This window comes from Inquilinus limosus, from assembly GCF_002195995.1.
GTDB lineage: Bacteria > Pseudomonadota > Alphaproteobacteria > DSM-16000 > Inquilinaceae > Inquilinus > Inquilinus limosus_C.
Genome location: NZ_NHON01000012.1, coordinates 54,043 through 102,516 on the forward strand (window position 1 = coordinate 54,043; position 48,474 = coordinate 102,516).

Annotated in this window: 49 protein-coding genes and 1 riboswitch (1 of these 50 only partly in view); of the genes, 14 read left to right on the top strand and 35 right to left on the bottom strand. The window is 70.6% G+C overall.

What is annotated here, in order from left to right; genetic code table 11:
- Positions 1-461, top strand: the 3' portion of a protein-coding gene (gene mmsB / locus BWR60_RS09020) for a multiple monosaccharide ABC transporter permease (protein WP_088150674.1). The gene continues 763 nt to the left of window position 1, outside the view; 461 of the gene's 1,224 nt are visible here — the last part of the coding sequence; its start codon lies beyond the left edge, outside the window; it ends in the stop codon at positions 459-461.
- 135 nt (positions 462-596) lie between these two features.
- Positions 597-1,415 (top strand): hypothetical protein, encoded by an 819-nt coding sequence (locus BWR60_RS09025; RefSeq protein WP_088150675.1) that lies wholly within the window; start codon positions 597-599, stop codon positions 1,413-1,415.
- 45 nt (positions 1,416-1,460) lie between these two features.
- On the opposite strand, the gene thiD is transcribed toward BWR60_RS09025, so the two are convergent.
- From thiD to BWR60_RS36925, 12 genes are all read right to left on the bottom strand, one after another.
- Positions 1,461-2,276 (bottom strand): bifunctional hydroxymethylpyrimidine kinase/phosphomethylpyrimidine kinase, encoded by an 816-nt coding sequence (thiD, locus tag BWR60_RS09030; protein WP_088150676.1) that lies wholly within the window; start codon positions 2,274-2,276, stop codon positions 1,461-1,463.
- On the bottom strand, positions 2,273-2,941 hold the full coding sequence (gene thiE, locus BWR60_RS09035) for a thiamine phosphate synthase (RefSeq protein WP_088150677.1): 669 nt from the start codon (positions 2,939-2,941) through the stop codon (positions 2,273-2,275). Before thiE ends, thiD begins: the two co-directional genes overlap by 4 nt.
- Positions 2,942-3,004: 63 nt before the next feature.
- Positions 3,005-3,099, bottom strand: a riboswitch (TPP riboswitch).
- A gap of 238 nt (positions 3,100-3,337) precedes the next feature.
- Positions 3,338-4,777: an aldehyde dehydrogenase family protein gene (locus BWR60_RS09040; protein WP_088150678.1), complete on the bottom strand. Its 1,440-nt coding sequence runs from the start codon at positions 4,775-4,777 to the stop codon at positions 3,338-3,340.
- Positions 4,778-4,851: 74 nt separating this feature from the next.
- On the bottom strand, positions 4,852-6,213 hold the full coding sequence (gene rmuC / locus BWR60_RS09045) for a DNA recombination protein RmuC (RefSeq protein WP_088150679.1): 1,362 nt from the start codon (positions 6,211-6,213) through the stop codon (positions 4,852-4,854).
- Positions 6,214-6,255: 42 nt separating this feature from the next.
- A complete protein-coding gene (gene eno, locus BWR60_RS09050) occupies positions 6,256-7,530 on the bottom strand; it encodes a phosphopyruvate hydratase (protein WP_088150680.1) in 1,275 nt (424 codons plus the stop codon).
- Entirely contained in the window at positions 7,527-8,525 is a 999-nt protein-coding gene (locus tag BWR60_RS09055) for a phosphotransferase family protein (RefSeq protein ID WP_088150681.1), read from the bottom strand. Before BWR60_RS09055 ends, eno begins: the two co-directional genes overlap by 4 nt.
- 171 nt (positions 8,526-8,696) lie before the next feature.
- The gene (locus tag BWR60_RS09060) at positions 8,697-9,425 is read right to left on the bottom strand and encodes an SDR family NAD(P)-dependent oxidoreductase (RefSeq protein ID WP_088150682.1); all 729 of its coding nucleotides are present in this window, start codon (positions 9,423-9,425) and stop codon (positions 8,697-8,699) included.
- A 319-nt stretch (positions 9,426-9,744) separates the two neighbouring features.
- Positions 9,745-10,746 (bottom strand): AraD1 family protein, encoded by a 1,002-nt coding sequence (gene araD1, locus BWR60_RS09065; protein WP_088150683.1) that lies wholly within the window; start codon positions 10,744-10,746, stop codon positions 9,745-9,747.
- Positions 10,747-10,753: 7 nt separating this feature from the next.
- Positions 10,754-11,530 (bottom strand): SDR family NAD(P)-dependent oxidoreductase, encoded by a 777-nt coding sequence (locus BWR60_RS09070; RefSeq protein ID WP_088150721.1) that lies wholly within the window; start codon positions 11,528-11,530, stop codon positions 10,754-10,756.
- Between the two features lie 55 nt (positions 11,531-11,585).
- Complete coding sequence (locus BWR60_RS09075) at positions 11,586-13,337, bottom strand: IlvD/Edd family dehydratase (protein ID WP_088150684.1); 1,752 nt, start codon at positions 13,335-13,337, stop codon at positions 11,586-11,588.
- Positions 13,338-13,367: 30 nt separating this feature from the next.
- Positions 13,368-14,180, bottom strand: coding sequence for a FadR/GntR family transcriptional regulator (locus tag BWR60_RS09080; protein ID WP_088150685.1), 813 nt, complete (start codon positions 14,178-14,180; stop codon positions 13,368-13,370).
- 62 nt (positions 14,181-14,242) lie between these two features.
- Complete coding sequence (locus tag BWR60_RS36925; protein WP_179221692.1) at positions 14,243-14,410, bottom strand: hypothetical protein; 168 nt, start codon at positions 14,408-14,410, stop codon at positions 14,243-14,245.
- 139 nt (positions 14,411-14,549) lie between these two features.
- Here BWR60_RS36925 and BWR60_RS09085 point away from each other — a divergent pair, with 139 nt between their 5' ends.
- Positions 14,550-15,446: an aldose 1-epimerase gene (locus BWR60_RS09085; protein ID WP_088150686.1), complete on the top strand. Its 897-nt coding sequence runs from the start codon at positions 14,550-14,552 to the stop codon at positions 15,444-15,446.
- Between the two features lie 368 nt (positions 15,447-15,814).
- Positions 15,815-16,882, top strand: coding sequence for a saccharopine dehydrogenase family protein (locus BWR60_RS09090; RefSeq protein ID WP_088150687.1), 1,068 nt, complete (start codon positions 15,815-15,817; stop codon positions 16,880-16,882).
- Between the two features lie 65 nt (positions 16,883-16,947).
- On the opposite strand, the gene BWR60_RS09095 is transcribed toward BWR60_RS09090, so the two are convergent.
- The 8 genes from BWR60_RS09095 to BWR60_RS09130 form a co-directional block, all read right to left on the bottom strand.
- Positions 16,948-17,277 carry a type II toxin-antitoxin system RelE/ParE family toxin gene (locus tag BWR60_RS09095; RefSeq protein ID WP_088150688.1) on the bottom strand — a complete coding sequence of 110 codons (330 nt, stop codon included), beginning with the start codon at positions 17,275-17,277 and terminating at the stop codon, positions 16,948-16,950.
- Between the two features lie 5 nt (positions 17,278-17,282).
- On the bottom strand, positions 17,283-17,567 hold the full coding sequence (locus BWR60_RS09100; RefSeq protein WP_088150689.1) for a type II toxin-antitoxin system Phd/YefM family antitoxin: 285 nt from the start codon (positions 17,565-17,567) through the stop codon (positions 17,283-17,285).
- Positions 17,568-17,627: 60 nt separating this feature from the next.
- The gene (locus tag BWR60_RS09105; protein ID WP_179221693.1) at positions 17,628-18,299 is read right to left on the bottom strand and encodes a fused DSP-PTPase phosphatase/NAD kinase-like protein; all 672 of its coding nucleotides are present in this window, start codon (positions 18,297-18,299) and stop codon (positions 17,628-17,630) included.
- Between the two features lie 80 nt (positions 18,300-18,379).
- A complete protein-coding gene (locus tag BWR60_RS09110; protein ID WP_088150691.1) occupies positions 18,380-19,132 on the bottom strand; it encodes a Bax inhibitor-1/YccA family protein in 753 nt (250 codons plus the stop codon).
- A 131-nt stretch (positions 19,133-19,263) separates the two neighbouring features.
- On the bottom strand, positions 19,264-19,773 hold the full coding sequence (locus tag BWR60_RS09115; RefSeq protein WP_088150692.1) for a GNAT family N-acetyltransferase: 510 nt from the start codon (positions 19,771-19,773) through the stop codon (positions 19,264-19,266).
- A 3-nt stretch (positions 19,774-19,776) separates the two neighbouring features.
- The gene (locus tag BWR60_RS09120) at positions 19,777-20,079 is read right to left on the bottom strand and encodes a DUF1778 domain-containing protein (protein ID WP_088150693.1); all 303 of its coding nucleotides are present in this window, start codon (positions 20,077-20,079) and stop codon (positions 19,777-19,779) included.
- Positions 20,080-20,140: 61 nt separating this feature from the next.
- A complete protein-coding gene (locus BWR60_RS09125) occupies positions 20,141-22,660 on the bottom strand; it encodes an ABC transporter permease (RefSeq protein ID WP_088150694.1) in 2,520 nt (839 codons plus the stop codon).
- Positions 22,657-23,415, bottom strand: coding sequence for an ABC transporter ATP-binding protein (locus BWR60_RS09130; protein WP_088150695.1), 759 nt, complete (start codon positions 23,413-23,415; stop codon positions 22,657-22,659). The genes BWR60_RS09125 and BWR60_RS09130 overlap by 4 nt, the downstream gene beginning before the upstream one ends.
- Here BWR60_RS09130 and BWR60_RS09135 point away from each other — a divergent pair.
- The 5 genes from BWR60_RS09135 (at position 23,414) to BWR60_RS09155 (ending at position 28,250) form a co-directional block, all read left to right on the top strand.
- Positions 23,414-24,103 (top strand): arylesterase, encoded by a 690-nt coding sequence (locus BWR60_RS09135; RefSeq protein ID WP_088150696.1) that lies wholly within the window; start codon positions 23,414-23,416, stop codon positions 24,101-24,103. The genes BWR60_RS09130 and BWR60_RS09135 overlap by 2 nt on opposite strands.
- 77 nt (positions 24,104-24,180) lie before the next feature.
- A complete protein-coding gene (locus BWR60_RS09140; protein WP_088150697.1) occupies positions 24,181-25,221 on the top strand; it encodes an aldo/keto reductase in 1,041 nt (346 codons plus the stop codon).
- 236 nt (positions 25,222-25,457) lie between these two features.
- Complete coding sequence (locus BWR60_RS09145) at positions 25,458-26,348, top strand: LysR family transcriptional regulator (RefSeq protein WP_088150698.1); 891 nt, start codon at positions 25,458-25,460, stop codon at positions 26,346-26,348.
- Between the two features lie 124 nt (positions 26,349-26,472).
- Positions 26,473-27,057: an NADPH-dependent FMN reductase gene (locus BWR60_RS09150; RefSeq protein WP_088150699.1), complete on the top strand. Its 585-nt coding sequence runs from the start codon at positions 26,473-26,475 to the stop codon at positions 27,055-27,057.
- Positions 27,054-28,250 carry an MFS transporter gene (locus BWR60_RS09155; RefSeq protein WP_088150700.1) on the top strand — a complete coding sequence of 399 codons (1,197 nt, stop codon included), beginning with the start codon at positions 27,054-27,056 and terminating at the stop codon, positions 28,248-28,250. Before BWR60_RS09150 ends, BWR60_RS09155 begins: the two co-directional genes overlap by 4 nt.
- On the opposite strand, the gene BWR60_RS09160 is transcribed toward BWR60_RS09155, so the two are convergent.
- Positions 28,247-29,149 carry a LysR family transcriptional regulator gene (locus tag BWR60_RS09160; protein WP_230983001.1) on the bottom strand — a complete coding sequence of 301 codons (903 nt, stop codon included), beginning with the start codon at positions 29,147-29,149 and terminating at the stop codon, positions 28,247-28,249. The genes BWR60_RS09155 and BWR60_RS09160 overlap by 4 nt on opposite strands.
- 52 nt (positions 29,150-29,201) lie before the next feature.
- Between BWR60_RS09160 and BWR60_RS09165 the strand changes: the two genes are divergently transcribed.
- Positions 29,202-30,176, top strand: a complete 975-nt coding sequence (locus BWR60_RS09165) for a nitrilase family protein (RefSeq protein ID WP_179221694.1) — start codon at positions 29,202-29,204, stop codon at positions 30,174-30,176.
- Between the two features lie 12 nt (positions 30,177-30,188).
- Here the strand turns inward: BWR60_RS09165 and BWR60_RS09170 are convergent, their stop codons facing one another.
- Positions 30,189-30,431 (bottom strand): hypothetical protein, encoded by a 243-nt coding sequence (locus BWR60_RS09170; protein WP_088150702.1) that lies wholly within the window; start codon positions 30,429-30,431, stop codon positions 30,189-30,191.
- Positions 30,432-30,520: 89 nt separating this feature from the next.
- A complete protein-coding gene (locus BWR60_RS09175) occupies positions 30,521-31,465 on the bottom strand; it encodes a GlxA family transcriptional regulator (protein ID WP_088150703.1) in 945 nt (314 codons plus the stop codon).
- Positions 31,466-31,553: 88 nt separating this feature from the next.
- On the opposite strand from BWR60_RS09175, the gene BWR60_RS09180 reads away from it, so the two are divergent.
- From BWR60_RS09180 to BWR60_RS09190, 3 genes are all read left to right on the top strand, one after another.
- Positions 31,554-32,705: an acyl-CoA dehydrogenase family protein gene (locus tag BWR60_RS09180; RefSeq protein WP_088150704.1), complete on the top strand. Its 1,152-nt coding sequence runs from the start codon at positions 31,554-31,556 to the stop codon at positions 32,703-32,705.
- A 168-nt stretch (positions 32,706-32,873) separates the two neighbouring features.
- Positions 32,874-34,943, top strand: coding sequence for an acetate--CoA ligase family protein (locus BWR60_RS09185; protein WP_088150705.1), 2,070 nt, complete (start codon positions 32,874-32,876; stop codon positions 34,941-34,943).
- Entirely contained in the window at positions 34,933-35,721 is a 789-nt protein-coding gene (locus tag BWR60_RS09190; RefSeq protein ID WP_088150706.1) for a carnitinyl-CoA dehydratase, read from the top strand. The genes BWR60_RS09185 and BWR60_RS09190 overlap by 11 nt, the downstream gene beginning before the upstream one ends.
- A gap of 132 nt (positions 35,722-35,853) precedes the next feature.
- Here BWR60_RS09190 and BWR60_RS09195 read toward each other — a convergent pair whose 3' ends face one another.
- The 7 genes from BWR60_RS09195 to BWR60_RS09225 all read right to left on the bottom strand — a co-directional run bounded on the left by BWR60_RS09195 (position 35,854) and on the right by BWR60_RS09225 (position 43,073).
- On the bottom strand, positions 35,854-36,525 hold the full coding sequence (locus BWR60_RS09195) for a glutathione S-transferase family protein (protein ID WP_218823415.1): 672 nt from the start codon (positions 36,523-36,525) through the stop codon (positions 35,854-35,856).
- A 163-nt stretch (positions 36,526-36,688) separates the two neighbouring features.
- Positions 36,689-36,985, bottom strand: a complete 297-nt coding sequence (gene rpmB / locus BWR60_RS09200) for a 50S ribosomal protein L28 (RefSeq protein WP_088150707.1) — start codon at positions 36,983-36,985, stop codon at positions 36,689-36,691.
- A 267-nt stretch (positions 36,986-37,252) separates the two neighbouring features.
- Positions 37,253-38,773: an alpha-N-arabinofuranosidase gene (locus tag BWR60_RS09205; RefSeq protein ID WP_088150708.1), complete on the bottom strand. Its 1,521-nt coding sequence runs from the start codon at positions 38,771-38,773 to the stop codon at positions 37,253-37,255.
- A gap of 64 nt (positions 38,774-38,837) precedes the next feature.
- Positions 38,838-40,151 carry an extracellular solute-binding protein gene (locus BWR60_RS09210; RefSeq protein WP_088150709.1) on the bottom strand — a complete coding sequence of 438 codons (1,314 nt, stop codon included), beginning with the start codon at positions 40,149-40,151 and terminating at the stop codon, positions 38,838-38,840.
- Between the two features lie 39 nt (positions 40,152-40,190).
- The gene (locus BWR60_RS09215; protein WP_088150710.1) at positions 40,191-41,045 is read right to left on the bottom strand and encodes a carbohydrate ABC transporter permease; all 855 of its coding nucleotides are present in this window, start codon (positions 41,043-41,045) and stop codon (positions 40,191-40,193) included.
- Positions 41,042-41,965, bottom strand: coding sequence for a carbohydrate ABC transporter permease (locus tag BWR60_RS09220; protein ID WP_218823416.1), 924 nt, complete (start codon positions 41,963-41,965; stop codon positions 41,042-41,044). Before BWR60_RS09220 ends, BWR60_RS09215 begins: the two co-directional genes overlap by 4 nt.
- A gap of 10 nt (positions 41,966-41,975) precedes the next feature.
- Positions 41,976-43,073: an ABC transporter ATP-binding protein gene (locus tag BWR60_RS09225; protein WP_088150712.1), complete on the bottom strand. Its 1,098-nt coding sequence runs from the start codon at positions 43,071-43,073 to the stop codon at positions 41,976-41,978.
- Between the two features lie 119 nt (positions 43,074-43,192).
- Between BWR60_RS09225 and BWR60_RS09230 the strand changes: the two genes are divergently transcribed.
- The gene (locus tag BWR60_RS09230; protein WP_179221695.1) at positions 43,193-43,927 is read left to right on the top strand and encodes a FadR/GntR family transcriptional regulator; all 735 of its coding nucleotides are present in this window, start codon (positions 43,193-43,195) and stop codon (positions 43,925-43,927) included.
- Between the two features lie 178 nt (positions 43,928-44,105).
- Here the strand turns inward: BWR60_RS09230 and BWR60_RS09235 are convergent, their stop codons facing one another.
- From BWR60_RS09235 to BWR60_RS09255, 5 genes are all read right to left on the bottom strand, one after another.
- Positions 44,106-44,471, bottom strand: a complete 366-nt coding sequence (locus BWR60_RS09235) for a hypothetical protein (RefSeq protein ID WP_088150713.1) — start codon at positions 44,469-44,471, stop codon at positions 44,106-44,108.
- Positions 44,472-44,493: 22 nt separating this feature from the next.
- The gene (locus BWR60_RS09240; RefSeq protein ID WP_088150714.1) at positions 44,494-45,030 is read right to left on the bottom strand and encodes an SRPBCC family protein; all 537 of its coding nucleotides are present in this window, start codon (positions 45,028-45,030) and stop codon (positions 44,494-44,496) included.
- Positions 45,027-45,371, bottom strand: coding sequence for an ArsR/SmtB family transcription factor (locus BWR60_RS09245; protein WP_088150715.1), 345 nt, complete (start codon positions 45,369-45,371; stop codon positions 45,027-45,029). The genes BWR60_RS09240 and BWR60_RS09245 overlap by 4 nt, the downstream gene beginning before the upstream one ends.
- Before the next feature lie 182 nt (positions 45,372-45,553).
- On the bottom strand, positions 45,554-47,302 hold the full coding sequence (locus BWR60_RS09250) for an ABC transporter ATP-binding protein/permease (protein ID WP_088150716.1): 1,749 nt from the start codon (positions 47,300-47,302) through the stop codon (positions 45,554-45,556).
- Positions 47,303-47,413: 111 nt separating this feature from the next.
- Positions 47,414-48,474, bottom strand: a 1,061-nt coding sequence (locus BWR60_RS09255) for a pseudouridine synthase (RefSeq protein WP_230983002.1), incomplete at its 5' end; no start/stop codon positions are given.

A 48,474-nucleotide genomic window follows, 5' to 3' on the forward strand; every position in this document is an offset into this window, starting at 1 on the left:
CGAACATCCTGATCCTGATGGGCGTGCTGGTCGTGCTCTACGCTTTCGTCACCACCCGCACCACGCTGGGCCGCCGCATCTACGCGGTGGGCGGCAACGAGAAGGCGGCCAAGCTGTCCGGCATCAACACCGAGCGGCTGGTGTTCCTGACCTTCATCAACATGGGCGTGCTGGCGGCGCTGGCCGGGCTGATCACCACGGCGCGCCTGACCTCGGCGGTGCCGCAGGCCGGCAACCAGTTCGAGCTCGACGCCATCGCCGCCTGCTTCATCGGCGGCGCCTCGGCCTCGGGCGGCGTCGGCAAGATCACCGGCGTGGTGATCGGCGCCTTCATCATGGGCGTGATGAACAACGGCATGTCGATCCTCGGCCTCGGCATCGACCTGCAGATGGTGATCAAGGGCCTGGTGCTGCTCGCCGCCGTGGCCTTCGACGTCTACAACAAGAACAAGGTCGGCTGAGGCTTCCGGCCATCCGATCCGCAGGCGGGCCCGGTCTCCGGCGCCCGCCTTTTTCTTGACGCGAAGAGAGGCAACAAGGTGGCCGGGCGGCGGGTTGCCGCGGCCCGCCGACACGACCACGACGAGCCTCTCCCCATGCAGACCCTGTCCGCCTTCCCGACCCGGCCGCTGCGGGTCCATGCGCCGCGCCCGAAGACCGTACGCCGCGTCCTGACGATCCTGCTCGCGGAGATCATCCTGATCGCTCTCCTGGTCGGCGCGGTCTGGTGGATGGGCCCCAGCCTGCTGAACGACGCGCGGATCCGCCAGAACCCCGCGGTGGCGGAGGCCGGAACAGTCACCGACGGCGAGTGCAAGACCAAGGTGGCGATCACCTTCTGCGACGCCACCCTGGCCGCGCCCGGCGCCGACGGCGCCACGGTCACCGCCGAGGTCTCCTACCTCTTCGTCGACGTGCATTTCGGCGACTACGACACCGACGTGGTGCAGAGCGCCGCGGATCCGCGGCTGCTGACGACCAGCCTGGGCCTTGACACTTTCTGGAACCGCGTCGCCAGCTTCGCCGTGGCGGTGGTCCTGCTGCTGGTCGGCATCGTCGGGCTGGTCCGCACCGGCTTCCGCCAGCAGCGGACGGAGCGGGAGGCGGTGGCGCTGGACGGCCAGCGCCTGACGCCGATGGTGGTGACCATCCGCGGCGGCCAGAAGGTGAAACGCACGATCACCTGGCGCCTGGCCTACCCGTCGCCGGCCGGCGAGACCAAGGGGACGGTGATGACCGGGTCGGACTTCATGCCCTTCACTCTCGATGCCCAGGGCAAGCGTGCCCTCGCCGTCACCGGCCCGGCGGGCGGGGCGCCGTTCCTGATCGATTCGAACCTGGCCCGGCTCGAGCTGACCGAGGCGGAGCGGGCGGCGCTGCTGCAGGCGCAGCAGCTGGACCAGGCGGCGGGCTGAGTTCGAAGATCGGGCTCGCTCTCGCGAGCCCGGCCTATCCGGCCACTACCCCCACCAGCGGTGGAAATGGTGCAGCGGGCCGTGGCCGCCGCCGACGGACAGGCGGTCGGCCGCTTCCAGCGCCCCGGTCAGGTAGGCCTTCGCCTCCCGCACCGCTGTCTCCAGGTCGGGCCGCTGCGGCAGCAGCGCCGCGATGGCGGCGGACAGGGTGCAGCCGGTGCCATGGGTGTTGCGGGTGGCGATGCGCGGTGCCGCCAGGGTCATGGAGCCAGCGGCCGAGAGCAGCAGGTCCGGGCTCTCCGCCTCCTCCAGATGGCCGCCTTTCAGCAGCACGGCCTGGGAACCGAGCGCCAGCAGCGCCGCGGCGATGTCCGGCATCTCCTCCCGCCGTTCGGCCGGCGCGCGGCCCAGCAGGTCGGCGGCCTCCGGCAGGTTCGGGGTCGCCACCGTCGCCAGCGGCAGCAGCTCCTCGCGCAGCGCGGCGACGGCGTCACGGTCCAGCAGCCGGTCGCCGCTCTTCGCCACCATCACCGGGTCGACCACCACCCGGCTCAGCCCGTGCCGGCGCAGCGCATCGGCCACCGCGCGCACGATCTCGCCGGTCGCCAGCATGCCGATCTTCACCGCATCGATCCGGACATCGGCCAGCAGGCAGTCGATCTGCTTGGCGACGAAGGCTGGAGACACCAGCTCCACCGCCTGCACCCCCCGGGTGTTCTGGGCGACCAGAGCGGTGATCACTGCGCAGCCATAGGCGCCGAGGGCGGAGAAGGCCTTCAGGTCGGCCTGGATGCCGGCGCCGCCCGAGGGGTCGGTGCCTGCGATGGTCAGGACGTTGGGAATATGGGCGGGGGGGATCATCGTGCCCGCCCTTCCGCCACCGCGGCGGCGATGGCCCGGGCGGCCGCCTCGGGATCGGGCGCGGCGCAGATCGCCGAGACCACGGCGACGCCGTCGGCCCCGGCGGCGATCACATCGGCGGTGCGGGCCGCGTCGATGCCGCCGATGCCGACGGCGGGCAGCGGCACCAGCCGGCGCAGCGCCCGGAAGCCGTCGACCCCGATCGCCGGCCGCGCGCCGACCTTGGTGGTGGTGGTGAAGACCGGGCCGATGCCGGCGTAGTCGGCGATGGCGATGTCGACCGCCTGCGCTTCGGCCGCGTCATGCACGGTGACGCCGACGATCCGGCCGGGCCCCAGCAGGTTCCGCGCCGTCGCCGCCGGCATGTCGCGGTCGCCGAGATGGACGCCGTCGGCGCCGACCGCCAGGGCGACGTCGACCCGGTCGTTGATCACCAGCGGCACGCCATGCGGCGCCAGCACCGCTTGCAGCGCCCCGGCCGCCGCGATCAGTTCTCGCGTCGTGGCGTCAGGGTCGCGCAGTTGCACGATGGTGACGCCGCCCCGGGCCGCCGCCGCGGCGACCTCGGCCACGCCGCGCGGCCCGCTCAGCCGCGTGTCGGTGACCAGATAGACCGACAGGTCGAGGCGCCGCCTCGGTTCTGTTGCCTCTGCAGCCGCAGCCATTCCGCTCCTCCGTGGCCGGCGGGGGAATGTCGGCGATCGATCCTGAGGATCCGGGGCCCGGGGCGGGCATCGCGTGACGGCTCCCTTCGCTGGCATGACCCAGATCAGGTTCGACGGGTATGATCTCAGCCCGTTTCCGGGCACCCCGTGTCACTTCCGGGCTCAGGCTCGCAAGCCGGGAAGGCCGGTGTCAAACGGAAAGGGCCCGGCCGTCGCCGGCCGGGCCCTCCTGCATTCCGTTCTTGGATCGGTCAGAGGCCGTTCGAGACTGCGCTGGCGTGAGTCGGCTGGTGGTGGTTTCGAGAACCGGCGCGCAGCGGACGTTAAGTCCGTGAGCACCGGAAGTGGAGAAACCGCCATCAGACGGCCACGCCAGTAGCAGTATCGAACGGTCTCTCAGCCGGGGAAGGTGTAGGCGGTCTTCACCACCGTGTAGAACTCCGCGGCGTAGCGGCCCTGCTCGCGCGGGCCGTAGCTGGAGCCCTTCCGGCCGCCGAACGGCACGTGGTAGTCCACGCCCGCGGTCGGCAGGTTCACCATCACCATGCCGGCCTGGCTGGCCCGCTTGAAGTGGCTGGCATGCTTCAGGCTCGAGGTGGCGATGCCGGCGGACAGGCCGAACTCGGTGTCGTTCGCCGTGGCCAGCGCCTGCTCGTAATCCTTGACCCGGATCACCGAGGCGACCGGCCCGAAGATCTCCTCGCGGCTGATCCGCATGTCGTTGGTGGTCTCGGTGAACAGCGCCGGCGACAGGTAGAAGCCCTCGGTCTCGCGGTTCAGCCGTTCGCCGCCGAAGGCCAGCTTGGCGCCTTCCTTGACGCCGATGTCGATGTAGGACAGGTCCTGGTCGAGCTGGCTCTGGTCCACCACCGGGCCCATCTCGGTGCCCTGCTTCAGCGCGTTGTCGACCTTCAGCGCCTTCAGCTTCTCGGTCATCGCCGCGACGAAACGGTCATGGATGCCCTCGGTCACGATCAGCCGCGAGGACGCCGTGCAGCGCTGGCCGGTGGAGAAGAAGGCGCTGTTGGTGGCGGCGCCGACGGCGGTGTTCAGGTCGGCGTCGTCGAGGATGACCATCGGGTTCTTGCCGCCCATCTCGAGCTGCACCTTCTTGCCGATCTCGGCGCAGCGCACGGCGATACCGCGGCCGGTGCCGACCGAGCCGGTGAAGGTGATGGCGTCGACATCCTTGCTGGCGACGAAGGCCTCGCCGACCACCGAGCCGCGGCCCATCACCAGGTTGAACACGCCGGCCGGCACGCCCGAATCGACGATGATCTGCGACAGGGCCCAGGCGCTGCCCGGCACCAGGTCGGCCGGCTTGAACACGACACAGTTGCCGTAGGCGAGCGCCGGCGCCAGCTTCCAGGCCGGGATCGCGATCGGGAAGTTCCACGGCGTGATCAGGCCGATGACGCCGATCGGCTCACGCGTGATCTCGACATCGATGCCGGGGCGGACCGAGGCCAGCTTCTCGCCCTGGATGCGCAGCACCTCGCCGGCGAAGAACTTGAAGATCTGGCCGGCGCGGGCGGCCTCGCCGATGCCCTCGGGCAGGGTCTTGCCCTCCTCGCGCGACAGGAGCCGGCCCAACTCCTCCTTCTTCGCCAGGATGGTGTTGCCGATCTTGTCCAGCAGGTCGTGCCGCTCCTGCAGCGTGGTCATCGACCATTTCGGGAAGGCGGCGCGGGCCGCGGCGATCGCCTGCTCCGCCTGGGCGCGGTCGGCGCGGGCGTATTCGCCGATCACGTCCGACAGGTCCGACGGGTTCACGTTCTTCGACGCGTCCGGGCCTTCGACCCAGGACCCGGCGATGTAGTTGGCGTGGACGCTCATCTGGTTTCCTCTCTCGACCTATTGTCGGATGAATGATGACTGGATAGGGCCCGCGGCCTTCCGATGCAACAGGGCTATGGCGTGTCTTCTTCCGCCGGACCGCTGGAGGTGGGCATCTCCGCCTCCGGCGCATCCAGCTCCAGCAGCGGCGCGGCGCGGTCCATCGGCAGCTCCTCCACCTCGCGCAGCTTGCGGTGGATGGCGCGGCTGCGGACGCCGATCTGGTGGATCACGTTCTGGCCTTCCTGCAGCTTCTTCTCGACCTTGCCCATCAGCTCGCCATAGGTGCGGAACTCGGTCTTCACCGCGCCCAGCACCTGCCAGATCTCGGCCGATTTCTCCTGGATCGCCAGGGTGCGGAAGCCCATGCGCAGGCTGGACAGGAAGGCGCCCAGCGTGGTGGGGCCGAGGATGGTGACGCGGTGCTGCTCGCGGATCGATTCGCGCAGGCCGGGGCGGCGCAGAACCTCGGCGAACAGCCCCTCGGTCGGCACGAACAGCACGGCGAAGTCGGTGGTGGTCGGCGGGCAGATGTACTTGGTGGCGATGCGCTTGGCCTCTTCGCGCATCCGCCGCTCCAGCGCCGTGCCGGCCTTGGCCGCGGCCTCGGCATCGCCGGCCTCGACCGCCAGGATCAGCCGTTCGTAATCCTCCTGCGGGAACTTGCTGTCGACCGGCAGCAGCACGCCCTCGGGCAGGCGGATGGCGAACTCCACCGTCTCGGTGCTGTCGGCGCGCGGCCGGGCGTTGCGCACCAGCTGGTCCTCGGTCAGCACCTGCTCCAAGAGGGCGTCCAGCTGCTCCTCGCCGAAGGTGCCGCGGGTCTTCACCCCGGACAGCATCTTCTTCAGGTCGCCGACGCCGCCGGCCAGAACCTGCATCTCGCCCAGGCCCTGATGCACCCGCTCCAGCCGTTCGCTGACGGTCTGGAACTGGGTCTGCAGCCGCGCCTCCAAGGTCGCCTGCAGCTTCTCGTCGACCGTGGCGCGCATCTGCTCCAGCTTCGCCTCGTTCTCCTTGCGCAGCGACTGCAGGTTCAAATCCATGGTCTCGCGCAGCCGGTTCTGGCTCTGCGCCATCGACTCGGACAAGGCCTGCAGCCGGGCGGCGACGGTGTCGAGGCGGCTCTGCTGGGTCTCGCCGATCGCCTTCATGGCGCCGACCAGCGTCTCGCCGGTGTTGCGCAGCGACGATGCGATCTCCTGCCGCTGCCGGCTGTCCCGCGCCTCGGCCGAGGCGTCCGCGCGCCGCTCCACCGTCTGCAGCGCCTGCTCCACCCGCGCCAGGTCGCGGCGCAGATCCTCGATCGCGCCGGTCAGCGGGCTGACATCCAGCCGGGTGCGGCGGAACAGGGCGACCAGCAGGGTCAGCACGGCGACGCCGAGGATGGCGAGGCCGAGGATGCGCAGATCGATCGAGGCGAGGTCGAAGGTCATGGACTCATCCGGTTGCGGGACGGCAGAACACCCCGGATGGGGTCACCCGCGCAAGACGCTTCGGCCGGCGAAGACGGCGCGGCCGCCCAGCGCCTCCTCGATCCTGAGGGCCGCATTCCACTTCGCCATCCGCTCCGACCGGGCAAAGGATCCGACCTTGAGCTGGCCGACACCCCAGCCGACCACGAGGTCGACGATGGTGGTGTCCTCGCTCTCGCCCGAGCGGGCGGAGACGATGCCGCCCAGGCCAGCCTCCCGCGCCGCGTCCCACGCCGCCTTGGCCTCGGTCAGCGTGCCGCGCTGGTTCGGCTTGATCAGCACGGTGGTGCAGGCCTGCGCCACCGCGGCGTCGCGCACCCGGGCGGCGTCGGTGACCAGGAAGTCGTCGCCCACCACCTGCACCCGGTCGCCGATCGCGGCGGTGATGGCGCGGAAGCCCGCGGCGTCGTCCTCCGCCACCGGGTCCTCGACCGAGACGATCGGCCAGCGCCGGGTCCAGCCGGCCACCAGCTCGACCATCTGCCCGGTGTCGAGGTCCCGCCCCTCGAAGCGATAGCGGCCGTGGCGGCCGAATTCCGACGCGGCGACGTCCAACGCGATCGCCACCTCCTCGCCCGGCCGGCGGCCGGCGCGCTCGATGGCGCGGACCAGCATGTCCAGCGCTTCCGCCGCGTCGGCGAAGTCGGGCCAGAAGCCGCCCTCATCGGCGACGCCGTACAGCTTGCCGGCATCGGCCATCAGCGACCCGGCGGCGCGGTAGACCTCGGCGGTCCAGTCCAGCGCCTCGGCGAAGCTGCCGGCGCCGGGGCAGACCAGCATGAAATCCTGCAGGTCCAGCCGCCGTCCGGCATGGGCGCCGCCGCCGAAGATCTGGATCTCGGGCAGCGGCAGCAGGGTGGCCGCGTCGCCGCCCAGATGGCGCCACAGCGGCAGGCCGGCAGCGGAAGCGGTGGCATGGGCTGCGGCCATCGACACGGCCAGGGTGGCGTTGCCGCCCAGCCGCGACTTGTCGGGCGTGCCGTCGAGATCGATCAGCATCCGGTCCAGCCCGGCCTGGTCGGCGGCATCGAAGCCGATCAAGGCACGGGCGATGTCGCCGTTCACCGCGGCCACCGCACCCTGCACGTCATGGCCGCCGAAGGCCGCGCCGCCGTCGCGCCGGTCCAGCGCCTCGCCGGAGCCAGTGGAGGCCCCCGCCGGGGCGATGGCGCGGCCGGTGGCGCCACCGTCGAGCCGGATCTCGGCCTCGACCGTCGGCCGCCCCCGGCTGTCCCAGACTCTCCGGCCGCGGATTCCGGCGATGGTGGTGGAGGTCACAGGTTCAGCTCCTCTGCCCAGGCCGTCCGAATGTCCGCCAAGCGAGACGGCGGGTCCAGCAGCAAGGCCCGGGCGACGCGGCGGACGCGGTCCTGCTGCGCCGTGTCGGTCAGGTACTCGGCCGGCGACTTGCCGTCGACCCGGGCCAGGAACAGGCCGGGCAGCAGCCGGGCGGCGCGGGATTCGAAGGCGTCGGCCGGTTCCCAGTCGACCCCGGCGCGATAGGAAGCGGCCAGAGCGTCGAAGCAGGCCAGGAAGTCCGAGGCCGAACCCGGCCGCCACAGCCCCTTCAGCAGCAGGTGGTTCAGGCAGAAGGCCAGGTCGAAGGCCGGATCGCCCCACCAGGCGCATTCGGCGTCCAGGAACACCGGCCCCTGCGGCCCCACAAGAATGTTCTTCGGGCTGACATCGCCATGCACCAGCGCCCGCTTCGTCGTCCGCGTGGTCTCGACCAGCGTGTGCAGCGCCGGGGCGCAGTCAGGGTGGGCGATCGCGGTCGCCACCAGATAGGGCTCGAGGCGGATGTCGTAGAAGATCGCGTCGGTCGGGAAGTGGGCGGCCAAGGCCGGGTCCTTCGCCGTGGCGGCATGGATCGCTGCGAGGCGCCGCCCGACCTCGGCGGCGAAGGCCGGGTCGGCGCGGCCGTCCCGCAGCTCGGCCTTCCACACCGGATGGTCCTCCGGCGCCAGATAGGCCATGGCCAGCGCCCCGGCCGCCTCGTCCTGGCCCAGCAGCCGCGGCACCGCCGCCGGCACGATGCCGGCCGCGATCCGCATCCAGCGCGCCTCGTACAGGTTGCGCGCCACCGGCGCCCGCCAGTCGGCCGTCACCCGCAGCTTCGCCAAAGCGCGCTTGACACAGATCGGGCCCGCGGCCAGGTCGACGCGGAAGATGTCGGAGGAGACGCCGCCGGTCAGCGCGGTGAATCGCGGCGTCTTGTCCGGTCCGGCCAGCCCCATCCGGCGCAGCGCCGCCAGCAAGTCGGCATCTGCCATCGATTCAGCCTTGATCCGCCGGAGCCGCCCCCTCACCCGAAATCGCTGACGCGATTTCGACCTCTCCCCAAGGAGAGGTAACCCACCCCTCTCCTCGGGGAGAGGGAGGGGCCCGGCGCCGCAGGCGACGGGAGGGTGAGGGGGATGTCGGCCGCACCGCTGGGCGCGGGCTCAGTACGTCGCCCGGCCGCCGGACAGGTCGAAGACGGCGCCGGTGGTGAAGCTGTTCTCGGCCGAGCACAGCCACGTGATCATCGACGCCGCCTCCTCGACCTTCAGGAAGCGGCCCCGGGGAATGCGCGACAGCATGTAGTCGATATGCTCCTGGCTGATCTGCTCCAGGATCCGGGTCTTGGCGGTGGCCGGGGTGACGCAGTTGACCGCGATGTCGTGGCCCGCCAGCTCCTTGCCCAGCGACTTGGTCAGGGCGATCACGCCCGACTTGGCGGCGGAATAGGCGCTGGCATTGGGGTTGCCCTCCTTGCCGGCGATCGAGGACACGTTGACGATGCGGCCATAGCCGCGCGCGATCATGCCCGGCACCACCGCCCGGCAGCAGTAATAGACGGCGTTCAAATCCAGCTCGATCACCTGGCGCCAAGTGTCGAGCGGATAGTCCCAGGTCTTCACCGAGGGCCCGGCGATGCCGGCATTGTTGATCAGGATGTCGATCTGCCCCTGGGCCTCGACCGCCGCGGCCACGGCGGCGGCGTCGGTGACGTCGATGGCGACGCCGGTGGCGCCGATCGCCTTCGCCGTCGCCTCGACCAGGGCCTGGTCGCGGTCCCACAGCACCACCCGGGCGCCGGAGGCGATGAAGCGCTCGGCCACGGCGCGGCCGATGCCCTGCGCCCCGCCGGTGACCACGGCCAGCTTGCCGTCGAGATCGATCCTGTTCATCCCCGTTTCCCCGTGTTCCGGCCCGCCTGAGGCGGTGTCTTGGCTGTCATCATGCCGATATGCCCGACTTTATCCGGGCTCGGGTGGATGTCGCCAGCTTCTGAGTGGCTGGGTCAAGCCTCCGGGTGTGAATTTACCCGATGGGGTGGCCCACCCCCTCACCCTCCCGCCGCCAACGCGGCRGGCCCCTCCCTCTCCCCGAGGAGAGGGGAAGGGGGTCGGCTCTGTTCACCTCTCCTCGGGGAGAGGTCGGAATCGCGCAGCGATTCCGGGTGAGGGGGCGGCGCCGACGTCTCCGCCAGGCCGCCCCCCTCCGGTCTTACAGCGCCCGGACCGTCACCGTCTCCTCGGCCGCGCGCGCCAGCGGGTTGCGCAAGGGGCGGCCGAAAGCCTTGGCTTCGATCTCGAAGCGGTCGCCCGGCTCCGGCTTGATGCCGTCGGTGACGCTCAGCGTCGCCGTGCCGAAGAAGTGCAGATGCACGTCGCCCGGCCGGCGGAACAGCCCGTATTTGAAGTGGTGGTGCTCCAGATTGGCGATCCAGTGGCTCATATTGGCCTCGCCGCTCAGGAACGGCTTCTCCCAGATCGTCTTGCCGCCGCGGGTGATGCGGCTGGTGCCGCGCACATCCTCCGGCAGCTTGCCCACCAGCAGTTCCGGCCCGACCGAGCACTGGCGCAGCTTGGAATGCGCCAGCAGCAGGTAGTTCTGCCGCTCGGTGATGTGGTCGGAGAACTCGTTGCCGATGGCGAAGCCGACGCGCCAGGGCGTGCCGTCCGGCCCGACCAGGTAGCAGCCGGTGATCTCCGGCTCCTCGCCGCCGTCCAGCGCGAAGGACGGCATGGTCAGCTTCTGCTCGCCGGCGACGACGATCGACCCGTCGCCCTTGTAGAACCACTCCGGCTGCACGCCCGGCTTGGCACCCGTTTCCCCGCCGGCCGGCTTGCCGCCGGTCAGGCCGTCGCGGAACATCTTCATGCTGTCGGTCAGCTTCTCGGCCTCGCCGAGGGTCTTGTGCATCTGGTCGCGGGCATCGGCGCTGCCGAGATGGGTCAGGCCGGTGCCGGTGACGATGCAATGCGCCGCGTCCGGATGGTCCAGCGGCGGCAGCAGGCGCGCCTCGGCGATCACCGCGTCATACGATTCGGTGCCGGCGCCGTCATCGGCCGCGACCAGCTCGGCGATCGACTTGCGCGAGGCGATCGCCGCCTGGGCCAGGTCGTAGGTGGTGTCGAAGGCGGAGAGCAGCTTCAGGGCATCGCCCTGGCCGGCGACGCCGACGCGCCGCTCGCCCGACTTGGTGCGCAGTTGGATCAGGTTCATATCCGCCTCACAGTCCCGACGCCCAGCCGGCGTCCACAACGAAAGTCTGGCCGGTGCACATGGCGCTGTCGTCCGCCGCCAGCCACAGGGTCATCTGCGCCAGATGCACGGGCAGCACCTGGTCGGGGATGCACTGCCCCTTCCGGCGCTCCTCATCCGCCTCGGGCGTCAGCCACAGATCCTTCTGCCGCTGGGTGATGACCCAGCCCGGCATCACGGTGTTGACCCGGATGTGCTGCGGGCCCCAGTCGCGGGCCAGGCCGCGGGTCAGCCCCTCCACCCCGGCCTTGGCGGAGGTGTAGGCCGGCATGCCGCCCTGGCGCAGCCGCCAGGAGACCGAGCCGAAATTGATGATCGAGCCGCCGCCGGCATCGCGCATCCCCGGCTGCACCGCCTGGGCGGCGAAGAACTGGTGGCGCAGATTCACCGCCATGCGCTCGTCCCAATAGTCGGGCTCAACCGTCTCCGGCGCGTGGCGCTGGTCGTGCGCCGCGTTGTTGACCAGGATGCGGATGGTCCCGATCGCCTGCTGCGCCTCGGCCACCGCGGCGCGCAAATCGGCGATGTCGCGCAGGTCGCAGTGCCGGAACTGCGGCGCCTTCAGCCCCTCGGCCTTCAGCCGCTCGACCAGCGCGGTCGACGCCTCGTCGTTGATATCGACGAAGAACACCCGCGCCTGCTGGCGACAGAGATGCTCGACGATGCTCTCGCCGATGCCGCTGCCGCCGCCGGTGACGAACACCGGCTTGTCGCGCAGCGACGGATAGTTCGCGTATTGGGTCATGATGTCCGTCTGCAAGGAAGAGGCCCACCCCCGCCGGAACGGGCCCGGATCGTGTTCAATGGCTGTCGCGCGGTACCGCATGGCCGCGGCAGCCGACCAGGAAGTCCAGGTCGGCGCCCTTGTCGGCCTGCATCACGTGGCGGACATAGAGCTCCTGATAGCCGCCCTTCATGGCCGGCTCCGGCGGCGACCAGCGCTTGCGGCGCTCCGCCAGCTCCGCGTCGGAGACGTCGAGATGCAGGCGCCGGCCGGCGACGTCCAGCTCGATTATGTCGCCGTCCTGCACCAGGGCCAGCGGGCCGCCGGCCGCGGCCTCCGGCGCCGTGTGCAGCACCACCGTGCCGTAGGCGGTGCCGCTCATCCGGGCGTCGGAGATGCGGACCATGTCGCGCACGCCCTTCTTCAGCACCTTCTGCGGCAGCGCCATGTTGCCGACCTCGGCCATGCCCGGATAGCCCTTCGGGCCGCAGTTCTTCAGCACCATGACGCAGGTCTCGTCGATGTCGAGATCCGGGTCGTCGACGCGGGCCTTGTAGTGCTCGATGCTCTCGAACACCACGGCGCGGCCGCGATGCTGCATCAGCTCCGGCGTGGCGGCGGAGGGCTTCAGCACGGCGCCGTCCGGCGCCAAATTGCCCTTCAGCACGGTGATGCCGCCCTGCTTCACCAGGGCATTGTCCCAGGGGCGGATCACCTCCGGGTTCCAGTTGGCGGCGTTCTGGACATTCTCCCACATGCTCTTGCCGGTGACGGTCGGGGCGTCCTTGAACAGCATGCCGTTCTCGCCCAGCGCCCGGGTCACCGCCGGGATGCCGCCGGCATAGTAGAAATCCTCCATCAGGAAGCGGCCGGACGGCATCAGGTCGACCAGGGTCGGCACGTCGCGGCCGTACTCGTCCCAATCCTTCAGGGTGAAGTCGGTGCCGGTGCGGCCGGCCAGCGCCAGCAGGTGGATGACGGCGTTGGTCGACCCGCCGATGGCGCCGTTGACGCGGACCGCGTTCAGGAAGTTCTCGCGGGTCAGGATCTTCGAGATGCGCAGATCCTCATGCACCATCTCGACGATGCGGCGGCCGGACATGTGGGCGATGACATAGCGGCGGGCGTCGACCGCGGGGATGGCGGCGCAGCCGGTCAGGCTGGTGCCCAGCGCCTCGGCCATCGAGTTCATGGTGCTGGCCGTGCCCATGGTCATGCAGTGCCCGGCGGAGCGCGACTGCGCCTGCTCGGCCTCCATGAACTGCTGCAGGCTCATCACCCCGGCCTTGACGTCGGCATCGAACTGCCAGACCGAGGTGCCGGAGCCGATGGTGCGGTCCTGGTAGCGGCCGTTCAGCATCGGGCCGCCGGAGACGACGAGGGCGGGGATGTCGCAGCTGGCGGCGCCCATCAGCAGCGCCGGGGTGGTCTTGTCGCAGCCGGTCAGCAGGATGACGCCGTCGATCGGGTTGGCGCGGATCGCCTCCTCGACATCCATCGCCGCCAGGTTGCGGTACAGCATGGCGGTGGGCCGGAGGTTGGTCTCGCCGGTCGAGAACACCGGGAACTCCAGCGGGAAGCCGCCCATCTCCCACACGCCGCGCTTCACATGCTCCGCCAGCTTGCGGAAATGGGCGTTGCAGGGGGTGAGCTCGGAGAAGGTCTGGCAGATGCCGATCACCGGCCGGCCGTCGAAGACGTGGTCCGGCAGGCCCTGGTTGCGCATCCAGCTGCGATGGATGAAGCCGTCCTTGTCGTGGGTGCCGAACCAGTGGGAGGAGCGCAGGGGCTTCCTGTTGCTGTTGCTGCTGCCGGCGTCGTCAGCCATCACTGAAGTCCTTGTTGGCTAGGCTGGGGGTCAGGGGGTCGGCTTGATGTGCGGCAGGGCGCGGCGCATGTCCTGGGCCGCATCCTCCAGCAGGACCCGCATTGCCTTGCGCGCCGCCTCCGGCTCGCGCGCCAGGATCGCATCGCGCACCGCGCAGTGAAGGGGCAGCGACACCTGCAGCGCGCCGGGCGCGTTGTTGGTGATGCGGAAGCTCGATGCCATCGCGGTCTCGATCAGGGCGCCTAGCGGCTGCAGGAACTCGTTGTTCGACGCCGCCAGGATCGACTGGTGGAAGCGCAGATCGGGCTCGACCGAGGCGTCGCCGTCCGGCGCCGTCTCCATGTCAGCGAAGGCGCGGCTGATCGCCTCGCGTTGCGTGTCGTCGGCGCGTTCCGCCGCCATTGCCGCGGCCGCGGGCTCGATGATCTGGCGGATCTCGAACAGGTTCTTGGCCAGGCGCTCCATCGGCTGGGTGGCGAGCTGCCAGGCCAGCAGGTCCGGGTCCAGCATGTTCCATTCGGCGCGCGGCCGCACCCGCGTGCCGGTCTTGGGGCGGGATTCGACCAGCCCCTTGGCGGCCAGCACCTTGATCGCCTCGCGCAGGGCGGTGCGGCTGACCGAGAACTGGGTCGACAGGTCGGATTCGTTCGGCAGCACCGTGCCGGGCGGGATGTCGCCGCGGACGATCCGGGTGCCGATGTCGTAGGCGATCTGGCCGTGCAGCGACCGGCGCGAGAAGGTCTTGCTGCCCGGCGGCTGGTCGGGGATGGCCGTGCGGGTGGCGGCCCGCCGCTGCGCCGGGCGCGGCAGGGTTCCTGTCACCGCATCCGCATGCGCGGTCATCGCCACCGATCCTTTTGGTCTGTCCGGGCCGGACATCTCTGATTCCCCTTTCCTGCCGCCGGTCAGACGCAGCCGTCCGGGCGCCGCAGCGCCCCGGCTCCGCCGTCTCCCGCCGGTTCGACGATCTCCTTCCGGCCGATGCGCAGGTTCGGGGTGGACCCGGCGGCATCGCCACGGGTCCTCCGCATGTCGTTCGCGCGAACGACATCCTCTCCGCTCTTCTCGACCACGGCCTTTCCCCAGCGGTGCGATCTGGCGTGCCGACCGCACTCTTTGCTATTCATCATACAATTTGAGTATTGAGCCCTCGGCGGATCGGCGTCAAGCATTGCCGAACATGGCTCGGGGCAATGGCGAAGGGAGGATGGAATGGCGCTGGAGATCGTGCAACTGCGGGAAGGGGACAGCGGGGCCGACATCGTGCCGGCGATCGGCGGCGGCATCGCCGGCTGGTGGACCGGCAGCGGGGAAGCGCGGCGCGACTGGCTGCGTCCGGCCACGCCGGAGGCGCTGGCGGCGGGCGACCCGCTGGGCCTCGGCAACTTCCCGCTGACTCCGTTCTCGAACCGGATCCGCGAGGGCCGCTTCCGCTTCCAGGGGCGGGAGGTGCGGCTGCCGCTGAACACGCGCGAGCGGCACCAGCTGCACGGCCATGGCTGGCAGCGGCCCTGGACGGTGCTGGAGCGGTCGGCGACGCGCTGCGTGCTGGTCGACGATTACGCCGCCGACGCCTGGCCCTTCCCGTACCGGGCGCGGCAGGAGTTCACGCTGACCCCGGTCGGATTCGACCTGCTGATCGCTGTGGAGAACACCGGCGACCGGCCGATGCCCGCCGGGTTGGGCCAGCATTTCTACTTCCCCCGCACCCCGCAGACGACCGTCACCGCCGGGATCGAGCGGATGTGGGTCAATGATGCCGAGGTGATGCCGCTGGAGCTGGTGGAGCCGCCGCCTGAGAAGGACCTGCGCCGCGGCTTCCGGCCCGAGGCGGTGCGGACCGACAACAACTTCACCGGCTGGGACCACCGGGCGGTGATCGACTGGCCGGAGCGTCGCGCCCGGCTGGTGATGGAGGCCGACGCCCCGTTCGACTTCCTGGTCTGCTATTCGCCGGACGACCCCTATGTCTGCGTCGAGCCGGTGAGCAACGCCACCGACGCCTTCAACCTGGCCGAAGCCGGCCGCACCGACACCGGCATGACGGTGCTGCAGCCGGGCGAGACGCTGCGCGGGGTGGTGCGCCTGCGGCCGGAGGTGGTGGGGTAGGATTCGAGGCCGGCCTCCCGTCGTCATGGCGAGCCCCGCAGGGGCGTGGCCATCCAGGGGCCGATGCGAGCCGCCCTGGATGGCCACGTCGCTACGCTCCTCGCCATGACGGCTGAGTGGGGTGGTAAGAGCCGGTGATCTGGTTCCACCGAGAATCAGTGTGCAGTCCTCTCCAATGGCCGAATTCAGGTCGGCTAATTATCTTGCTCTCCGCTCCCGATCGGCCGGCGACTCGAAGGTCGCCCGGCCGTCCCGCGCACCTTCCGGAACGCCAAGACACAAGGCTTTCTGCGCCTTTCCGGCGGGTGTAGAGACGGCGCCATCCGCACCCCCGGCGTCCGGGGCGTCCGTCTGTAAGGAGAGGCGTCATGACCAAGGTTCTGCTGCTCGGCGGCGGCAAGATCGGCACCTGCATCACCGCCCTGCTGACCGCCACTGGTGACTACCAGCTCACCGTCGGCGACCAGGACCAGGGCATGCTCGACCGGCTCGAGGCCAATGTCGCCAAGCGCCAGCTGCGCTTCGACGACGCCCAGGCGCTGCGCGACGCGGTGTCGGGCCACGACGTGGTGATCTCGGCCGCGCCGTTCCACCTGACGCCGCTGATCGCCGAGGCGGCGAAGGACCGCGGCGCCCATTACTTCGACCTGACCGAGGATGTCGAGAGCACCCGGCAGGTCAAGGCCCTGGCCGAGGGCGCGAAGACCGCCTTCACCCCGCAATGCGGCCTGGCCCCGGGCTTCATCTCGATCGTCGGCTACGACCTGGCGAAGCGCTTCGACGAGCTGCACACCGTGCATATGCGCGTCGGCGCCCTGCCGGTCTATCCGTCGAACGCGCTGAAGTACAACCTGACCTGGTCGACCGACGGCCTGATCAACGAGTACTGCAACCCGTGCGAGGCGATCCATGAGGGCGAGCTGCGCGAGGTGCTGCCGCTCGAGGGCATGGAACACATCTCGCTCGACGGCATCGACTACGAGGCGTTCAACACCTCGGGCGGCCTCGGCACGCTGTGCGAGACGCTGGACGGCAAGGTCAAGTTCCTGAACTACAAGACCGTGCGCTATCCGGGCCATCGCGACATCGTCAAGCTGCTGGTCAACGAGCTGCAGCTGGGCCAGCGCCGCGACATCCTGAAGGACGTGCTCGAGGCCTCGATCCCGATGACCAAGCAGGACGTGGTCCTGATCTTCGTCACCGCCTGGGGCAAGAAGGAAGGCCGCCTGATGCAGGAGACCTACGCCAAGAAGGTCTATGCCAAGGAGATCGGCGGCCAGCTGTGGAGCGCGATCCAGGTCACGACCGCGGCCGGCATCTGCGCCATGGTCGACCTGCACCGCGCCGGCCAGCTGCCGCAGAGCGGCTTCGTGCGGCAGGAACAGGCGAACCTGTCCGACTTCCTGGCCAACCGCTTCGGCCAGCACTACGCGTAAGAAGAACCGGGTTTAGGGAAGAAACGGGAAAGGGCGCGGCTTCGGCCGCGCCCTTTTCATTCGGCTCAGGGCGATTTCAGCAATCGGTGCCGCAAAAGGCTCTGCATGTCGCGCCGTCCGTCGAGAACGCAATGGACGACCACCGCGTCCTCGCGGACCCGATAGATAATGCGATAGGGCTTGTAATGGGCCTCGCGGAACTGGGTCAGTCCGAGGTCCCGCAATTCCTTCGAGATGTTGCCGCGTGACGGCAGGTTTGCCAGCCGACGGATCATATCGTTCAAGGATCGGAGGATATGACGGGCATTCTCCGCCGAATCGTGATCGGCGATGAAGTCGACGATGCTTTCGAGGTCCCGTTCCGCTTCCCGCAGCACGATGACAGTGAGGGACACGGAGATCAGTCCTTGAGGCGCGCCTCAAGGCGGGCTTCCAGGTCGGCAAAGACGTCCTCGGCTGGCCGGAACTTGCCCGCTTCATAGTCGCGCTCGCCCAGCGCCAGGATCTTCAGCAGCGCCAGGGTCTCCTGGGTCTGCTCGTAGCTGTCGATGTCCTGCAGCACCGCCTTGGCCTCGCCGTTGACGGTGATGATGAAGGGCTCCTGCCCCTCTCGCAGCCCCTGGATCACCTCCGGGGCATGGGCCTTCAGGTAGCTGATCGGCTTGATGCGGTCGGACAGCTTCATGGCGGCGGCCTCCTTGCCTCGGCCCGAATATAGACCGAATTCGGACTGCCGGGAAGCCGCCTACTCGCGCCCGAGCAGCCCGTCCACGACCATGGTGGCGAGACCGCTGGGGGTGAAGGAGGCCTTCACCTTCTTGCGGTCATAGGCGGTGTCGACCCAGTCCCAGAAGGCGATCGGCTCGCGGGCATTGGCCTCGGCATAGGTCTCGATGAACCGGTCCAGCAGGCCGGTCGGCGACTTCTTGAAGTGCAGGTAGCGCCAGTGCAGCTGCTTCAGCGCCTCGGCCGGCGGGGTGTTCTCGCGCGTCATCAGGATCAGGGCGGCCACCAGCCCGGCGCGGTCGGAGCCCGACTTGCAATGCACCAGGATCGGGTATTCCGCCGCCTCCAGCACCCGCCGCAGCTGGTGCAGCACGCTGACCTTCGGCGCGTCGCGCGACTTGGTGGTGACGTCGACCAGGGTGATGCCGTAGCGGCGGCAGGCCTCCGCCTCGCGGCGGTAGGAGCCGCAGTCGCGCGGGCCGCGCAGGTTGATGATGGTGCGGATGCCGTCGCGCGCCATGCCGCGGATCTGGTACGGCAGCGGCTGGCCCGAGCGCCAGATGCCGGGCGCGATCTCGACCCGGGTGTTGACGAAGGTCCGGAACACGCAGTGGTCGACGATCCAGCTGTCCAGCGCGTCGGCCAGGCGGCCGCGGCCTTTTCTGGGCTGGTCGGGAACGGCTTCGGTCATGTCCATGTCGCGGGCGTGGTCCGGAAAAGCGAAGCCCGGCAGCCGAAGCTGCCGGGCTGTGCGTGGCGACGGTCTTGCCGTCAGTTGCGGTTGCCGAACAGCCGCAGCAGGAACAGGAACAGGTTCAGGAAGTTCAGGTACAGCGTCAGCGCGCCCCAGACCGCGGTCTTGGTCTCGACCTCCTGGCCCAGCCCCTCGGCATACTGCTCCTTCAGCCGCTGGGTGTCGTAGGCGATCAGGCCGGCGAAGATCAGCACGCCGAGCACGCTGATGACGAAGGCCAGGCCGCTCGAGGCCAGGAAGATGTTGACCAGGCTGGCGATGACGATGCCGATCAGGCCCATGATCAGGAACGAGCCGAAGGCCGACAGGCTGCGCTGGGTGGTGTAGCCGTACAGGCTCAAGCCCGCGAAGGACGCGGCGGTGATGAAGAACACCCGCACCACGCTCTCGCCGGTATACGCCAGCAGCACCGGCGCCAAGCCGATGCCCTGGAGCGCGACGAACGCCCAGTACAGCGTCTGCAGCGTGGACGCGCTCATCGAGCGGATGCCCATGCTCATCCAGAAGATCAGGCCGATCGGCGCCAGCAGGGCGACCCAGCCCAGCCCGGTCAGGCCGATCCGCCCGAAGGCATTGACCGCCAGGAACGTCCCGCCGATCGGGGTGAACATCACCAGCGCGGCGGTGATGCCGCTGACCAGCAGGCCGCCGGCCATGTACCAGTAGATCCGCAGCATGTACTGCCGCAGACCCTCGTCGAACGCCGCACGCTCGATGGTGCGCGCGCCGGCGCCCTGTGTTGCGTAGCGGCCCTGGGGATCGAAGGCCATCTCGAAAACCTCTAGTGTGGTGAAGAACCACGCGGCTGAAATATTGGCAGCGTGGGGCCAGGATACAACATGTGGGCGCTGCGTCGAAAGGTTCCGGGCCTGTCGCGGCATCCCCCGGTGCCCGGCCGGCGCTATTCGAACAATTTCCGGAGATCGGCGGTCGGTCGAAACAGCTTCATCGGCTGGTCTGGAAACGGCATAAAGCCCTCCCGCTCGTAGAAGGATCGTGCTGCGTCGTCCTTGGCATCCACCACCACCGCGAAGGACGCGATCTCGCTTCGAAGCACGCGCTGCAGCGCATCTGCCAGCAGGAAGCGGCCATAGCCTCGCCCCTGCTGCCGCCGATCGACCGCAAGCCGTCCCAGCAACGTCGCCGGAACCAGGGGATAGCGAGGCAGGCGCTTCGCTGTTTGTGGAGGAAGCTCGCCCAGCTTCACCGCGGTCGACGACACTGTGTAATAACCGCCGATCGAGCCATCCTCCATGACAAGCAAGAAGGTTGCGGCCATGTTCTTGCGGGCATCCTGTCCGGCCTGCACCCGGAAATAGCGATCCAGCGCGTCGACACCGCTTGTGAATGAACTGCGATCGTGATGGGCGCCGAGAGCCTCAACTCGAAATCCCGCCGGCGACCCCGCCATGGCCTAGCCGCCGGTCGTTTCGCGATAGCGGCGCACCGTTTCGCGAAGACGATCGCCGACCGGCTTCGGATTCAGCAGCGCATCGACGAAGGCTTCGCTGTCTCTCACCGACAGCTCGAGCTGCTGATGCTCTTCGATCGCGCGACGGGCCGCGTCCTGCACGCTCGTGAGGACGAAGTCGGTAACAGTGCGCCCCTGCAGGGCGGCGGCCCGCTCGATCAGGTTCTTCTGCTCGGCCGTCACCCGGGCTTCCAAGCGCTCCGACCTCGTTCGGTTGCGCGACGTTTTCGTGGCTGCATTCGTCATGGCGGCTTCTCCCGCTCAAATGTACGGCCAGTGGCCGGCTGCTTCAAGAAGACAACTCGCGTCACTCGTTCCGCAGCAGCGGCGCCGCCTTCTGGCCCAGCGCCACCCAGGTGCCGAGGAAGCCGAAGCCCAGGGTGATGGCGACGCACAGCGCCGCGGTGCCCAAGAGGGTCAGCGGCAGGAAGGTCCAGTCGATCTCCATCACGAAGGTCAGCACGCCCCAGGCGGCGACCGTGCCCAGCGCGCAGGCGATCACGGCGGTCAGCAGGCCCAGGAGGCCGTATTCGATCAGGAAGGCGCGCAGCACGTCGCCGCGAGTCGCGCCCAGCACCTTCAGCACCACCGCGTCGTAGATCCGGCGGCGATGGCCCGCCACCACCGCCCCGGCCAGCACCAGCGCGCCGGCCAGCAGGGTGACGCCGGCGGTCGACCGCACCGCCGTGCCGATCTGGGACAGGAGCGCGTTCACCGTCTCCAGCGCGTCCTTGAGGCGCACGGTGGTGACGTTCGGGAAGGCGGTGGTCACCGCCTTCTGCAGCGCCAGCTCCTCCGCCGCCGGCACCCGCACCGTGGCCAGCCAGGTGTGCGGCGCGGCCGCCAGCGGCTTCGGCGACATGATCAGGGTGAAGTTGATGCCCAGCGTGCTCCAGTCGATGTCGCGGATGTTGGCGACCTCGGCCTCGATGTCGCGGCCCAGCACGTTCAGCGTCATCCGGTCGCCCGGCTTCAGCCCGAAGGCCTCGGCGATGTCCTTGTAGACCGAGATCCGCGGCGGGCCGTCGTAACCGGCCGGCCACCATTGCCCCTGCAGCAGCTTGTCCTTCGGCGGTATCGCCGCGGCATAGGTGACGCCGCGGTCGCCGCGCAGCCAGCTCGATCGGGCCTGGTTCACCACCGCCTTGTCGGCCGGCACGCCATTCACCGCGGTGATGCGGCCGCGCAGGCTGGGCACCTCGGCCAGGTCGGCCGCGCCCGGCGTGCCCTGGATCAGGGCGTCGAACTGGTCCTTCTGCGACTTCTGCACATCGACGAAGAAGAAGGACGGCGCCTGGTCGGGCAGGCTGTCCCTGATCTGCCGGTCCATGTTGCCCTGGATCAGGGCGATCGCCGCCAGCACGGTCAGGCCCAGGCCCAGCGACAGCACGATCTGCGGCGTCGGCGCGCCCGGCCGGTGCAGGTTGGCCAGGGCCAGGCGCAGCCCCGGCCGGCGCGGGCGCGGGGCGCGGCGCGACAGCGCCATGACGCCCAGCGCCGTGCCGGTGAACAAGAGGATGGCGGCGACCGCGCCGGCGACGAAGATCGCCGCCAGCACCGGGTCCGCCGCCGTGGCGATGGCCAGGCCGGCCAGGGCCAGGGCGCACAGGGCGGTGGCGGCGACGAAGGGGGCGGCCGGCCGAGCATGGCGCGGCGCCACCCGGTCGCGGAACAGCGCCGCCGCCGGAATCCGGGCGGCGCGGGCCAGCGGCCACAGCGAGAAGGTCAGGCTGGTCAGCACCCCGAATCCCGCGGCCAGCAGCAGCGCGCCGGGATAGACGCCGATCCGGGCGTCGACCGGCAGCAGCCCATCGATCAGCGCGGCGACGGCCGAGGGCGCCGCGGCGCCGATCGCCAGGCCGACGGCGATGCCGAGTGCGGACAGCACCAGCACCTGCAGCAGATAGGTCTGGAAGATCAGCCGGCCGGGCGCGCCCAGGCATTTCAGCGTGGCGATGGTGGCCAGCCGCGCATCCAGCCAGGCGCGCACCGCGTTGCCGACCCCGGCGCCGCCGACCAAGAGGGCGGTCAGCCCGACCAGGGTCAGGTACATGGTCAGCTGGTCGATGGTCCGGCGCAGCCCCGGCGCCGCGTCGCGGTCGTCGCGCACCCGCCAGGTGCCGTCCTGCAGCTGGTCCTTGAACCCATCGGCGGCGGCGCGGACGTCGCTGCCCGGCGGCAGCGCCAGGCGGTAATCGAAGGACAGCATCGATCCCGGCTGGATCAGGCCGCTGGCGTCCAGCGCGCCGCGGGCGATCATCAGCCGCGGCCCGATGGCGAAGCCGCCGCCGGCCTTGTCCGGCTCGCGCGCAATGGTGCCGCGCAGCTGCAGCACCGCGTCGCCGACCGCGATGGTGTCGCCGGCGGCCAGGCCCAGCCGGGCCGCGACCTCGGGGTCGGCCACCGCGCCCCAGACGCCGTCGCGCGGGGCGAGGGCCGCCTGCAGGTCGCTGCCGCCCTCCAGCTCCATCCGGCCATAGAGAGGGTAGGCACCGTCGACCGCCTTGAGCTCGACCAGCGTCGTCGCCTCGTCGCGCGGGCTGCGGGCCATGCCGCGGGTCTCGATCACCTCCGACACCCGGCCGGCGGTCTCGAACCGCGCCCGCTCCTCGGCCGTCGCCGGCTGGTACAGGCGGTGCAGCTCGACATCGCCGCCCAGGATGGCCTGGCCGTCCTCGGCAATGCTGCCGCGGATGCCGTCGGCCACCGACTGCACCGCGGCGATGGCGCCGACGCCCAGCGCCAGGCAGGCCAGGAAGATGCGGAAGCCCCTCAGCCCGCCGCGCAGCTCGCGCCGGGCCAGGCGGGCGGCATTGCGGACGCTCACTTCAGCCGCGCCAGGGCGGCGGAGGGGGCGAGGCCGGCATCGGTGATGCGGCCGTCGACCAGCCGGACGATGCGGTCGCAGCGTGCCGCCAGCGCCGGGTCATGGGTGATCAGCAGCAGCGTGGCGCCGCGCCGGCGCGACAGGTCGAACATCAGCTCGATCACCTGCCGGCCGGTGTCGCCGTCCAAATTGCCGGTCGGCTCGTCGGCCAGGATCACGTCGGGATCGGCGGCGAAGGCGCGGGCCAGGGCGGTGCGCTGCTGCTCGCCGCCCGACAGCTGGCCGGGATAGTGGCTCAGGCGATGGCCGAGGCCGACCGCGCGCAGCCGCTCCGCCGCCTGCTCGAAGGCATCGGACGCGCCGGCGAACTCCAGCGGGATGGCGACATTCTCCAGCGCCGTCATGGTCGGCACCAGGTGGAAGTTCTGGAACACGATGCCGACATGGTCGCGCCGGAACAGCGCCAGCCTGTCCTCGCTCAGCGCCGACAGCTCGCGCCCGGCGACCTCGACCTTGCCCCGGGTCGGCCGCTCCAGCCCGCCGATCAGCATCATCAGGCTGGACTTGCCGGAGCCGGACGGGCCGACAATCGACACCACCTCGCCGGCGGCGACCGACAGGTCGATTCCGCGCAGGATGTTGACGGGGCCCGCCGCGCTCGCCAATTCAAGATGCACATCGGTCAGCCGGATGCTGGGCGGGGCAGCGGTTCCGGCCCCCGAGCCGGCCTGCGGTGCAGGAGTGGTCCCGTCCATGCGCATCCTATGGTCTCTCGCCCGACTCCGGACAGATGGCGCCGCGCGGCGCCTTTTCAATGCGGCGCTCCTGGCGCTGTGCACCCTCGCCGCGCTGCCCACTCTGGCGCAGGCGGGAACGATCCGCATCCTCGCCTTGGGCGACAGCCTGACCGCCGGCTTCGGCCTGGACCCGGCGGACGGCTTCGTGCCGCAGCTTCAGGCGGCGCTGCGGGCGCAGGGCCATGACGTGACGGTGCTGAACGGCGGCGTGTCCGGCGACACCAGCGCCGGCGGGCTCGACCGGCTGGACTGGGCCCTGGCCGACAAGCCCGACCTCGCGATCGTCGAGCTCGGCGCCAACGACATGCTGCGCGGCGTCGACCCGGCCTCGACCCGCGCCAATATCGACAAGATCCTCACCCGGCTGGGGCAGGAGAAGATCCCGACCCTGCTGGCGGGGATGCGGGCCGCGCCCAATCTCGGCCCGGCCTATGCCGCCGCCTTCGACCCGATCTTCCCGGACCTGGCCCGCGCCCATGGCGTCGCGCTCTACCCCTTCTTCCTCGACGGGGTGGCGATGGTGGCGGCGCTGAATCAGGCCGACGGCATGCATCCCAACCCTGCCGGCGTGAAGCTGATCGTCGAGCGCATCGTCCCTGCCGTGGTCGGGCTGATCCGGTCGAGCGGGCTGGCGAAGACCGGCTGAGGCCGCATCGCGGTTCCGTCCGGCGGCGTTTCCGGCTATAGCCAAATCGTCCGACCAATCCGCTCCCGGAGCCTTTGATGGAACAGCGTCCGCTCGGCCGCACCGGCCTCGACGTCACCGCGATCTGCCTCGGCACCATGACCTGGGGCACGCAGAACACCGAGGCCGAGGGCCATGCCCAGATGGACTACGCGCTCGACCGCGGCGTCACCTTCTGGGACACGGCCGAGATGTATTCGGTGCCGCCGACCCCGCAGAGCTACGGCCGGACCGAGGAGATCATCGGCAGCTGGTTCGCGAAGACCGGCAAGCGCAATCAGGTGGTCCTCGCCTCCAAGATCGCCGGCCCCGGCGCCCATCTGGCCCATGTCCGGGATGGCAAGCCCCGGCTGGACGCGAAGAACGTCAAGGCCGCGGTCGAGGCCAGCCTGAAGCGGCTGCGGACCGACTGGATCGACCTGTACCAGCTGCATTGGCCGAACCGCCAGGTGAACAGCTTCGGCAAGCTCGGCTACGCCCATGACGAGGCCGAGGATTTCATCGCGCCGGAGGAGACGCTGGCGGCGTTGGCCGACGAGGTGAAGGCCGGCCGCATCCGCCATGTCGGCCTGTCGAACGAGACGCCCTGGGGCCTGATGCGCTACGTCGAGGCGTCGGACCGGGCCGGCCTGCCGCGCCCGGTCTCGATCCAGAACCCCTACAACCTGCTGAACCGCAGCTTCGAGATCGGCCTCGCCGAATGCGCCCATCGCGAGGAGGTCGGGCTGCTCGGCTATGCCCCGCTCGCCGCGGCCACCCTGACCGGCAAGTATCTCGACGGCCAGGTCCCGCCCGGATCGCGCCGCGCCGTCGATGGCCGCAAATCGCGCTACGACACGCTGAACGCCGAGGCGGCGACCAGGCGCTACATCGCCCTGGCGCGCGAGCATGGGCTGGACCCGGCGCAGATGGCGATCGCCTATGCCCTGTCGCGGCCCTTCATGACCTCGGTGATCATCGGCGCCACCTCGATGGACCAGCTGCGCACCAACATCGCCGCGGCCGACGTCACGCTGTCGCCCGAGGTGATCCAGGGCATCGACGCGATCCACACGGCGTATCCGAGCCCCTGCCCCTGAGGGGTCGGGCAGGTCCGGTGCCGTCCCCCTCACCCTCCCGCCGCCAACGCGGCGGGCCCCTCCCTCTCCCCGAGGAGAGGGAAAACAAGGTCCGCGCCGCTTTACCTCTCCCCTGGGGAGAGGTCGAAATCGCGACAGCGATTTCGGGTGAGGGGGCGGCACCGACCTGTCGGCGTTCCTGACATCGGCCCATACGACGGCGTATAGATGACTCCGGCCAGCCGGAGTCATCGCCCATGGATTGGGACGACCTGAAGATCGCCTTCGCCGTCGCCCGGCACGGGTCGCTCAGCGCCGCGGCGCGACAGCTCGGCACCACCCAGCCGACGGTCAGCCGGCGGCTGGACGGGCTGGAGCGCCGGATCGGGGTCAAGCTGTTCGAGCGCTCGGCCAGCGGCCTGTCGCCGACGCCGCTCTGCGCCGCGCTCGTCGACGGGCTGCAGCGGATGGAGGAGGGGGCGCTGGCGGTCGAACGCCGCATCGCCGCCCGCGACACCGGCCTGCAGGGCGCGATCACCGTCACCAGCCTGGACTGGTTCGGCGACACCGTCGTCGGCCCGATCACCGCCCGGTTCGGCGCGATGCACCCGCTGGTGGCGATCGAGCTGCTGAACGAGCCGCGGATGTTCAACCTGTCCCGGCGCGAGGCCGACCTGGCCTTCCGCTTCGCCGCCTTCGCCCAGGAGGACCTGATCGAGCGCAAGGTGGCGGAGGTCGGCTACGGCCTCTACGCCGCGCCCGGCTATCTCGAGCGGCACGGCCCGCCGGATTTCGCCGCCGGCTGCGCCGGCCACGCCGTGGTCACCATGTACGATTTCGCCAGCCGGTCGACCCAGGCGGTCTGGCTGCACGGCATCGCGCCCCAGGCGCGGGTGATCGCGCGCACCAGCGGCCTCGGGTCGCAGATGGCCGCGGCCGAGACCGGGCTGGCCATGGCCTCGCTGCCGCGGCTCCTCGGCGATGCGCGCCCGGGCCTGCGGCGGATCGAGACGCCGGTGTCCTGCCCGGTGCAGTCGGTGCGCCTCGGGGTGCATGCCGATCTGCGCGACTCGCCCCGCATCCGCGCCTTCATCGATTTCGCCGTGGCCGAGCTGAAGGCGCGAACGCCGGAGCTCAACCCGCCCTGAGCAGCTATACGGAAACGTATAGGACGCATACGAATCTCGCCGATGGGCGCGGCGCCGATTCCGGGCCAAATCCCCACCATTCGGCGCCGCGGACCGAGCGCCGGTCCACCTGGAAGGGGTTCCCATGTCCGACCCGATCCGCATCCTCGGCCTGTCCGGCAGCCTGCGCCGGGCCTCGCTGAACACCGCGCTCTTGCGCGCCGCGGGCGAGCTGCTGCCCGGCGGCGCCGCGCTGGAGATCCACCCGCTGCACGACCTGCCCTTCTTCAACGAGGATGTCGAGGCCGAGGGCCTGCCCGAACCGGTCCAGGCGCTGAAGACGAAGATCGCGGCGGCCGACGCGCTGCTGCTGGCGGTGCCGGAATACAACTACTCGATCGCCCCGGCGCTGAAGAACGCGCTGGACTGGGCGTCGCGGCCCTATGGCGCCTCGGTGCTGGTCGGCAAGCCGGTCGCCATCCTTGGCGCCTCCGCCGGGATGGGCACGGTGCGGGCGCAGCTGCATCTGCGCGACGTGGCGATCACCACCGGCCTGCATGTGCTGAACCAGCCGGAGATCTTCGTCGGCCGCGCCGCCGAGAAGTTCGACGCGGATCTGCACCTGGCCGACGAGCCGACCCGAGAGATCCTGGCCCGGATGCTGCGGCGCCTGGTGCGCTGGACCCGCGCGATCCAGGCCAGCGCGCCGATCCGGGAGTCCGCGGCGTGACCGCGGCGCTCGCCCGGGCCGGGGCGGAGCCGACGCGCTGGCCGGCGGTCGCCGTGGTCGTCGCCTCCGGCGTGGTCGCGGCGCTGCAGGTCGGCAAGGGCGCCATCGCCCTGCCGGCCCTGCGCGCCGAATTCGGGCTGGGGCTCGAGGCCGCGGGCTGGATCATGTCGGTCTTCGCCCTGCTGGGCGTGGTCGGCGGCATCCCCGCCGGCGCGGCGGTGTCGCGGTTCGGCGACCGCCGGCTGCTCGCGCTCGGCCTCGCCGCACTGGCGCTGGGCAGCCTTGCCGGCTCGGTGGCCGGCAGCTTTCCGCTGCTGCTCGGCACGCGGGTGCTGGAGGGGCTGGGCTTTCTGCTCGTGGTGGTCGCGGCGCCGGCCCTGCTGCAGCGCATCGTCGCCGCGCCGGACCGCGACCTCGCCTTCGGGATCTGGAGCGCCTTCATGCCGGCCGGCATGGCGATCGCCCTGCTGCTCGGCGCCGCACTGGCCGGATGGCGCCCGTTCTGGGCCGCCAACGCCGTGCTGGCCGCCGTCTTCGCGCTGCTGGTGCTGGTCGCCGTCCGGGCACGGGAGCGGGCGCAGGACAACCCGTCCTGGCGCGAGACCGGCCGCGATGCGGCGCTGACCGCGACCTCGCGCGGGCCGCTGCTGCTGGCCGCTGCCTTCGGGCTCTACAGCCTGCTCTATTTCACCCTCGCCAGCTTCCTGCCGGTGCTGCTGATGGACCGGATGGGGGTGGCCGTCGCCACGGCCGGGGTGCTCAGCGCCGTCGCGGTCGGCGCCAATGTGCTGGGCAACCTGGCCGCTGGCCTGCTGCTCGGGCGCGGCGCCGCCCGCTGGCTGCTGATCGCCACCGCCATCCTGGTCATGACCGCGTCCGGCATCGCCATCTTCGCGCTGCCCCTGCCGCCGATGGTGGTGCTGCTGCTGTGCATCCTGTTCTCCGGGGTCGGCGGGCTGCTGCCGGCCACGGTGCTGGGCGCCGCCGGGCCGGTGGCGCCGAAGCCGGGCCTGGCGCCGGTGACGCTCGGCCTGGTCATGCAGGGCAACAATCTCGGCCAGGTCATCGGGCCGGTGGTGGTGGGCGGCGTGGTCGACGCCGCGGGCTGGCCGGCGGCGGCGGTCCCGGTCGCCTTGGCCGGTATCCTCGCGCTGGCCGTCGCGGCGCTGCTGCGGGGCGTGTTCCGGGCCTAGCCGAACAGCGCCCGGTTCTCCCGGAACAGATCCGCCAGCGCATCGGCCACCGCCCGCACCCGCGGCGCCTCGGCCAGGTCGGGGCGGATCAGCAGCCAGATCTCGCGCGGCGGCGGCAGGGCGTCCAGCGCGATCGGCGCCAGGCCGGGATCGGGGTCGCCCAGGAAGCGCGGCAGCAGCGCCACGCCCCAGCCGGCGCGGGCGGCCGCCGCCTGCGCCATCTGGCTGTCGCAGCGGAAGGCGACCGGGCGGCCGGGATGGCGCCGGGCCAGCCATGTCGCCTCCGATTCTGCCTCCTCATCGCCGATCAGCGGCGGGGTGCCGCCGGAAGCGGCCTCGGCCGCCACCGCGGGCGCGGCATAGGCGCGATAGGCGATGCTGGCCACCCGCCGGCCGACCAGGGCGCTGTCCGCCGGCTGGCCCAGGCGCAGGGCGATCTCGGCCTCGCGCCGGGCCAGGCTGGTGATCCGCGTCTCCAGCACCAGCTCCAGCGCGATGCCGGGATGGCGCCGGCGCAGCCCGTCCAGCCGGTCGATCAGGAAGCCCAGCGCCAGCGATCGGGCGGTGGTCAGCCGCACCGGCCCGGCCGGCCCGTCCTCCGCCCGGTCCAGCCGGCGCAGCAGGGCCATGGCCCCGGCCTCCATCGCCTCCGCCTCGGCCAGCACCGCGGCCCCGGCGGCGTTCGGGCGGTAACCGTCGGGGCGGCGGTCGAAGATCGGCCGGCCCAGCGCCCGCTCCAGCGCCTCCAGCCGGCGCGACACGGTGGCGTGGTTCACCCCCAGCGCCCGCGCGGTGGCGGACAGGCTGCCGTGGCGGGCCAAAGCGACGGCGTAGCGGACATCGTCCCAGTCCAGCGCTGTGCGGTTTCGATCGGGCATGGTGCAGGGATGATAGTCCATGCACAGGCCGTCCGGCAGCTAGAGTCGCGGCATCGACATCCGCGAGGCCGTGATGACCCTGCTGCGCGCCGCCACCGTCCAGTTCCGGCACCAGGCCGACGACAAGCCCTACAACCTGTCCCGCATCCGCCACTTCACCGAAGCCGCGGCGGCGGACGGGGTGAAGATCCTGGCCTTCCCGGAGATGTGCATCACCGGCTACTGGCATGTCCGCAACCTCGGCCGCGATGCCATTGCCGCCCTGGCCGAGCCGGTGCCGGACGGCCCGTCGGTGCAGGAAGTGCGCGACCTCGCGATGCGGCACGGCATGGCGATCGGCGCCGGGCTGGTCGAGGCGGGCGGCGACGGCCGCTTCTACAATTCCTATGCCGCCTGCCTGCCGGACGGATCGGTGCACTGCCATCGCAAGCTGCACGCCTTCGAGAGCGACCACATCGCCAGCGGCAACCGCTACACCGTGTTCGACACGCCCTGGGGCGTGCGGCTGGGCGTGCTGATCTGCTGGGACAACAATTTGGTGGAGAATGTCCGGGCCACGGCCCTGCTGGGCGCCGAGATCCTGCTGGCGCCGCACCAGACCGGCGGCTGCGCCTCGCGCAGCCCGCACGCGATGGGGCTGATCGACCCGGCGCTGTGGCACCGGCGGCGCGAGGACCCGGCGGCGATCGAGGCCGAGTTCGCCGGGCCCAAGGGCCGTGGCTGGCTGATGCGCTGGCTGCCGGCGCGGGCGCATGACAACGGCCTGTTCCTCTTGTTCAGCAACGGCGTCGGCGAGGATGACGACGAGGTGCGCACCGGCAACGCCATGGTGCTGGACCCCTATGGCCGGATCCTGGCCGAGACCGGTGTGGCCGACGACGCGATGGTGGCGGCCGATCTCGACCTCGACCTGCTGCCGCTCTCGACCGGCCGGCGCTGGATCCGCGGAAGGCGGCCGGAGCTGTACGGCATGCTGACCGAGCGGCAGGGCCATGAGCTCGACCCCCGCCAGGCCCGCTTCTCGCCGGCCCCGGTGGTCAGGCGCTGAGGCAAACCGTCCTTAGTCGGTGATCTCCAACCGGCGGCTGATGCGGTCGATGTCCTCGCGCAGACGGTCGAGCTGGGCCTGCAGATGGGCGATGGTCTCGGCGTCGCCAGCCTGCTCCCGGCGCAGTCCGGCCGTGCTGCCTTCGATCCGAACGAGCCGGGTCTTGATCTCGCGGGTGTCCTCGCGCAAGGCGGCGATATCCGCGCGAACGGCGCGCAGATGCTCCAGGATCAGGTTCTCGACGTTCTCGACCATGCTCGGAGTCTACCAGAAAGGCGCTTGTCTCGCCGCCTTCCTTGTAGATCGGGTCAGGCCCTCGCCGTTCAACCATCGGGGCTGGTTGGTCAGGCGGCCTCCCTGAATCCGGCCGGATTGACCCCGTAGCGGGTGCGGAAGGCGCGGGCGAGGGCGGAGCCGGAGGCGAAGCCGCAATCGGCGGCGATGTCGTTGACCGGGCGGTCGGTGTTCTCCAGCAGGCGCCGGGCCAGGGCCAGGCGCAGCTCGGCGTAATAGGCCTTGGGGCCGGTGCCGAGCGTCGTCCGGAAGCGCTGCAGCAAAGCGCGCGGGCCGATGCCCAGCTCGGCCGCGATCGCCTCGACCGGCAAGGGCGCCTCGATGTTGGCCTCCATCAGCCGGATCGCCCGCACCAGCAGCGGGTCCTGCCAGGCCAGCCGACCGGCGGCGACCATGTGCTGCGGGTCGTGGCCGGGATGAGTGCCCTCGTACAGGAAGGTGCTGGAGACGGCCAGCGCGAGGCTCAGACCATGCTCGCGCCGCAGCAGGTCCAGCATCAGGTCCAGCGTCGGCAGCGCCCCGCCGGCGGTGATGCGGCGGCGGTCGGTGACGAAGCGGTCGGGCGCGGCGGTCACGGCCGGGAAGCGCTCGGCGAAGTCGCGCAGATCCTCCCAATGCGTGGTGGCGCGATGCCCGTCCAGCACCCCGGCCAGGGCCAGCACATAGGGTGCCGATTCCAGCCCGGCGATCACCGCGCCGCGCCGGGCCGCCGCGCGCAGGAAGCGGCGCACCCCGGGCGTGGCCCGCGCCTCGGCCTCGAAGCTGGCGACGACGTACAGCGTGTCGGCGCCGCCCGCCGCCATCGCCGCATCGGCATCGACCCTGAGGCCGCTGCTGCTGGTGACCGGGCCGCCATCCTCGCTCAGCACCGACCACTCGAACAGCCGCTGCCCGGCCATCCGGTTGGCGACCCGCAACGGCTCGACCAGCGCCGCCAGGGTCAGGTTGGAGAAAGCGTCCAGCACCAGGATGTCGATCCGCTGGGGCTCGGCCATGCTTCCGATTCCGTATCGACTGGATCCGAAACAGTATCGCCTGCTCAGCCAGCGCCGCAATAGCCTCTGCGGAAACAGGGAGGTGGCGATGGATTTCGGGCTCAGCCACGAGCAGCTTCTGGTCGTCGACACGGTGCGCGGCTTCGTCGAGCGCGAGCTGCAGCCGCTGGAGCGGGAGGTCGAGCGCAGCGGCCATGTCGCGCCGGAGGTCGGGCGCGAGATCCAGCGCAAGGTGCGTGACCTCGGCTTCACCGCCCCCAACATCCCGGAGGAATTCGGCGGCGGCGGCCTCGACCACCTGACCTTCACCCTTTTGGAGCGCGAGCTGGGCCGCGCCGCGATGGCGCTGACGGTGTTCTGGGGCCGGCCGTCCAACATCCTCTGCGCCGGCACGGCGGAGCAGCGCGAGCGCTGGCTGCTGCCCTGCGTCCGCGGCGAGAAGGTCGATGCCCTGGCGATGACCGAGCCCGATGCCGGCTCCGACCTGCGGGGCATGAGCTGCAGCGCCCGGCGCGACGGCGGCGACTGGGTGATCAACGGCACCAAGCACTTCATCAGCCATGCCGATGTCGCCGATTTCGTCATCCTGTTCGCGGCCACGGGCGAGGAGGGGGCGGGGCGCAAGCGCATCTCCTGCCTGCTGGTCGACCGCGGCACGAAGGGTTTCGAGATCCGGCCCGGCTACAATTCCGTCTCCCATCGCGGCTACCACAATGCGACGCTGACCTTCGACGATTGCCGGGTGCCGGCGGACCAGATGCTGGGCGAGGAGGGGCGGGGTTTCGACCTGGCCAACACCTGGCTGCACGCCACCCGCCTGACCGTGGCGGCGATGTGCGTCGGCCGCGCCCGCCGCGCCTTCGACCTGGCCCTGTCCTACGCCGCCCAGCGCAAGCAGTTCGGCCAGCCGATCGGCCGCTTCCAGGGCACCGGCTTCAAGTTGGCCGACATGATCACCGAGATCGATGCGGCCGACTGGCTGACCCTGTCCGCTGCCTGGCGGATCGACCAGGGCCAGGACGCCAACCGGGCGATCAGCCAGGCCAAGCTGTTCGCGTCGGAGATGCTGGGCCGGGTGACCGATGCGGCGCTGCAGATCCATGGCGGCATGGGGCTGATGGACGACCTGCCGATCGAGCGCTTCTGGCGCGACGCGCGGGTGGAGCGGATCTGGGACGGCACCAGCGAGATCCAGCGCCACATCATCGCCCGCGACCTGCTGCGGCCGCTGGGGGCGTGAACATGAGGCGCTCTTTCGGCCACGGTGGAGCCACCCCCTCACCCTCCCAAGCCTGCGGCTTGGGTCCCTCCCTCTCCCCCGGGGAGAGGGATTGTTGGGCGCGCCCAGGTTTCCCTCTCCTCGGGGAGAGGGAGGGGCCCGTCGCGTCGGCGACGGGAGGGTGAGGGGGTGGCTCGACGCTTCGACCTGTCCCGCCTGCTGCGCCCGCGCTCGATCGCGGTGGTCGGCGGTAAGCCTGCGGCGGAGGTGATCCGGCAGAGCCGGCGCATGGGCTTCGCCGGAGAGATCTGGCCGGTGCATCCGCAGCACGACACGGTCGAGGGCCTGCCCGCCTTCCGCAGCGTCGCCGAGCTGCCGGGCGTGCCCGACGCCGTCTTCCTCGGCATCAACCGGCACGCCGTCCTCGAGGTCACCGCCGCCCTGGCCGAACGCGGCGCCGGCGGGGCGGTGTGCTACGCCTCCGGCTTCGCCGAGACCGGCGGGGAGGGTGCGGATCTCCAGGCCCGGCTGGTCGCGGCCGCCGGGGCCATGCCGGTGCTGGGCCCGAACTGCTACGGCGTCATCAACTATCTCGACGGCGCCCTCTTGTGGCCCGACCAGCATGGCGGGCAGCGGGTGGAGCGCGGCGTGGCGCTGGTCACCCAGTCCAGCAACATCGCCATCAACCTGACGATGCAGCGCCGTGGCCTGCCGATCGCCTATGTCGCGACGCTGGGAAACCAGGCGGTGGCCGGGCTGGCCGAGATGGTCGAGGCCTTCCTGGATGACCCGCGCGTCACCGCCATCGGCCTGCACATCGAGGGCCTGGCCGAACCGGCCGCCCTGGCCCGGGCGGCGGCGCGGGCGCGGCGGCAGGGCGTGCCGATCCTGGCGGTGAAGACCGGCCGGTCGGCGGAAGGGGCGCAGCTGACGCTCAGCCACACCGCGTCGCTCGCTGGCGCCGATGCGGTGACCGATGCCTTCCTGCGCCGCATCGGCGTGGTCCGCGTTGCCTCTCTGCCGGTGCTGCTGGAGGCGCTGAAGCTGCTGCATGTGGTGGGCCCGCTGCCCGGCCGCGACATCGCCTCGATGAGCTGCTCCGGCGGCGAGGCGGCGCTGATCGCCGACGCGGTGATGGGCACCGGGCTGCGGTTCCGGCCGCTGGACCGCGAGCAGGCGGCGCGGGTGGCGGCGACGGTGTCGGAGCTGGTCACGGTGTCGAACCCCTTCGACTACCACACCTTCATCTGGGCCAACGCCCCGGCCATGACCGAGACCTTCGCGGCGATGATGGCGGCGGCGTTCGACCTGACGCTGCTGGTGCTGGACCTGCCGCGCGGCGACCGCTGCAGCGATGCCGACTGGGTGCCGTCGCTGGAGGCGCTGGTGGCGGCGTCGCAGCGCACCGGCGGTAAGGCAGCGCTGGTCGCCTCCCTGCCCGAGGGGCTGCCGGAGGAGCAGGCGCAGCGCCTGGTCGCGGCCGGCGTCGCGCCGCTGCTCGGCATCGACGATGCGTTGGCCGCGATCGCCGCGGCGGCGGAGGCGGGCGACATCCTGCGGGAGGCCGATGCACCGCTGCCGGCAGAGCCGGTGCCGCTGGCGCCAGGCCCGGTCCGCACCCTGTCGGAATGGCAGGGCAAGCGCCGTCTCGCCGTCCACGGCGTGCCGGTGCCGCGGGGGCGGTTGGTGCGGTCGCCGGAGGAGGCGCTGGCTGCGGCCGAAGCGATCGGCTTCCCGGTCGTGCTCAAGGCCACCGGCGCCGACCTGGCGCACAAGACCGAGCTCGGCGCCGTGCGGCTGAACCTGGCCGATGCCGCAGGGGTGCGCGATGCCGCTGCGGCCCTGGCCGGGCTGGGCGAGGCGCTGCTGGTCGAGCGCATGGTCGGCGGCGCGGTGGCCGAGCTGATCGTCGGCATCGGCCGCGACCCCCTGCTCGGGCTGCATCTCGTGCTCGGCTCCGGCGGCACGCTGGTCGAGCTGGTCGGCGACCGGCGGATCCTGCTGCTGCCGGCCGGGCGGGCGGAGGTCGCGGCGACGATCCGCTCGCTCAGGGTGGCCAGGCTGCTCGACGGTCATCGCGGCCGGCCGCCGGGCGATCTCGACGCCGCGGTCGACGCCGTGCTGGCGGTCCAGGATTTCGCCCTGGCCGAGGCCGGCCGGCTGACCGAGCTAGACGTCAACCCGTTGATCATCACGCCCAGCGGCGCGGTGGCCGCCGATGTCCTGCTGCGACTGGTGGAGGACCCCGATGACCGATGATCCTGTGCGTGTCTCCCGCGATGGCGCCGTGCTCGAGGTGGTGCTGGACCGGCCGAAGGCGAATGCGATCGACAGCGCCACCAGCCGCCGCATGGGCGAGGTCTTCGCCGCCTTCCGCGACGACCCGGCCCTGCGCGTTGCCATCGTCACCGGCGGCGGCGACCGCTTCTTCTCCGCCGGCTGGGACCTGAAGGCCGCGGCGGCCGAGGGCATCCGGCCGGACGAGGATTACGGCATCGGCGGCTTCGCCGGGCTGCAGGAGCTGCCGGGCCTGAACAAGCCGGTGATCGCCGCGGTCAACGGCATGGCAGTCGGCGGCGGGTTCGAGCTGGCGCTGTCCTGCGACCTGATCCTGGCGGCGGAGCATGTCCGCTTCGCGCTGCCCGAGATCAACGCCGGCACCCTGGCCGACGCGGCGACGATCAAGCTGCCGCGCCGCATCCCGTATCATGTGGCGATGGACCTGCTTTACACCGGCCGCTGGATGGAGGCGGCGGAGGCGGCGCGCTGGGGCCTGGTGAATGAGGTGGTGCCGGCGGCCGAGCTGATGGGCCGCGCCCGCGCCTTGGCCCGGCACCTGGCTGACGGCCCGCCTCTGGTCTTCGCCGCGATCAAGGAGGTGGCGCGCGAGAGCGAGGCGCTGCCGGTGCAGGCGGCGCTGGCCCGGGTGATGCGCCGCGGCTTTCCGACGGTGGCGACGCTCTATGACAGCGACGACCAGCTGGAAGGCGCCCGCGCCTTCGCCGAGAAGCGCAAGCCGGTGTGGCGGGGACGGTAGGAGCCATCCCCCTCACCCTCCCGTCGCCAACGCGACGGGCCCCTCCCTCTCCCCGAGGAGAGGGAAACCATACCTCTCCTCGGGGAGAGGTCGAAATCGCGTCAGCGATTTCGGGTGAGGGGGCGAGCCGGCTTATCCGAACAGAGCTGGCGACAGCTCCCGATCCGCGGCGGCGACCTCGGCCAGGACCTTGGCGAAGGCCGGGCGGGCGGAGAGGCGCTCGTACCATGCGGCTAGTGCCGGAAACGCCTCCAGCCCCGGCCCGTGCAGCCGCAGGGCGAACAGCACGGTCATGAACACAGCGATGTCGGCGACGGTCAGCCCATCGAACAGGAAGTCGCGGCCGGCCAGCCGAGCGTCCAGCCGGCGCCAATGGCCGCGCAGCGATTCCTCGGCCTGGCGGGCGCCGGCCTCCTGCGCCTCCAGCCGGGCCGGGTCGGGCGGCTCGCTGCGATGCATCAGCGGCCGGACGTCCGGCATCACGATCTCGTCGGCCTCCAGCTCGGCCAGGCGGCAGCGGGCGCGGCCGGCGGCGTCACGCGGAAACAGCGGCGGCGTCGGATAGGCGTCCTCGAGATAGTCGAGGATCACGGTCGAATCGAACAAGGTGAGGTCGCCGTCGGCCAGCACCGGCACCTGGCCCTTGGGGTTGGCGGCCAGCACCGCCGGGTGCTTGGGCTGGTAGCCTTCGGTCTGGGTGAAGGGCACCATGACCCGCTCATGCGCCAGACCCTTCTCGGCCAGCGCGATCTCGACCTTGCGCGAGAACAGGCTCAGCGGCCCGGAATAGAGCGTGATCCCCATCGTCATCCCTCCCCGAATCTGAGAGGGAACATTAAGGGAACGCCGGCCGGTCCGCAATGTCGGCGGCCGGCCCAATCTGAACAAACGAAAAAAGCCCGCGACCGTGCGGGCGGGCTTTCTCCAGTCCTGGGCGCGGCCGGCGGACGGCCGCTGCGCGGATCGATCAGGCCGCCTGGGCGGCAGCCTGGGCCTTGATGATGCGGTGCTTCAGGCCGCGCAGTTCGGCGTCGAGGGCCGAGTCCGGGGCGCCGGCGAGGTAGCCGTCGAGGCCGCCGCGATGCTCGATCGTGCGGATGCCGTTGGTGGTCAGGCGCATGCGCACCGACACGCCGAGCACCTCCGAGACCAGCGAGGTGGTCTGCAGGTTCGGCAGGAAGCGCCGGCGGGTCCTGTTCTTGGCGTGGCTGACATTGTTGCCACTCATCACGCCCTTGCCGGTCACCTGGCAGCGTCGCGCCATGGGTCTATCCTCGAAACACGGTCAAAAACAATGGCCCGGCATTGCTGCCGGGACGAGGGCGTTCGTATAAGGGGCCCGGCCGGCGGCGTCAAGCAGAGTCGTCACATTCGGGCTGTGGTCTGCCTTTGCGTGGCCTCTCCCGACTCTACAAGCCCTTCCCAAACGCCCCAACACGTCATTGCGAGCGCAGCGAAGCAATCCAGGGGCCAGTGTGGACCGGCCCCTGGATTGCTTCGTCGCTACGCTCCTCGCAATGACGGTATGGGGTCAGGCCCGCGGCGAGGCCTGGGTGACGATCACGTTCCAGCTGGCCGGCTTCAGCTTCGCCCGCAGCCGCTCGCCATCGACCGAGACGTCCGGGTTCGCCGCCGGGGCCACGGTGTTCGGCGCCTCCTTGGTGTTCACCGCCTTCAGGTTGGCGTGGTGGATCTCGGTCGCCGACACCAGCCGGCGGTCGGCGCCCAGGCCGCGCAGCACGACGTCCAGGTCCATCGGGTCGGACAGGCTGCGGTTCAGGGCGAAGACCGTGGTGGTGCCGTCGGCCGGGTTGTCGACCACGGTGGCGTAGAGATACGGGATCTCCGGCCAGGACTGGGCGGCATAGCCGGGCGATTCCGCCTTGGCCTGCAGCACCCTTCCATGGCCGTGCCGGGCGGCCAGGGCGAAGGGATGGAAGATGGTCTGGCGCCAGGCGGCGCCGCCGGTCTCGGTCATGATCGGGCCGATGACATTGACCAGCTGGGCGATGCAGGCGGTCTTCACCCGGTCGGCATTGTTCATCAGGGCGATCAGGGCGCCGCCGACGATCAGCGCGTCCTCGGCGTTGTAGACCTCCTCGATCAGATGCGGCGCCTCGGGCCAGCCCGGCTTGCGCATATGCTCGATCTTGTGGGTCTTGTACCAGACGTTCCACTCGTCGAAGGACAGCATGATCTTCTTGCGCGACCGGCGCTTGGCCCCGACCGCGTCGCAGATCGCCGCCACCTCCTTGATGAAGGCGTCCATCAGCTCGATCACGCCGAAATACTCCGGCGCCGAATCGGCGTTGTTGTTGAAATAGGTGTGCAGCGAGATGAAGTCGACCTGGTCGTAGCAGTGGTCCAGCACCTCGTATTCCCAGGCCCCGTAGGTCGCCATGTTGCGGTGGGACGAGCCGCAGGCGGCCAGCTGGATGGTCGGGTCGACCCAGCGCATCACCTTGGCCGTCTCCAGCGCCGCGCGGCCGTATTCCGCGGCGGTCTTGGCGCCGATCTGCCAGGGGCCGTCCATCTCGTTGCCCAGGCACCAGAACTTGACGTCGTGCGGCGCCTCATGGCCGTGCGACCGGCGCAGGTCGGACAGCGCCGACCCGCCGGCATGGTTGCAGTATTCCAGGAACCGGCGCGCCTCGTCCGGTCCGCGGGTGCCGAGATTGACGCCCAGCATCGGCTCGATCCCGGCGGCGCGGGCCCAGTCCATGAACTCGTTGGTGCCGAAGCGGTTGGTCTCGGTCGAGAACCAGGCCAGGTCGCGCCGCACCGGCCGCTGCTCCACCGGCCCGACCCCGTCCTCCCAGTTGTAGCCGGAGAGGAAGTTGCCGCCGGGATAGCGGATGATGGTGGGGCCCAGCTCCTTCGTCAGCTCCAGCACGTCGCCGCGGAAGCCGCGGGCGTCGGCGGTCGGGTGGCCGGGCTCGAAGATGCCGCCATAGACGCAGCGGCCCATATGCTCGACGAAGGCGCCGAAGACGCGGCGGTCGAGGTCGGAGAGGACGAAGTCGCGGTCGACGGTCAGCCTGGCGGAGATCATGGGTCGATGGTCTCGATCGGATGGGGGAAGAAGTGGCCGCGCCCGGAGGCGCGGCCGGAGCGGATCACTTGGCGTTGGCCAGCAGCTCGTTGACGCGGCTCTCGGCGTCGGCCAGGGCCTGGTCGACGGTCTTCTGGTCCTGGGCCGCGGCGTTGAACTCCTCGGTCAGGATCTCCTGCAGCCCGAACTGGCGCTTCACCGCCTGGGGCAGGGCGGTGCCGTCCCTGGTCAGGCTGACGATGTCCTTGCGGTGCGGCAGGTCGAGGAAGGCCTGGGATGTCGCCACCGACTGGCGCACCGGCAGGTGGCCGGTGCGGGCCCATTCGAAGTCGTTGTCCCACAGGAACTTCAGCACCTTGACCGCGGCCTTGCGCTTGGCGTCGTCGAGGCCGGCCTTGGGCACCACCCAGCTGTGGCCGTCGGCCCAGACCTTGGCGTTGCCGTAGAGCTGCGGGAAGGGCACGACGGTGTAGCCGTTGCTCAACGCCCCGCCGGGCTTGGCCGCCTCCTCGTTGTAGCTGTCGATCAGCCAGGTGCCCATGATGTAGACGCCGCCATCGCCCTGGGCGAAGCCGGCCGTCGACGCGGCATAGTCCTGGTCCTTGGTGGTGTCGCCGTTCTGGTAGATGGTCTTGAACAGCTCGACCGCGTTGCGGGCCTCGGGCGTCTGCAGCTTGATCTGCGCCGGGTCGGCGAAGAAGTCGGAGTTCTGCTGGTACAGCAGGGTGTAGAGGGTGCGGGCGTAGTTCGCCTGCTCGTTCACCGTGGCCTGTACGAAATAGGGCTTGCCGGTCTTCTCCTTGAACTGCTTGGCCTGGGCCAGCAGCTCCTCCGGCGATTTCGGCAGGATCGGCTTGCCGTCGTCGCTGACGAGGCCAGCCTGCTTGAACAGGTTCAGGTTGATGTGCCACAGCCAGGTGTGGGTGTCGAAGGGCAGGGCGTAGATCTTGCCGTCCTTGGTCACCCCGGTCCTCGCCGCCTCGGTGAAGTCGGCGGTGTCGATGCCGGCGGCCTTGAAGTCCTCGTCCAGCGGCTCCAGCAGGTCGCGGGAGGCGTAGTCGCTGATCACCGCCTCATGCATCACCGAGATGGTTGGCGGATCGTCGGAGCGCAGCCGGGCGGTCAGCTGGTCGTAGCCGGGCCATTCGACGATATCGACCTTGACGTGGACGTCCGGGCTCTCGGCGTTGAACTTGTTGATCAGCGCCGTGATGATGCCGCACTCGCCATGCGCCTTCGAGACGTCGGTGACATCGGCGTAGTCGGCCTCGCAGGCGCCGAAGAAGCGTGACAGCGAGATCTCGGTCTTGTCCTGCGCCCAGGCGGGACCCGCGGCCAGGACCAGCCCCGCCAGGGCCAAAGCAAAGCGGCTTCTCATGGCTCTCCCTCCTTGGTTCCGGCCGTTTCGGCCGACGTCTCAGCGGACGGCGGCGCCGGCGACGGCCGTGACGATGTATTTCTGGAAGAACAGGTAGACGATCAGCACGGGCAGCCCGGCGAAAACCGACTGCGCCATCAGGTAGCCCAGGCCCTCGGACTGGGCGAAGTTGGTCTGGGTCGACGCCAGGCCGACGGTCAGGGTGAACATCTCCGGCTTGGTGGCCGAGATCAGGGGCCAGAGGTAGTCGTTCCAGGCGCTGAGGAAGGTGAAGATCCCCAGCGTCGCCTGGGCCGGCACGGTCAGCGGCAGCAGCACGCGCCAGAAGGTCTTGAAGCGCGAGGCGTTGTCCAGGAGGGCCGCCTCGTCCAGCTCGCGCGGGATCGCCTTGAAGTACTGCGTCATCAGGAAGACGCCGAACGGCGCCGACAGATGCGGCAGGATCAGCCCGAGATAGGAATTGTGGATCTTCAGGTCGTTGAACATCTGGAAGCGGGCGATGATCACCGCCTGCTCCGGCACCGCCAGGCCGATCAGCACCAGCGCGAAGACCAGGCCGCGGCCGGGGAACTGGGCGCGGGCGAAGCCGTAGCCGGCCAGCGACGCCAGCACCAGCACGCCCAGGGTCTGGCCCAGCGCCACGACCACGCTGTTCAGCACCCAGCGGAACACCCCGGAATTGGCGAGGATGTCGGTGTAGTTCTTCAGCGTATAGGGCGCCCGGAACAGCGTGCCGGTGTCGGTCATCAGCTCGCTGTTGGGCTTGAAGGACAGGCCGGTGATCCAGGCCACCGGCACCACCCAGATCACGGCGAGCAGGATGACGGCCCACAAGATCAGCCGGTCGCCCAGGCTGCGGCCGACCATGCCCCGGGATTGCGCGATGGCGGTCATGCCTCGGCCCTCCGGCGGGTCAGCAGGTATTGTGCCATGGCGGCGATCAGCATCAGCCCGAACAGCACCTCGGACGCCGCGGCGGCGTAGCCCAGGTCCCAGTTGCGGAAACCCTGCTCGTAGATGAACTGCACGATCGGGCGCGAGGCGTTGTTCGGCCCGCCGCGGGTCAGCAGGTAGGACTGCCCGAACAGCTGGAACTGGTAGACGATCTCGACCACGGCGACGAGCACCACGGTCCGCCGGATCGAGGGCAGGGTGATGTGCCGGAACGCCCGCCAGCGGCCGGCGCTGTCCAGCGCCGCGGCCTCGTACAGCTCGCGCGGGATCTGCTGCAGCGCGGCCAGGAACAGCATCATCGGCAGGCCGATGCCCCACCACACGGTGGCGGCGGCGATACCGGGCAGGGCCAGGCTCGGGTCGCTCAGGATCGGGATCGGCGCCTGGCCGAACAGGCCCAGGACATTGGTCAGCAGGCCGCGATCCGGCAGGTACACCATCTTCCAGACGATGGTGACGATGGTGACCGACAGCACCGAGGTGGCGAAGAAGGTGGCGCGCAGCGCTGCCGCGGCCCGGGTCGGCCGGTTCAGTGCCAGGGCCAGGACCAAGCCGACCACGACGAAGGCCGGCACCGTCATCAGCACGAACAGCGCCGTGTTCCAGACCGCGCCCAGGAAGATCTTGTCGGCGAACAGGCGCTTGTAGTTGGCGAGGCCGGCATAGGCGCCGGTGCCGTCGAACATGTCGAACTTCTGCAGGCTGATCCAGATGCCGTCGAACAGCGGCCAGACCAGCAGCAGCAGGTAGACGATCAGGAAGGGCAGGACGAAGCCGACATTGCGCCAGTCCGGCCCGATCCGGGCACCGCCCAGGCGGCGGGTCCGTTCGATGCTGCGGCCGGTGGCGGTGGCGGTCACCATCCCCTCCTCACGCCGCCCGGACTGACGTGGCCGCGTGGCGGCCGACGCCGTCGGCGCCGAACAGGTGCACGGCGGCGGGGTCGATGCGCAGCGCCACCCGGTCCTCGACCGCGACGCCGCTCAGCCCCGCATCCTCCGCGATCAGGGTCGACCCGTCCTGCAGCCGGACATGGAGGTGGGTGCGGTCGCCCAGCCGCTCGACCACCTCGACCGTGCCCTGCGTGCTGCCCTGGCCGTCGATCCGCACCGCCTCGGCCCGCAGGCCCAGCGTGATCGGCTGGTGCGCCGGCAGCCCGTCGGCGGGCACCGGGGTGCGCAGTTCGGTCCCGTCCGGCAGGCGCAGCACGGCGCCGCCCTGCTCGCCGACAACCATGGCGTCGAGGAAGGTCATCGCCGGCACGCCGACGAAGCGGGCGACGAATTTGGTGGCCGGCCGGGTGTAGATTTCCATCGGCGTGCCGACCTGCTCGATGCGGCCCTCGTTCATCACCACGATGCGGTCGGCCAGCGTCATCGCCTCGACCTGGTCATGGGTGACGAAGATCATGGTGGCGCGCAGCCGCCGGTGCAGCCGCGCCAGCTCCACCCTTGTGCGCACGCGCAGCGCCGCGTCCAGGTTCGACAGCGGCTCGTCGAACAGGAAGGCGCGCGGCTCCTTGACGATGGCGCGGCCGATGGCGACGCGCTGGCGCTGGCCGCCGGACAGCTGGCCCGGCTTCCGCTGCAGCAGCTCCTCGATCTCCAGTGTCCGCGCGGCGGCCTGGACGCGTTGCTCGATCTCCGGCTGCTTCAGGCCGATGTTGCGCAGCCCGAACGCCATGTTCTCGAAGATCGTCATATGGGGGTACAGGGCGTAGTGCTGGAACACCATCGCCACCCGGCGGGCGCCCGGCGGCAGGGTGTCGACCCGGGTGCCGGCGATGCGGATCTCGCCGCCATCGACGCTCTCCAGCCCGGCGATCATGCGCAGCAGGGTGGACTTGCCGCAGCCGGACGGTCCCAGGAAGACCATGAACTCGCCCGACTCGACCGACAGCGACAGGCCGTCGAACACCGTGACCGGCCCGAAGCGCTTGCTGACATCCCGGATCTCGATGTCGGCCACCCCATTTCCTCCCCAATGGTATTATCATATGATTCGATCATCGGGGTGATCGGCGGTCTTTGTCAACCGGGCCTTCCCCGGCCTATCGATGAAAAGAGGGAAAAGGTGGAGACGGTCTGATGCTGGAACGGGAGATGGTGCTGGTCGGGACGATGAGCGCCCAGGTGTCGAACAGCCTGGGCATGCGCATCGTGTCCGGCGAGTTCCGGCCCCATGATTCGCTGCCGATCGAGAGCGAGCTGTGCCAGACCTATGGCGTCAGCCGCACCACGTTGCGCGAGGCGATCAAGAGCCTGGCCGGCAAGCGGCTGATCGAGGTGTCGCCGAAGACCGGCACAAGGGTGCTGCCCTTCGGCGAATGGAACCTCTTGGACCGCGACGTGCTGGCCTGGCGGCTGCAGGCGCAGTTCGACGCCAAGATCGTCGAGGACATCTTCGAGATGCGGATGTGCTTCGAGCCGCGGGCGTCGCACCTGGCGGCGCGCGACGGCACGGCCGAGGACCATGCCGCGATCGAGCGCCATTTCCGCCAGCTGGCCCGCGCCTATGAGGAGAAGCAGCCGGTGAAGGTGTCGTCCGAGGCGGCGCTGGAATTCCACCTGGCGATCATCACCGCCTCGCATAACGGCCTGTTCGTGACCATCGGCGCGGCGGTGAAGTCGGCGCTGCGGGTGTCGTCGGAGATGCAGCAGCGCCACGCCACCACGCCGAGCGAGGATGTGGCGCTGCACGACGCGGTGCGCACCGCGATCATGGGCCGGCAGCCGGAGGCGGCGGCCGCGGCGATGGCGCGGTTGCTGGAAGCGTCGCACGCCCGCCTGCTGCCGCTGACGACGGAGCCGAAGAGGGGATGATGGTGCTGGTTGGACGGGCCGGTGCCCGCCCCCTCACCCGAAATCGCGTGCCGCAATTTCGACCTCTCCCCAAGGAGAGGTGAAGATTCCCTCTCCTTGGGGAGAGGGAGGGGCCCGGCGCCGCAGGCGACGGGAAGGTGAGGGGGCTTGCACCGGCGGATCCGTCAGCAGCCAGTCCTCAATACTGGCTGCTCTTCGCCGTGACGATGTGGATGATCCCGGCGGGATCCGAGATCCAAAAGCCCTCGAAGCCGTCGGGCAGGCGCTCGATCTCGTCGCGCCGGGCGACGCCGGCGGCGGCGAGGTGCCCGGCCGCCTTGGGGACGTCGTCGGCCACGACCTCCAGCCACAGCTCGGCCTGGCTGATGGCGTCGACCCGGTCGATCCACAGCTGGTTGGCACCGAATTCGAAGCCCACCGCCGGCGGGTGGTTGTCCAACGGCTTCAGCCCGATCACGTCGCGATAGAAGCGGACCGTGGCGTCGTATTGGTGCGGCGGCACCTTCAGCGCGATGTTGCGGCCGCCGGCGAAGGTCGCGGTCATGGCAGTGTCCCTCCGATCGGCGTCAGGCCGAGGCGATGCGGGTCTCGTACTCGGCCTCGAGCGGCGTGTGGGTGATGAAGAAGGGCTGCGGCACTCGCCCGTTCATGCGGTCGACCAGGATGCCGAGATGGGTGTGCCAGCCACCGGCCGCGCTCGCCATCTTGTCCCGCCCGAGGCGGCGATGGGTCAGCACCAGCAGCACGTCCTCGCCCCGCGGCGTCAGCTCGAAGGTCACCTCCGATTCCTGGCCGGCCGGGCCGGGCCAGCTATGGGCCAGGAGCCGCGGCGGCTCCCAGCGCGTCACCCGGGCGGTGGAGCTGGCGCCCTTCTCCATCGATTTGTACTTGGCCGGGATCTGGTCCGGCAGCGGCGACAGCCCGGAATGCAGGAAGTGCAGCTCCACCTGGCCGCCGATGCGCGGCTCGACGGCGCCCTTGGCCAGCCACAGGCCGCGCTTGTCGGACTCGGTCAGAAAGGCCCAGATCCGCTCGATCGGGCCCGGCAGCAGCCGCTCGAACCGGACCGTGTCGGCGGCGATCAGGGTGCCGTAGTCGCTCATGGTGTCTCTCCCGTGTCGGTGGGGCCCGTGTCGGTGGGGGGCGGGGCGGCGCGCAGCTGCCGCTCCAGCTCGTCCAGCCGGCCGCCCCAGAAGCGGCGGATGCGGCGCAGCCACTCGTCCATCGCGTCGAAGCCCTTCCGATCGAGCGTGTAGATCCGCCGCTGCGCCTCGGGCCGGACGGTGATCAGCCCGGCCTCGCGCAGCACCTTGAGGTGCTGGGAGACGGCCGGTCCGCTCATCGCGAACTCCCCGGCAATCTCGCCGGCCCCGCGCTCCCCCGCCGCCAGCATCTCGACGATGCGAAGCCGGGTGGGGTCGGCGAGGGCGGCGAAGGCGTTCATGAGTCTTTTATGAAGGTGTTACTTAAATAAGTCAATTATTAAATATAGACTCGCAACCAGACGTCGTCATTGCGAGGAGGCGAAGCCGACGAAGCAATCCATCGATCCGCACGAGCGGATGCATGGATTGCTTCGCTGCGCTCGCAATGACGGGAGTGGCAGGAAGGGGCGGGGCCGGGTCCTCAGGCCGCGGCGGCTGCGGGCGCCTCGACCAGGCGGCCGGGCCCCGCGCCCTCCTTCTCGATCCGCCAGCGGCGGTCGTGGAAGGCGGCGACCTTGGGGTCGTGCGAGATGGTCAGCCAGGTGGTGCCGGGCAGGCGGTCGCGCAGCAGCGCGAACATCCGCTGTTCGGTCGCCTCGTCCAGCGCGCTCGTCGCCTCGTCGAGGAACAGCCAGTCCGGTCGGGAGAGGACCGCCCGGGCCACCGCCAGGCGCTGCTGCTCGCCCGGCGACAGGCGGCGGGCCCAGTACTCCTCCTGCTCCAGCGCCGGCACCAGATGGCCGAGATCGACCGCGCGCAGCGCCTCGACCGCGGCCTCAGCCGACACCTCCTCTGGCTTCGCCGGATAGGCGACGGCGGCGTGCAGCGTGCCCAGCGGCAGGTAGGGCCGCTGCGGCAGGAACAGCACCCTGGCGTCCTTCGGGATGCGGATCTGCGCCTTGCCGAAAGGCCAGATCCCGGCCAAGGCGCGGAACAGCGTCGACTTGCCGGCGCCGGACGGGCCGGTCAGCAGCAGCCGGTCGCCGGGGCGGACCGACAGGCCGCCGCCCTCGACCAGCGCCTGGCCATCGGGCAGGGCCAGCTGGACGGAGTCGACGGCCATGTCGTCGCGGGGCTCGGCCGCGACCGCGATCCCGACCGAGCCGGCCTGGGCCCGGGCGGCCTCCAGGCCGTGGCGGAAGCCGGTCAGACGGTCGACGGTCGCCTTGTAGTCGGCCAGCGTGGAATAGGCGCTGACGAACCAGGACAGCGAATCCTGGACATTGCCGAAGGCCTGGATGACCTGGACGACGCCGCCGAGCTCGATGGTCTTGGCGAAGTATTGCGGGGCGACGAGGATGCCGGGAAACACGGCGGAGGCCTGGCCGTAGGCGGAGGTGAAGAAGCCGAGCTTCTTCGTCCGGGTCATCAGCTGGTAGTAGTTCTCCATTACCCCGCCGAACAGGCGCAGCAGTCCCTGCTTCTCGCTCGGCTCACCGCCATAGAGCGCGATCGCTTCGGTGTTCTCGCGGAACCGGACCAGGCCGAAGCGGAAATCCGCCTCCCGCTTCTGCTGCAGGAAGCTCAGCCGGATCAGCGGACGGCCGACGAGATGGGTCAGGATGGTCCCGACGATGGCGTAGACGATGGCGGCCCACAGCATGAAATGCGGGATCGTGACGCTGCTGCCGCCCAGCAGCGGAATCGTCAGCGGCGCCGCCAGCCCCCACAGGATCACGGCGAAGGAGAAGAGATTCACCACATTGCCGAGGAAGCTGAGGCTGAGGGTGAGGGTGCCGTCGACGAATTGCTGGATGTCCTCGGCGATGCGCTGGTCGGGGTTGTCCGTGGCACCCGCGGTGAGCTGCTGGCGGTAATAGGCCCGGTCGGCCAGCCATTCGCCGAGCAGGTGCTCGGTCATCCAGCGCCGCCAGCGGATGCGTAGCCATTGCCCGAGATAGGTCGCGTAGACGCCGCGCAGGACGGACACGGTCGCCAGGCCGGCGAAGATCGCGATCTCGCGCCAGAATGCGGGCTGGTTGTAGTCCTGCAGCGCCTGGTAGAAGCGGTTGTACCAGAAGCTGAACTGGACGCTCAGGAACACGGCGCCGAGCGTGAAGGCGACGATCACCGCCAGCAGGCCGATCGCCGGCCATTTCTCCTTCGACCGCCAGAACGGCATCAGGAGGGCGAAGAAATCCTTCCAGAACCGGCGCGTGCTTGGCTTCATGGGATGCGTCCGCCGCGCGGCGGATCCTCGGCTGCGACTGCAACCGTGATATCCCCCGCGGGCGGGCCGTACCCGTGAATTGCACGTAACTTTCAGGTAATCGGGCCGTTATCAGCGCAGGCCGGACAGGATTTCCTCCCGCTCCACCGTGATCCATGCCCCGGGCGGCAGGTCGCCGAGGGTGAGGTTGCCGAGGGCGACGCGGACCAGGCGCAGCGTCGGGAGGCCGACCGCCGCCGTCATCCGCCGCACCTGGCGGTTGCGGCCCTCGGTCAGGGTCAGCCGCAGCCAGGCGGTCGGGATGGCCTTCCGGACCCGGATCGGCGGGTCGCGCGGCGGCAGGTCGGGCTCCCCGGCCACCCGCTCGATGCCGCAGGGGCGGGTCGGGCCGTCGGTCAGGGCGATGCCGCCGGCCAGGGCTTGCAGCGCCTCCTCCGCCGGATCGCCCTCGACCTGCGCCAGATAGGTCCGGGGATGGCCGTGCTTCGGGTCCAAGAGGCGCTTGATCAGCGGCCCGTCATCGGTCAGCAGCAGCAGCCCCTCGCTGTCGGCGTCCAGCCGGCCGGCGGCGTAGATGCCGGGCGGCAGGCCGAATTCGTTCAGGCCGCGCCAGCGCCCCTCCGGCGTGAACTGGCTCAGCACGCCATAGGGCTTGTGGAAGACGACATAGCGGCACTGGTCCGGCTCCGGCGACGGGCGCTTGCGCCGCTCCTCGCGCCAGCGCTCGCCCGGCTTCGCCGTCCTCGGCCTGGTGGCCCCGGCGTCGTCGCCGATCTTGCGCGATGAGGTCAGCGGGCGCCTTGGCGCGGTCCGGGCGCGCTCCCCGGGGGCTTCGACAGGCGGCTCGGCGCGCTCCTCCGGCACGGGACCGCGCGGACGGCCGCGCCGGCGCGGGGCAGCATCTTCCGCCGGCTCCTCGCCGTCCCACAGCCACTCCGGCATGGCCGCGCGGGCGGCTTCCTGCGGCGAAGTGACCTTGGACCGCGATCCGCGCGGCTTGCCAGCCGGGGGGCGCCGGCCGTCCGCCGCGGGGCCGGCCCGCCTCGCGCCACGGGGGGCTTTCTCGTCGCCGGCCCTGGCGGTAGCGCGGGACGGCGGCTTGCCGTCGCGGGCCGGCCGGCGCTTCGGCGTCGCCTCCGGCTCGTCCTGCCGGGCGCCGCGGCCATCGGGGG

Bases quoted from the DNA above. Each gene is read 5' to 3' on its own strand.
- BWR60_RS09025 (WP_088150675.1), top strand. From the start codon at position 597: ATGCAGACCCTGTCCGCCTTCCCGACCCGGCCGCTGCGGGTCCATGCG.
- thiD (WP_088150676.1), bottom strand. From the start codon at position 2,276: ATGATCCCCCCCGCCCATATTCCCAACGTCCTGACCATCGCAGGCACC.
- thiE (WP_088150677.1), bottom strand. From the start codon at position 2,941: ATGGCTGCGGCTGCAGAGGCAACAGAACCGAGGCGGCGCCTCGACCTG.
- BWR60_RS09040 (WP_088150678.1), bottom strand. From the start codon at position 4,777: ATGAGCGTCCACGCCAACTACATCGCCGGGTCCTGGGTCGAAGGCCCG.
- rmuC (WP_088150679.1), bottom strand. From the start codon at position 6,213: ATGACCTTCGACCTCGCCTCGATCGATCTGCGCATCCTCGGCCTCGCC.
- BWR60_RS09055 (WP_088150681.1), bottom strand. From the start codon at position 8,525: ATGGCAGATGCCGACTTGCTGGCGGCGCTGCGCCGGATGGGGCTGGCC.
- BWR60_RS09060 (WP_088150682.1), bottom strand. From the start codon at position 9,425: ATGAACAGGATCGATCTCGACGGCAAGCTGGCCGTGGTCACCGGCGGG.
- araD1 (WP_088150683.1), bottom strand. From the start codon at position 10,746: ATGAACCTGATCCAACTGCGCACCAAGTCGGGCGAGCGGCGCGTCGGC.
- BWR60_RS09070 (WP_088150721.1), bottom strand. From the start codon at position 11,530: ATGACCCAATACGCGAACTATCCGTCGCTGCGCGACAAGCCGGTGTTC.
- BWR60_RS09075 (WP_088150684.1), bottom strand. From the start codon at position 13,337: ATGGCTGACGACGCCGGCAGCAGCAACAGCAACAGGAAGCCCCTGCGC.
- BWR60_RS09080 (WP_088150685.1), bottom strand. From the start codon at position 14,180: ATGACCGCGCATGCGGATGCGGTGACAGGAACCCTGCCGCGCCCGGCG.
- BWR60_RS09085 (WP_088150686.1), top strand. From the start codon at position 14,550: ATGGCGCTGGAGATCGTGCAACTGCGGGAAGGGGACAGCGGGGCCGAC.
- BWR60_RS09090 (WP_088150687.1), top strand. From the start codon at position 15,815: ATGACCAAGGTTCTGCTGCTCGGCGGCGGCAAGATCGGCACCTGCATC.
- BWR60_RS09100 (WP_088150689.1), bottom strand. From the start codon at position 17,567: ATGAAGCTGTCCGACCGCATCAAGCCGATCAGCTACCTGAAGGCCCAT.
- BWR60_RS09105 (WP_179221693.1), bottom strand. From the start codon at position 18,299: ATGACCGAAGCCGTTCCCGACCAGCCCAGAAAAGGCCGCGGCCGCCTG.
- BWR60_RS09110 (WP_088150691.1), bottom strand. From the start codon at position 19,132: ATGGCCTTCGATCCCCAGGGCCGCTACGCAACACAGGGCGCCGGCGCG.
- BWR60_RS09115 (WP_088150692.1), bottom strand. From the start codon at position 19,773: ATGGCGGGGTCGCCGGCGGGATTTCGAGTTGAGGCTCTCGGCGCCCAT.
- BWR60_RS09120 (WP_088150693.1), bottom strand. From the start codon at position 20,079: ATGACGAATGCAGCCACGAAAACGTCGCGCAACCGAACGAGGTCGGAG.
- BWR60_RS09135 (WP_088150696.1), top strand. From the start codon at position 23,414: ATGCGCATCCTATGGTCTCTCGCCCGACTCCGGACAGATGGCGCCGCG.
- BWR60_RS09130 (WP_088150695.1), bottom strand. From the start codon at position 23,415: ATGGACGGGACCACTCCTGCACCGCAGGCCGGCTCGGGGGCCGGAACC.
- BWR60_RS09140 (WP_088150697.1), top strand. From the start codon at position 24,181: ATGGAACAGCGTCCGCTCGGCCGCACCGGCCTCGACGTCACCGCGATC.
- BWR60_RS09145 (WP_088150698.1), top strand. From the start codon at position 25,458: ATGGATTGGGACGACCTGAAGATCGCCTTCGCCGTCGCCCGGCACGGG.
- BWR60_RS09150 (WP_088150699.1), top strand. From the start codon at position 26,473: ATGTCCGACCCGATCCGCATCCTCGGCCTGTCCGGCAGCCTGCGCCGG.
- BWR60_RS09160 (WP_230983001.1), bottom strand. From the start codon at position 29,149: ATGGACTATCATCCCTGCACCATGCCCGATCGAAACCGCACAGCGCTG.
- BWR60_RS09165 (WP_179221694.1), top strand. From the start codon at position 29,202: ATGACCCTGCTGCGCGCCGCCACCGTCCAGTTCCGGCACCAGGCCGAC.
- BWR60_RS09170 (WP_088150702.1), bottom strand. From the start codon at position 30,431: ATGGTCGAGAACGTCGAGAACCTGATCCTGGAGCATCTGCGCGCCGTT.
- BWR60_RS09175 (WP_088150703.1), bottom strand. From the start codon at position 31,465: ATGGCCGAGCCCCAGCGGATCGACATCCTGGTGCTGGACGCTTTCTCC.
- BWR60_RS09180 (WP_088150704.1), top strand. From the start codon at position 31,554: ATGGATTTCGGGCTCAGCCACGAGCAGCTTCTGGTCGTCGACACGGTG.
- BWR60_RS09190 (WP_088150706.1), top strand. From the start codon at position 34,933: ATGACCGATGATCCTGTGCGTGTCTCCCGCGATGGCGCCGTGCTCGAG.
- BWR60_RS09195 (WP_218823415.1), bottom strand. From the start codon at position 36,525: ATGGGGATCACGCTCTATTCCGGGCCGCTGAGCCTGTTCTCGCGCAAG.
- rpmB (WP_088150707.1), bottom strand. From the start codon at position 36,985: ATGGCGCGACGCTGCCAGGTGACCGGCAAGGGCGTGATGAGTGGCAAC.
- BWR60_RS09205 (WP_088150708.1), bottom strand. From the start codon at position 38,773: ATGATCTCCGCCAGGCTGACCGTCGACCGCGACTTCGTCCTCTCCGAC.
- BWR60_RS09210 (WP_088150709.1), bottom strand. From the start codon at position 40,151: ATGAGAAGCCGCTTTGCTTTGGCCCTGGCGGGGCTGGTCCTGGCCGCG.
- BWR60_RS09215 (WP_088150710.1), bottom strand. From the start codon at position 41,045: ATGACCGCCATCGCGCAATCCCGGGGCATGGTCGGCCGCAGCCTGGGC.
- BWR60_RS09230 (WP_179221695.1), top strand. From the start codon at position 43,193: ATGCTGGAACGGGAGATGGTGCTGGTCGGGACGATGAGCGCCCAGGTG.
- BWR60_RS09235 (WP_088150713.1), bottom strand. From the start codon at position 44,471: ATGACCGCGACCTTCGCCGGCGGCCGCAACATCGCGCTGAAGGTGCCG.
- BWR60_RS09240 (WP_088150714.1), bottom strand. From the start codon at position 45,030: ATGAGCGACTACGGCACCCTGATCGCCGCCGACACGGTCCGGTTCGAG.
- BWR60_RS09245 (WP_088150715.1), bottom strand. From the start codon at position 45,371: ATGAACGCCTTCGCCGCCCTCGCCGACCCCACCCGGCTTCGCATCGTC.
- BWR60_RS09250 (WP_088150716.1), bottom strand. From the start codon at position 47,302: ATGAAGCCAAGCACGCGCCGGTTCTGGAAGGATTTCTTCGCCCTCCTG.